General features: G+C 66.2%; 45 protein-coding genes and 1 tRNA gene. 34 read left to right on the top strand and 12 right to left on the bottom strand.

The window, feature by feature from the left end:
- The first annotated feature begins 270 nt into the window (after positions 1-270).
- Both ACGVWT_RS17160 and ACGVWT_RS17165 read left to right on the top strand, forming a co-directional pair.
- Positions 271-831, top strand: a complete 561-nt coding sequence (locus tag ACGVWT_RS17160; protein ID WP_315461039.1) for a CHAP domain-containing protein — start codon at positions 271-273, stop codon at positions 829-831.
- Between the two features lie 200 nt (positions 832-1,031).
- Positions 1,032-2,210 (top strand): VWA domain-containing protein, encoded by a 1,179-nt coding sequence (locus ACGVWT_RS17165; RefSeq protein ID WP_315461038.1) that lies wholly within the window; start codon positions 1,032-1,034, stop codon positions 2,208-2,210.
- Between the two features lies 1 nt (position 2,211).
- On the opposite strand, the gene ACGVWT_RS17170 is transcribed toward ACGVWT_RS17165, so the two are convergent.
- The 5 genes from ACGVWT_RS17170 to ACGVWT_RS17190 all read right to left on the bottom strand — a co-directional run bounded on the left by ACGVWT_RS17170 (position 2,212) and on the right by ACGVWT_RS17190 (position 7,825).
- Entirely contained in the window at positions 2,212-4,473 is a 2,262-nt protein-coding gene (locus ACGVWT_RS17170) for a TonB-dependent receptor (protein WP_315461037.1), read from the bottom strand.
- A gap of 112 nt (positions 4,474-4,585) precedes the next feature.
- Positions 4,586-5,533: a FecR domain-containing protein gene (locus ACGVWT_RS17175; protein ID WP_315461036.1), complete on the bottom strand. Its 948-nt coding sequence runs from the start codon at positions 5,531-5,533 to the stop codon at positions 4,586-4,588.
- Between the two features lie 8 nt (positions 5,534-5,541).
- Positions 5,542-6,033 (bottom strand): sigma-70 family RNA polymerase sigma factor, encoded by a 492-nt coding sequence (locus ACGVWT_RS17180; protein ID WP_315461035.1) that lies wholly within the window; start codon positions 6,031-6,033, stop codon positions 5,542-5,544.
- Positions 6,034-6,114: 81 nt separating this feature from the next.
- Complete coding sequence (locus ACGVWT_RS17185) at positions 6,115-6,933, bottom strand: ChbG/HpnK family deacetylase (protein ID WP_116460980.1); 819 nt, start codon at positions 6,931-6,933, stop codon at positions 6,115-6,117.
- Positions 6,893-7,825 (bottom strand): glycosyltransferase family 2 protein, encoded by a 933-nt coding sequence (locus ACGVWT_RS17190; protein ID WP_315461034.1) that lies wholly within the window; start codon positions 7,823-7,825, stop codon positions 6,893-6,895. The genes ACGVWT_RS17185 and ACGVWT_RS17190 overlap by 41 nt, the downstream gene beginning before the upstream one ends.
- 155 nt (positions 7,826-7,980) lie before the next feature.
- Here ACGVWT_RS17190 and ACGVWT_RS17195 point away from each other — a divergent pair, with 155 nt between their 5' ends.
- From ACGVWT_RS17195 to ACGVWT_RS17205, 3 genes are read left to right on the top strand one after another with little or no spacing between them, the layout of a single operon-like run.
- A complete protein-coding gene (locus ACGVWT_RS17195) occupies positions 7,981-9,465 on the top strand; it encodes a hypothetical protein (RefSeq protein WP_315461033.1) in 1,485 nt (494 codons plus the stop codon).
- A gap of 55 nt (positions 9,466-9,520) precedes the next feature.
- Positions 9,521-10,948, top strand: coding sequence for a cysteine--tRNA ligase (gene cysS, locus ACGVWT_RS17200; RefSeq protein ID WP_394427470.1), 1,428 nt, complete (start codon positions 9,521-9,523; stop codon positions 10,946-10,948).
- Positions 10,945-11,883 (top strand): D-2-hydroxyacid dehydrogenase, encoded by a 939-nt coding sequence (locus ACGVWT_RS17205; RefSeq protein ID WP_315461031.1) that lies wholly within the window; start codon positions 10,945-10,947, stop codon positions 11,881-11,883. The genes cysS and ACGVWT_RS17205 overlap by 4 nt, the downstream gene beginning before the upstream one ends.
- Here the strand turns inward: ACGVWT_RS17205 and ACGVWT_RS17210 are convergent.
- Both ACGVWT_RS17210 and ACGVWT_RS17215 read right to left on the bottom strand, forming a co-directional pair.
- Entirely contained in the window at positions 11,877-12,866 is a 990-nt protein-coding gene (locus ACGVWT_RS17210; protein ID WP_394427474.1) for a M48 family metallopeptidase, read from the bottom strand. The genes ACGVWT_RS17205 and ACGVWT_RS17210 overlap by 7 nt on opposite strands.
- A gap of 72 nt (positions 12,867-12,938) precedes the next feature.
- Positions 12,939-13,979 carry a hypothetical protein gene (locus tag ACGVWT_RS17215; RefSeq protein WP_394427477.1) on the bottom strand — a complete coding sequence of 347 codons (1,041 nt, stop codon included), beginning with the start codon at positions 13,977-13,979 and terminating at the stop codon, positions 12,939-12,941.
- A 134-nt stretch (positions 13,980-14,113) separates the two neighbouring features.
- Here ACGVWT_RS17215 and ACGVWT_RS17220 point away from each other — a divergent pair, with 134 nt between their 5' ends.
- From ACGVWT_RS17220 to istB, 5 genes are all read left to right on the top strand, one after another.
- A complete protein-coding gene (locus tag ACGVWT_RS17220; RefSeq protein ID WP_315461029.1) occupies positions 14,114-15,487 on the top strand; it encodes a class II 3-deoxy-7-phosphoheptulonate synthase in 1,374 nt (457 codons plus the stop codon).
- An 84-nt stretch (positions 15,488-15,571) separates the two neighbouring features.
- Positions 15,572-15,647 (top strand) — tRNA-Glu (locus ACGVWT_RS17225).
- A 95-nt stretch (positions 15,648-15,742) separates the two neighbouring features.
- Complete coding sequence (locus tag ACGVWT_RS17230; RefSeq protein WP_315461028.1) at positions 15,743-17,326, top strand: DUF6538 domain-containing protein; 1,584 nt, start codon at positions 15,743-15,745, stop codon at positions 17,324-17,326.
- Between the two features lie 38 nt (positions 17,327-17,364).
- Positions 17,365-18,876 carry an IS21 family transposase gene (gene istA, locus ACGVWT_RS17235; protein WP_078462179.1) on the top strand — a complete coding sequence of 504 codons (1,512 nt, stop codon included), beginning with the start codon at positions 17,365-17,367 and terminating at the stop codon, positions 18,874-18,876.
- Positions 18,863-19,591 carry an IS21-like element helper ATPase IstB gene (gene istB / locus ACGVWT_RS17240; protein ID WP_062127353.1) on the top strand — a complete coding sequence of 243 codons (729 nt, stop codon included), beginning with the start codon at positions 18,863-18,865 and terminating at the stop codon, positions 19,589-19,591. Before istA ends, istB begins: the two co-directional genes overlap by 14 nt.
- A gap of 63 nt (positions 19,592-19,654) precedes the next feature.
- Here istB and ACGVWT_RS17245 read toward each other — a convergent pair whose 3' ends face one another.
- Together ACGVWT_RS17245 and ACGVWT_RS17250 are read right to left on the bottom strand one after the other, a co-directional pair.
- A complete protein-coding gene (locus tag ACGVWT_RS17245; RefSeq protein WP_315463124.1) occupies positions 19,655-21,151 on the bottom strand; it encodes a HAMP domain-containing sensor histidine kinase in 1,497 nt (498 codons plus the stop codon).
- A 7-nt stretch (positions 21,152-21,158) separates the two neighbouring features.
- Positions 21,159-21,833: a response regulator transcription factor gene (locus tag ACGVWT_RS17250; RefSeq protein ID WP_285139018.1), complete on the bottom strand. Its 675-nt coding sequence runs from the start codon at positions 21,831-21,833 to the stop codon at positions 21,159-21,161.
- Positions 21,834-21,957: 124 nt separating this feature from the next.
- Here ACGVWT_RS17250 and ACGVWT_RS17255 point away from each other — a divergent pair, with 124 nt between their 5' ends.
- The 12 genes from ACGVWT_RS17255 to ACGVWT_RS17310 all read left to right on the top strand — a co-directional run bounded on the left by ACGVWT_RS17255 (position 21,958) and on the right by ACGVWT_RS17310 (position 37,840).
- Entirely contained in the window at positions 21,958-22,272 is a 315-nt protein-coding gene (locus tag ACGVWT_RS17255; RefSeq protein WP_285139017.1) for a PepSY domain-containing protein, read from the top strand.
- A 98-nt stretch (positions 22,273-22,370) separates the two neighbouring features.
- On the top strand, positions 22,371-23,678 hold the full coding sequence (locus ACGVWT_RS17260; RefSeq protein WP_285139016.1) for a TolC family protein: 1,308 nt from the start codon (positions 22,371-22,373) through the stop codon (positions 23,676-23,678).
- Entirely contained in the window at positions 23,675-24,718 is a 1,044-nt protein-coding gene (locus tag ACGVWT_RS17265) for an efflux RND transporter periplasmic adaptor subunit (protein WP_315463123.1), read from the top strand. Before ACGVWT_RS17260 ends, ACGVWT_RS17265 begins: the two co-directional genes overlap by 4 nt.
- Positions 24,718-27,792: an efflux RND transporter permease subunit gene (locus tag ACGVWT_RS17270; RefSeq protein ID WP_315463122.1), complete on the top strand. Its 3,075-nt coding sequence runs from the start codon at positions 24,718-24,720 to the stop codon at positions 27,790-27,792. Before ACGVWT_RS17265 ends, ACGVWT_RS17270 begins: the two co-directional genes overlap by 1 nt.
- Entirely contained in the window at positions 27,789-28,796 is a 1,008-nt protein-coding gene (locus tag ACGVWT_RS17275) for a YncE family protein (RefSeq protein ID WP_315463121.1), read from the top strand. The genes ACGVWT_RS17270 and ACGVWT_RS17275 overlap by 4 nt, the downstream gene beginning before the upstream one ends.
- A 23-nt stretch (positions 28,797-28,819) precedes the next feature.
- Positions 28,820-29,479: a phosphatase PAP2 family protein gene (locus ACGVWT_RS17280; RefSeq protein ID WP_315463120.1), complete on the top strand. Its 660-nt coding sequence runs from the start codon at positions 28,820-28,822 to the stop codon at positions 29,477-29,479.
- 22 nt (positions 29,480-29,501) lie between these two features.
- Positions 29,502-30,233 carry a DedA family protein gene (locus tag ACGVWT_RS17285; protein WP_315463119.1) on the top strand — a complete coding sequence of 244 codons (732 nt, stop codon included), beginning with the start codon at positions 29,502-29,504 and terminating at the stop codon, positions 30,231-30,233.
- Positions 30,234-30,348: 115 nt separating this feature from the next.
- Positions 30,349-31,326: an efflux RND transporter periplasmic adaptor subunit gene (locus tag ACGVWT_RS17290; RefSeq protein WP_285139011.1), complete on the top strand. Its 978-nt coding sequence runs from the start codon at positions 30,349-30,351 to the stop codon at positions 31,324-31,326.
- On the top strand, positions 31,326-34,448 hold the full coding sequence (locus ACGVWT_RS17295; protein WP_315463118.1) for an efflux RND transporter permease subunit: 3,123 nt from the start codon (positions 31,326-31,328) through the stop codon (positions 34,446-34,448). Before ACGVWT_RS17290 ends, ACGVWT_RS17295 begins: the two co-directional genes overlap by 1 nt.
- Complete coding sequence (locus tag ACGVWT_RS17300) at positions 34,445-35,821, top strand: efflux transporter outer membrane subunit (protein ID WP_285139009.1); 1,377 nt, start codon at positions 34,445-34,447, stop codon at positions 35,819-35,821. Before ACGVWT_RS17295 ends, ACGVWT_RS17300 begins: the two co-directional genes overlap by 4 nt.
- A gap of 7 nt (positions 35,822-35,828) precedes the next feature.
- Positions 35,829-36,506 carry a response regulator transcription factor gene (locus tag ACGVWT_RS17305; protein WP_241889972.1) on the top strand — a complete coding sequence of 226 codons (678 nt, stop codon included), beginning with the start codon at positions 35,829-35,831 and terminating at the stop codon, positions 36,504-36,506.
- Between the two features lie 2 nt (positions 36,507-36,508).
- Positions 36,509-37,840 carry a HAMP domain-containing sensor histidine kinase gene (locus ACGVWT_RS17310; protein WP_285139024.1) on the top strand — a complete coding sequence of 444 codons (1,332 nt, stop codon included), beginning with the start codon at positions 36,509-36,511 and terminating at the stop codon, positions 37,838-37,840.
- Between the two features lie 150 nt (positions 37,841-37,990).
- Here ACGVWT_RS17310 and ACGVWT_RS17315 read toward each other — a convergent pair whose 3' ends face one another.
- From ACGVWT_RS17315 to ACGVWT_RS17325, 3 genes are read right to left on the bottom strand one after another with little or no spacing between them, the layout of a single operon-like run.
- A complete protein-coding gene (locus ACGVWT_RS17315) occupies positions 37,991-38,536 on the bottom strand; it encodes a DsrE family protein (RefSeq protein ID WP_101750168.1) in 546 nt (181 codons plus the stop codon).
- A 28-nt stretch (positions 38,537-38,564) separates the two neighbouring features.
- Positions 38,565-38,975 (bottom strand): metalloregulator ArsR/SmtB family transcription factor, encoded by a 411-nt coding sequence (locus tag ACGVWT_RS17320; protein ID WP_018251191.1) that lies wholly within the window; start codon positions 38,973-38,975, stop codon positions 38,565-38,567.
- Positions 38,972-39,595 (bottom strand): peroxiredoxin, encoded by a 624-nt coding sequence (locus ACGVWT_RS17325; protein ID WP_018251192.1) that lies wholly within the window; start codon positions 39,593-39,595, stop codon positions 38,972-38,974. Before ACGVWT_RS17325 ends, ACGVWT_RS17320 begins: the two co-directional genes overlap by 4 nt.
- An 84-nt stretch (positions 39,596-39,679) precedes the next feature.
- Here ACGVWT_RS17325 and ACGVWT_RS17330 point away from each other — a divergent pair, with 84 nt between their 5' ends.
- From ACGVWT_RS17330 to ACGVWT_RS17385, 12 genes are all read left to right on the top strand, one after another.
- The gene (locus ACGVWT_RS17330; RefSeq protein WP_380773692.1) at positions 39,680-40,597 is read left to right on the top strand and encodes an MBL fold metallo-hydrolase; all 918 of its coding nucleotides are present in this window, start codon (positions 39,680-39,682) and stop codon (positions 40,595-40,597) included.
- Positions 40,597-41,034, top strand: a complete 438-nt coding sequence (locus ACGVWT_RS17335) for a YeeE/YedE family protein (RefSeq protein ID WP_170172224.1) — start codon at positions 40,597-40,599, stop codon at positions 41,032-41,034. The genes ACGVWT_RS17330 and ACGVWT_RS17335 overlap by 1 nt, the downstream gene beginning before the upstream one ends.
- The gene (locus ACGVWT_RS17340) at positions 41,034-41,459 is read left to right on the top strand and encodes a DUF6691 family protein (RefSeq protein WP_394427510.1); all 426 of its coding nucleotides are present in this window, start codon (positions 41,034-41,036) and stop codon (positions 41,457-41,459) included. The genes ACGVWT_RS17335 and ACGVWT_RS17340 overlap by 1 nt, the downstream gene beginning before the upstream one ends.
- Positions 41,460-41,477: 18 nt before the next feature.
- Positions 41,478-41,912 carry a TIGR01244 family sulfur transferase gene (locus ACGVWT_RS17345; RefSeq protein WP_018251196.1) on the top strand — a complete coding sequence of 145 codons (435 nt, stop codon included), beginning with the start codon at positions 41,478-41,480 and terminating at the stop codon, positions 41,910-41,912.
- On the top strand, positions 41,909-43,141 hold the full coding sequence (locus tag ACGVWT_RS17350; protein WP_018251197.1) for an FAD/NAD(P)-binding oxidoreductase: 1,233 nt from the start codon (positions 41,909-41,911) through the stop codon (positions 43,139-43,141). Before ACGVWT_RS17345 ends, ACGVWT_RS17350 begins: the two co-directional genes overlap by 4 nt.
- Positions 43,138-43,920, top strand: coding sequence for a sulfite exporter TauE/SafE family protein (locus ACGVWT_RS17355; RefSeq protein ID WP_018251198.1), 783 nt, complete (start codon positions 43,138-43,140; stop codon positions 43,918-43,920). Before ACGVWT_RS17350 ends, ACGVWT_RS17355 begins: the two co-directional genes overlap by 4 nt.
- Positions 43,920-44,729, top strand: coding sequence for a TlpA family protein disulfide reductase (locus tag ACGVWT_RS17360; RefSeq protein WP_018251199.1), 810 nt, complete (start codon positions 43,920-43,922; stop codon positions 44,727-44,729). Before ACGVWT_RS17355 ends, ACGVWT_RS17360 begins: the two co-directional genes overlap by 1 nt.
- Positions 44,726-45,352 (top strand): DsbA family protein, encoded by a 627-nt coding sequence (locus tag ACGVWT_RS17365; protein WP_394427501.1) that lies wholly within the window; start codon positions 44,726-44,728, stop codon positions 45,350-45,352. Before ACGVWT_RS17360 ends, ACGVWT_RS17365 begins: the two co-directional genes overlap by 4 nt.
- A 2-nt stretch (positions 45,353-45,354) precedes the next feature.
- On the top strand, positions 45,355-45,996 hold the full coding sequence (locus tag ACGVWT_RS17370; RefSeq protein WP_026189135.1) for a DsbA family protein: 642 nt from the start codon (positions 45,355-45,357) through the stop codon (positions 45,994-45,996).
- 21 nt (positions 45,997-46,017) lie between these two features.
- Positions 46,018-46,905 carry an MBL fold metallo-hydrolase gene (locus ACGVWT_RS17375; RefSeq protein WP_018251202.1) on the top strand — a complete coding sequence of 296 codons (888 nt, stop codon included), beginning with the start codon at positions 46,018-46,020 and terminating at the stop codon, positions 46,903-46,905.
- The gene (locus ACGVWT_RS17380; RefSeq protein WP_394427506.1) at positions 46,902-47,858 is read left to right on the top strand and encodes a c-type cytochrome; all 957 of its coding nucleotides are present in this window, start codon (positions 46,902-46,904) and stop codon (positions 47,856-47,858) included. The genes ACGVWT_RS17375 and ACGVWT_RS17380 overlap by 4 nt, the downstream gene beginning before the upstream one ends.
- Before the next feature lie 159 nt (positions 47,859-48,017).
- Positions 48,018-48,470, top strand: coding sequence for a hypothetical protein (locus ACGVWT_RS17385; RefSeq protein ID WP_043060763.1), 453 nt, complete (start codon positions 48,018-48,020; stop codon positions 48,468-48,470).
- Positions 48,471-48,643: the final 173 nt, after the last annotated feature.

The following is a 48,643-nucleotide window of genomic DNA, read 5'->3' on the forward strand; positions in this document are numbered from 1 at the left end:
GTCCCGCTTCTTCTTCTGCCGCCGTGAAAAGCGGGACCCCGGATCAAGTCCGGGGTGACGGTCGGTTCTGCCCCAGCCGCGCCGCGTACCCCGTAGCCCCCGGCATGCCGACATCAAAACACCAAACTCCACACAGAAAAATCCCCCGCCCACCCGGAACCAAATCATCCATTCCGCATCCGCAACGACCGGCAATATTTTGCCGCATTACCGTTTCTTAACCACGAATCCCAACCAAACGGTCACTGCCCCTTCCCTAAACCTAGCCAAATGCAGGGCATTCTTCGCAAATGCGGCATGATCGCCGCGGCAATCGGTGCGGCAATCCAGCTGGCCGCCCCGGCAAACGCATCGGGCGGCAATCTGCTCGACTATGTCGGCCAGTGCGTCCCCTTCGCGCGCGAAGCGTCGGGGATCCAGATCTATGGCGATGCCTGGACCTGGTGGTCGAAGGCGGACGGCCATTACGATCGCGGCCACGATCCGCGTGTCGGCTCGGTCATCGTCTTCGCCAAGAGCGGGCGCCTGCCGCTCGGCCATGTCGCCGTCGTCAGCCGCGTCGTCGAACGCCGCGTGCTGATGCTCACCCACGCCAATTGGTCGCGCCTCAACGGCGAACGCGGCCATGCCGAACGCGACGTCACGCTGTACGACGTGTCGCCCGACAACGACTGGAGCGAAGTGAAGGTCTGGTTCCGGGATTCAGAAGGTCTGGGCAGCAGCATCTATCCGGTAAAGGGCTTCATCTATGGCGGTCGCCCCTCGCCGCAGATCACCACGCGCAACCCCGATTACGTCGGCGCGCTGATCGACGCCTACGCCGCGCGCTGATCGACGGCCAAAACCCGATCTTCGAAAAAGGGGCTGTCCTACACGGCCCAATGCTTCTAGCGTCCGGATCAGGCCATGATTGATCCGCTCGCCCCGTCGCCGTTCGCCGCCCTCCCGGCGCCCCTGCACGGGACCACGTTCGGGACGATACGTATCGTCCACTTCGTCCACTTCCACGCTCGAAATGGCGGATTTCGGTCATGTTTCTGACCTTCCTCGACGAGCTGCGACTCGCCGGCATTCCGGCCAGTCTGAAGGAGCATCTGGTGCTTCTGGAAGCGCTCGATGCCGAAGTGATCGACCGCACGCCGGAGGACTTCTACTATCTCGCCCGCGCCACCTATGTGAAGGACGAGGGGCTGCTCGACCGCTTCGACCAGGTGTTTGCCAAGGTCTTCCGAGGCATCGCGACGACCTATGGCACGCAGGCCACCGACATCCCCGCCGACTGGCTGAAGGCCGTCGCCGAGAAATACCTGACGCCCGAGGAAATGGAGCAGATCAAGTCGCTCGGCTCTTGGGACGAGATCATGGAGACGCTGAAGCAGCGTCTTGCCGAACAGGAAGGGCGTCACCAGGGCGGCAACAAGTGGATCGGTACCGGCGGCACCAGTCCCTACGGCAATTCAGGCTATAATCCGGAAGGCGTGCGGATCGGCGGCGAGAGCAAGCATGGCCGCGCGCTCAAGGTCTGGGACCAGCGCGAATTCAAGAACCTCGACAACACGCGCGAACTCGGCACGCGCAACATCAAGGTCGCCTTGCGCCGACTGCGCCGCTTCGCGCGTGAAGGCGCCGCCGACGAACTCGACATCGACGGCACGATCGATGGCACCGCGCGGCAGGGCTGGCTTGATGTGCGGATGCGGCCCGAACGACGCAATGCCGTGAAATTGTTGCTATTTCTCGACGTCGGCGGGTCGATGGACCCGTGGATCAAGCTCTGCGAGGAACTGTTCAGCGCCGCGACATCCGAATTCAAGAACCTCGAATTCTTCTACTTCCACAATTGCCCGTACGAAGGCGTGTGGAAGGACAATCGCCGCCGCTTTGCCGAACGCACGCCTTTGTGGGACGTGCTCCATAAATTCGGCCATGATTACAAGCTGGTACTGGTCGGCGATGCGTCGATGAGCCCCTATGAGATCACCCATCCCGGCGGCTCGGTCGAACATTTTAACGAAGAAGCGGGCGCCGTCTGGATGCAGCGGCTGACGACGACCTACCCCGCCGCCGTCTGGCTCAATCCGATGCCAAAGGACCAATGGGGCTACAGCCAGTCGATCCGCATCCTGCGGGAATTGATGGCCGACCGTATGTTCCCGCTCACCCTCGCCGGCCTTGATGATGCGATGCGCGAGCTTACCAGAAAACGCTGATTTACCAGGCGGTTGATACCCCGATCCGCAAGTTGCGAGGCCGCAGCGGCGTCGTCTCGTTCCGCCCCGGCAGGCCGAACGGGTTGCCGAAGGCGAAGCGGTTGGAGGCGGTGTCGGTCAGATTCTCGACGCCCAGCCCTAGGTCGATCCCCCGCCAGCGCAGTCCGGCGGTCAGGCCGATCGTCAGATACTTGCCCTGGCTCACGTCCAGAAGGTCTCCGGTCCCCAGCACCGACCGCCCGACATAATCGGCGCTCGCCGCGATTCGCGGCGTCACCCGCCCCTCCGGCCAGCGATAGCTGACCCCGCCATGCGCCGCGAACGGCGGCGTCTGCGGCAGGCGCCGGTTGTTGAGCCGCGATTGGTCGGCGATTTCGCCGTAGACGATATTGTGAGTGTACAGCGCCGACCCGTCGATCGTCAGCCGCGTCGTCGGTGTCCAGTCGAACGACGCCTCCACCGTCTGGATCCGGGCATCGCCCAGATTGGTCGTATAGGGCTGGCCGCGCCGGTTGATCAGGTCGGCCTGGATGTTGCTCCACGCCGCGGTCGACCCGCTGATCGCAAAGCTGACGCCCCGCACTCCGCTCCGCAGCCGCCGCAAGCCGATCTCGGCGAAGCGGATCGAATCGGGATCGTAGTTCGCGACCCGCCCGATACCCTGCGCCACCGCCAGACCACCGGTGCGAAAGCCCGTCTGATACCGGGCGAACGCCGCCAGCTCCGGTGCGATGCGATAGGACAGCGCGATCGTCGGGTCGAACCGCTGCGTCGATCGCCCCTTGATGTAATTGCCCGGCCGCCGCGTGCTCGACGGTTCGCCATCGACCCGAGCCGTGGTAACGCGGCCCCCCACCGTCACCGACAGATCACGCCACAGCCGCGCCGTCACCTCGCCAAATCCGGACGCGGATCGCGTGACGTTGGTGACACCGACGATATCAATCGTCGCACCGCCCAGCCCCACCGATCGCGTCAGGATCGACCGGTCGCTCAGCAGGCTCACGCCCGCCAGCCACGACCGCCCACCATCCAGCGACCGCGACAGTCGCAGTTCCTGCGACACCAGCAGCTTGTCATTGTCGAGGTCGTACCGCGCCGGCCCCCGCGACACCGGCGCCGCAAATCCCGTCGCATCGAACGTCTCGACGGTCCGGTAATCGGCGATGCCGGTCGCGGACACCAGCCGCAGCCCACTCTCCCAGTCCTTGGCGATCGTCACCCGCCCGAACAGCAAGCGCCCGAAGAACGGCTGCGCGATATAATTGCCCTGTGCAAAGGGCGATCGCCGCACGTCGCCATATTGCCCGTCCGCCGATTCGACCCGCTGGGTCGCCCCGCTCGCATCGATCTGCCAGCCGCTCCCGGGATCGACCCGCAGCGCCAGCCGTCCCCCCGTCGTATCGCTATGGTTGGCATCGACCACGCGACGCCGTGCCGCGTCGATATACCCGCCATCTCGCACCTGATAGGCAACCCCACGCAGCGCCGCTTTGCCCCCAACCAGCGGCACGTTCGCCATCAGCGCCACATCGTATCCCGGCGCACCGCCCTGCGTCAGCGTGGTGCCCGCACTCGCGCTACCGGCTATACCGTCCAGCATCGGTGCACGCGTCGTCAGCCGCAACAGCCCACCGATCGCACCCGCCCCGTAGAGCGTACCCTGCGGCCCTTCCAGGATCTCGACCGCTTGCATGTCGTACAGGCGCAACGCCGGATCGGGGCCGGAGGCGTTGAGCTGCACGTCGTCCAGATATACACTCGCGGTCGACTGGGTCGTGCCGTTGAAGCTGCTGTCCGCGATCCCGCGAATGAACACCTTGTTGCGGCCGAGCCCCAGTTGCGTGCTTTGCAGGATGGGGAGTTGTCCGGCGATCTGGCTGAGATCGGCCGTCGCACCGTTCGCGCGCCGCGGCACGCCGCTCACCAGAGTCAGGCTACCCGGATAGCGGAGCAGCGGCACGCGCTGTTTGCTGGCGGTCACGACGATATCGGCGGGCGCCGGTTCGGGTGGTGGGGGCGCTGCCGGTCGGGCGACAGGCCGTGGCGGTGGCGTCGACACCCCGACGACGATGCGATAGCTGCCGGGGCCGCTCGCCACGGCGCGAAAACCGCTGCCCGCCAGCAGGCGATCAAGCGCCTGCTTTACCGTCAGCGTGCCGCGCACCTCCGCCGTCCGCACAGCGTGCAATCCGCGTTCGGTACTGACGATATCGACCCCCGCCGTTCGCGCGAGCGCGATCACGGCACGGTCGAGCGTCATGGGCGCGATGGCGATGGCAACGCGGCGCTGCGGCGGACTGGCCGGTGCGGTCGTGGGCAGGCTTAGCGAACAGGCGGCAATGAACCAGCCGGCACCCCGTCGGGATCGCCGCTTACCGTTCCGCCAACACCCAATCCGCCCCGTCACGCCGCCAAGTTGCCCCGATCAGATCGGCCAGATGCGGAATGTCGCGATCGGCCTCCCCCGTGAGGTGGATTATGCCGGTGAACGGCCGCGTGGACAAGCCGCTCGCGACCCGTAGACGGAATCCGTGTAGCCGCCGCAGGCTGGCCGCAACCTCGGCAACCGACGCCGCATCGAAGCTGAGAACGCCCTGGCGCCATCCGCCCACGCTGTCCGCTGCGATCGTGCTGCGTGCGATCCGCCCGGTCGCCCCGTCCCGGGTGAGAGCTTCGCCAGCCCGCAGTGTCACCGCGGCGCCATCCGGCTCGAACATCACCGAACCCTCGCCGACCGCAACCGCCAGATCACCGCCTTCGCGCGTGACGTCGAAGGTCGTACCCATGTCGCGGATGACTTGATCGCCCGCATGCAACGTAAACGGATGTGTGGAGTCATGGACGACGTGCAGCGCCACCTCGCCCCGATCCATCGCGATCGTCCGCGGATCGGCAGGGTCGAACCGCAACACCGTGCCGCCGTTCATCGCGATCTGCGTTCCGTCCGCCATACGGATATCGCGCCGTTCGCCATCACGGGTGGCAATCACCTCGCTCATGCCCGCTTGGGTCGACGGTTTGAACAGCACGCCGGGCACCAGCCATAGAGCCAGTGCGGCGGCGATTGCCGCCCCCGCGGTGCCGGCGAGCGGCCAGCGACGGCGGAACACGCGCTCGTCATCGTTTGCCGCAACGGGCGTTGCCGGCGCGTCGGGAAAACGCGCTTCGGCGATCAGCGTATCCTGGAAGGCGATCGCATCATAGGCGCGCGCATGCTCGGCATCCGCTTCCAGCCAGACCACGAATTGCTCCCATTCGTCAGCCGACATGTCCGCCTGACGAACGTGCCACAGCGCGGCCTGATCGACGATCGCTGCCATGGCCGCACTCATCGCTCCTGCTCCATGCCGAGCGCGGGCACCGCGCCATTCACCTCGGCGACGCGAGTGTGCAGGATGCGATAGGCGCGCTGCAGAAGCTTTTCGACGCCGCTCACGCTGATGCCCAATTCATCGGCGATGGCGCGCTGACTGCGCCCTTCGATACGGAACAGACGGAGCGCGCGCCCCATTCGCTCGGGCATGGCATCGATCGCCTGCTCGACGACGCGGAGGGCGTCGCGCGCAACGAGTGCCCGTTCGGGATCGGGCATGTCGTCAGCCGCGGGCTGCGACGCGAGCCATGCGCCGTCGCGCGCATCGCGCCGAGCGCCGGCGATGCGACGATCAGTCGCGAGATTGCTGGCGACGCGGTATAGGAAAGCGGCAGGCTGAGCGATGGGCGTCGCGCCGAGCTGATCGAGTCGCAGCCACAGATCGTGGAGCGCGTCTTCCGCTTCCTCACGCGAGCCAAGGCGCGCGACGAACAGGCGCAGGAGCATCGCGCGCTGCACAAGGAAGACGGCACGCAGCCCCCCATCCGCCGTGCTCCCGTCAGCCAATCTGCGCCCAAGCTCCTCATGTCAGGCCGGAAAGGCCAGACCTTCAGCCGCTGCCATGTCGGCAATCGACCAAGTACGCAAGGCATCGGCTTCACGCGGACGCGCCGCCGCGATCGCATCGCCGGGTCGTTTACCCGCTCCGGGATGGCACATCACGAGATGCATGCTGGCCGCCTTGCGTAGAAACCGCGGAAATAATCCGCGATAATCGGTTGAGAAATCGTAATGCCCCGCGAAGCTGTCGTTACAGCGCAGGCCGTAACGCGCCGCGTCCCGTTTCAGGCCCCGCGAGTGGAAGGCACTGCCGATCGCTTTGCCCGCAAACGGCCGCCGCAGCATCGCGCCGACACGGTCGACGCAGTCGCGCACCCAGGCGTTCGGCGCGCGAAGGGCGGTTTCGAACAACACGATGTCGCGGATACCGGGAAGCGCGTGGGAGTGCTGGTGGCCATCAACGAAATCGGGGGCGCGGCCCATCGCCGCGACGAAGGCGTCGAATTGTGCGGCCACTTCGCCCGCGATTTCATCAAGCGGCAGCTCGCGGCGCGCCGCCGAACGGGTCAGCGGATCAATCTCTGGCATCACGCCATCGGGCGCGAATTGCGGCATATCGGTCAGCGGGCGCTCACCGGTCAGCGTCAAATGCAACCCGATCTCGACGTGACGCGGCAGGTCGCGCAGCAATGCGGCGTCGGTGGCCCAGCCCGGCATCAGCGTCATGCAGCTGGTCGCGTTGAGCTTCCCCTCGCGCGCCAGGCCGGCGATCGTCTCGCTGACATCGCGCGAAAAGGCGAAATCGTCAGCGCACAGGATGAGACGCGGCACGGATCGGTCCTCCATGGTTCGACGGGACGGGCAAATGCGTAAAGCTGGTGACGGTCTGGAAGGCGCGCTCACGGATCTGTACGCTCATCAGGCGGCGGCGCTGCAACCGGCGGGCCAGGAAATTGTAGAAGAACCAATCGCCAGCCCAAGGCGCCGCCGCGGTGTAGACGAGCCGTTCGAACAGCGTCCAACGGATCGACGCACGATCCCGCTCGCGCGGCGACGGCATGCACCACAGGTCCTTCGAATACAGCATGTCGCCTTGCGACATGGTGCGGTGGATCACCTCGTGATCTTCGAGGATATACCCCCACAGTGTCGCATCGAAGCCGCCGACCGCCCGCAGCGCCGCGACGTCGAAGCACTGGCCCGCCCCGCCCGCATGACATTGACGCGGCAGCATGCGTGCGGCGGTCAGGATCCGGCGGGCTTCCGCGTCGAGCGCGCTCTGGTCCGCACCCGGATCGACGAAATAGGCGCCTGCAACGACGCAGCCGTCCTGCGCGAGCAGCTTCTCCGCTTCGGCCAGATAATGCGGCGGATAGAGCGTATCGGCATCGCAGGTGGCGACATACCGGGTCCGCACGCGCCCCAGGCCCGTACGCAGCGCGCTGACCTTGCCCGGCACAGTTTCGCTGATGATCGTCGCATCCACGCCATGCGCGGCGATCGCCGCGCGCGCGATGGCAACGCTGTCGTCGGTCGAACCGTTGTCGACCAGCAGCAGCTGGAACGGCACCGTCTGCGAAGCCAGGCTCGCGATCGTCTGGCCCAAGAACGCCGCTTCGTTGAAGAACGGGATCAGCACGGTCCACAGCGGCGTCGCGCGCCGTTCCGGGCCGAACATGGCGGCCGACAGCGGCGAACCGCCCGTCTCCATCCGATCCTGATCGACAACAAGGTACATTCCAACGCCCCCCACGAGCCACGCTTCAGCCGGCCATGCGACACGCACGCCCGTTCCTTGCTGACAGGACGACGCCGATCGTTCGGACCCGCACCGGGGCGACGAAATTAATTTCGAGCATGACGCTGCGTCGCGCGCTGCTATGAGCCCGCGCCATGGCCCGCAGCGCATACCCCGCCCCTGAATCACGGCTGCCGTCGACTAAATGGGTAGCGTTCGCGCTGTTACTGATCTGGGCGATCGCCCTGCGCGCGCATGATTTCGGCAACCCGATCATCCATGTCGACGAGCAATATTATCTGCTCGTCGGCGACCGGATGCTGCATGGCGCCTTGCCCTATGTCGATCTGTGGGACCGCAAGCCCGTCGGCCTGTTCCTGATCTTCGCCGCGATCCGGCTGCTGCCCGGCGATGGCATCCTCGCCTACCAGCTGGTCGCGACGCTCTTCGCAGCCGCCACGGCGTGGCTGGTGGCACGCGGCGGGCGGATGCTGGGCGCGCGCGCCATGGCGGCGCTGGTCGCGGGGGCCGCCTATATCCTGTGGCTGTCGCTGCTCAGCGGTCGCGGGGGACAATCGCCGGTCTTCTACAACCTGTTCACCGCCGGCGCCGCGGTGCTGACGCTGCGTCTGCCCGTGCTGGCCCAAGCCCGTGCGACGCGCGCGATCGTCCTCAACGGCGCGGTCGCCTGCCTGCTCGCCGGCCTCGCGATCCAGACCAAATACACGCCCGTCGTGGAAGGTGCTTTCTTCGGGGCGGCACACCTCTGGTACCTGCATCGCGCGGGCGCCACGCTACGGCTCTGCATCGGCGCGGCGCTGCTGTGGATGCTGCTCGGCATCCTGCCGACGGGGCTGGTCGTCGCCGATTACTGGCGCCGCGGCCCGGAGGTCTTCGACGCCTTCTGGTTCTCCAATTTCGCCTCCGTCTCGCTGCGCAAGGGCTATCCCGCCGCCAAGATCGCCGCGCGGCTCGCCGGCACGAGCGCGCAGTTGCTTCCCTTCATCGTTTGTACGGTGATCGCCCTCCGCCAGCGCCCGGTTGCGCCCGAACGGTGGATCGCGTTCGGCTGGCTCGCCGCCGCCCTCATCGCCTTCGCGATGATCGGCGCCTTCTTCGATCATTATGCGCTGCCGCTGATGCTGCCGCTGGCCATGATCGCCGCGCCGGTGCTCGACCGCCACCGCGCCGCGCCGGCCGCGCTGATCGGCTATGGCCTGATCCTGTTCGTCGCCCGCGTGCTGCTGCCGCCCACCGACGCCAGTTCCGCTCGCGCGGTCGCACAGGTGATGAAGGCCAACGATCGCGGCGGCTGCCCCTATGTCTTCGCCGGCGATTCGGTGCTGTATCTGCTCGCCGACGCCTGCATCCCGACGCGCTACGCCTTCCCTTCAACGCTCGCCTACGACGCCGAGCGCGGCGCGTCCGGGGCGGACGAGGTCACCGAGCTGCACCGCATCCTCGCCACCCGTCCGCCCGTGATCGTGACGATGGACGAACCGATGGCGCCGTGGAACCCCTCGACCCAAAGCATCATGACCGCCACGCTTGCCCGCGCCTATCGGCAGGTCCTGACCGTCCGGCGCGAAGACGCCCACCTGCTCGTCTATCTCCGCCGCGATCTGCCCCTTCGTCGATAACACCGTACCGCTGAAGGCTTGGCGGCATCGCTCGCCGCGCGCTATGGCCGCGCGCATGACGCCGATGACGCTGTACAACAGCCTGACCCGAGCCGCGGAGCCGTTCCAGCCCGCCGACCCTGCCAACGTTCGCATCTATTCGTGCGGGCCGACGGTCTATCACTACGCCCATATCGGCAATCTGCGCGCATACCTCTTCACCGACACGCTCGGTCGCACGCTGACGTGGAAAGGCTATGGCCTCACCCACATCATCAACATCACCGACGTCGGCCATCTGACCAGCGATGCCGATGCCGGCGACGACAAGATGGAGGCCGCGGCAAAGAAGAGCGGCCAGGATATCTGGGCGATCGCAGACCATTACACCCAGGCGTTCAAAGCCAATCTGAAAGACCTCAACGTCCGCGATCCCGCCCGCTTCCCACTGGCGACCGACCATATCGAAGGCATGATCGCGTTCGGACAGGCGATTGCCGACAAGCATTGCTACCGCCTGCCCGACGGCCTCTATTTCGACACCACCACCGTCCCCGATTACGGCCGCCTCGCCGGTACGCGCGATGAGGGCCCGGTGGAGGGCCGCATCGACAGCGTCGAGGGCAAGCGCCACCCGGCCGACTTCGCGATCTGGCGCACCAGCGCGCCGGGCGAGAACCGTCAGATGGAGTGGGACAGCCCCTGGGGCCGCGGCGCGCCGGGCTGGCACCTCGAATGCTCGGTGATGAGCCGGCAGTATCTGGGTGATCACTTCGATATCCACACCGGCGGCATCGATCATCGCGAGATCCACCACCCCAATGAGATCGCGCAGAACCAGGCGATCGGTGGCACCGCCGATACCGGCGCGACGCTGTGGATGCATAACAACTTCCTCGTCGATCGTACGGGAAAGATGTCGAAATCTTCGGGCGAGTTCCTCACCCTGCCCGCGCTCGTCGCGCGCGGCTTCCACCCGCTCGCCTATCGCCTGATGTGCCTGCAGGCGCATTATCGCAGCGAGCTGGAATTCTCATGGGAGAATCTCGCTGCCGCGCAGACGCGCCTCAAGCGTCTGGTCCAAACCGTCGCCGCCCTCCGCGCCCGCGGCGAGGCAAAGGGCGCTGCTTCCGCTGCGCCCTTTGCCGAACGGCTCGACGCCGCGCTGTCGGACGACCTCAACACGCCCAAGGCCCTGCCCGTGCTCGACGAACTGCTCGCCGACAAACGCGTCAGTCCGGCCGACCGCCTCGCCGCGCTCGAAGACTTCGACGCGGTACTCGGCCTCGACCTCCTCACTCTGTCCCGCGAAGACCTGCGCGTCCGCCCCGACAGTGCGACGATCGACGAAGCCGACATCGCCGCCGCGCTCGCCGACCGCCGTGAGGCCCGCGCTGCCAAAGACTTCGCCCGCTCCGACGCGCTGCGCGACGAGCTTGCCTCGGCCGGTGTCGAGGTGATGGATGGCGATCCGTTGGGCTGGGACTGGAGGCTGTCGTTGTGAAGGCCGTCCTGCCCGCCATCGCTCGTGGTCTGCTCGAACCGCACCTCCCCGCCGCGGTCGAGCCGCTGTGGTTCACGACGCCGGCCGAAGCGGAAACGATGATCGCCGACGCCACGATCGCCTGGGTCGATATGCAGCCGACCCACCTCACCGAACAGGCGATCCGCGCGGCCGGGCCGAAGCTGGCATGGGTCTCGACGCTCTACGCGGGCCTCGACGCCTTCCCGCTCGACCTGCTGCGCGATCGCCGCGTCACCGTCACCAACGGCGCCGGGATCAATGCGGTCGCCGTCGCCGAATATGCGGTGCTCGGTATCCTCGCAGCCGCCAAGCGCTACGATGAGGTCGTTCGCATGGCGGATCGCCGCGAATGGCCGATGGTCTCACCCGGCCGCATCGAACTGGCCGACACGCGCGCGCTCATCGTCGGCTATGGCACGATCGGCCGCCTGATCGGTGAGCGTCTCACCGGTTTCGGCGTGGACGTCACCGGCGTCACCCGCTCGGGTCGCGACGGCACGCTTGCCCCCGATCAATGGCAGGCGCAGATCGGCGCATACGACTGGATCGTCCTCGCCGCCCCCTCGACCGATGCGACCCGCACGATGATCGGGGCGGAGCAGCTCGCGGCGATGAAGCGCAGCGCATGGCTGATCAACATCGCCCGCGGCGACATGATCGACCAGGACGCGCTGGTTTCGGCGCTGGCCGACGGGACGATCGCCGGCGCCTTCCTCGATCCCACCACGCCGGAGCCGCTACCCGCTGATCATCCGCTGTGGAGCGCGCCCAATTGCCTCATCTCGATGCATCTGTCGGGTCGCAGCCAGAACACGATGTTCCAGCGTGCCGCCGCGCTCTTCCTCGAGAATGTGCAGGCCTTCGTCGCCGGCAAACCGATGCGCAACGTCGCCGACCTCGACGCGGGCTACTGAAGCGGACGATCCGCCTCCGCCGCGAGCGGGGGTGCGTAAAAGCCATGGCCTGCCGGCATCGTGGCGATGGCCGCCTCCAGCGTTTTCGCGCGCGCCGACGATGACGGATGCGTCCGGCTGCGGAACAGCCCGCCGTCGACGTCCCCGCCATGGTCGCGCCAGAACCGCACCGCAATCTGCGGATCATATCCCGCATTGCGCAGCAGATAGGCACCCAGCAGGTCGGCCTGATCTTCGGTCAGCCGGAACAGCCGCCCGTTCCGCCCGACCTCGGACAGCAGGCCGCGCTTGACCCCCGCCGCGTCCAGCCGTGCGGCGTGGCGCAGAATATTGTGCGACAGCTCATGCGCGACGACGACCGCCACCTCATCATCAGTGTAGCGTTCGAAGAAGCGCACCCCGATCTGCACGATCCGCCCATCGGCCGACGCGGTCATGCCCGGCCCCAGCAGCACCTCGAATGCGCTCCGGCAGCCCGGCGAAGCGGGGATCGTTACGGTCCGGGTGCGCCCCTCACGCGTCAGTTCGACCAACAAAGGCCGATCGGCCGGCAGCCCCGCAATCTGCTCCACCGCCGCGTCACGCGCGGCACTGCTCGCATCCTTGCCCGGCGCGCCGCTACCGATCGGCCGGCCGTCGACCGACACGATCGAATCACCGGCTCGAACCCCAGCCTTCGCCGCCGCAGACCCGGGCACCACCGCCTCGACCGCGATCGGCGTTTCGAATCCGAAGCTCGCCCGCGCCTGGTCGCGCAGTGCCGGATCATATTGCCCCAGACTATGGATCGCCCAGCCTGGCGTCGGCGCCAACGCGCGGCACAATGCGGCATTCGCCGTAGTTAACCGATAGGCGATGGCCGCCATCCGGCCGTCGACCTGCCGCAACGCATCGAACGTCGCCGCGGTATCCGGTCCCGCCGCCACCGCCGGAGCGGCAACCGTCACGGCCGCTGCGACGGCTAACGAAATCCCATAGCGCATGCCGACCATCCTCACGCTTACTCGACGCCGCGTCTTACGGCAGTGCGCAAAGCAGAGGAACCGGACGCCGCATTATTTCAACGCCTTCGCATCGAGCGTGATCGTCTTACCGACCGCCTTGCCCTGTACCTTGCCCTGCGACAGCACGGCCCACACCTGCTTGGGCTGCGGCATAGCGTTGAAAGATGGGAGGACGGACGTCGATCCATCGACGTCCGTCAGCGAGACGCTGTAAATGCTCGTTTTCTCGATCTGACCCATGATCGACGGGAACACGCTCACCGAGCGCCCGGCGTCGAACAGAGCCATCGTGTAGCCCTGATCGTTTCGCATATCGCGATAGACGCCATATTCGGTGCGTCCGTCACCCTCCCGACACCATAGCGGTGCGTCATCGGCCTTGGCGGGCGTCTTGCCCTTTTCGGTCGCAGCGAGGCTCGGGAGCATCAGGGACATCAGCAGGTCGCCCCCGCCCGTCGCCACCTGCTTCGCCTTTCCGAAGACCAGTGGCGTCGCGCATGGCTTCACCAACCTTGCTACCGTGCCGGCCGCCATCGCCTTGGGCCAGCGCACGCCCGCAATGAACCGTTGCAACTCCGCATCCAGCCAGTCCGCCGTCAGCGTCGTCGCACTCATCCGGATCGCCACGATCCAGCCGTTGAGGGGCATGACGGCCAGCGCCGTACTGCGATAGGCCCCACTTGCATTGGCATAGGTCTGGCGCAGCGCCGAGCCCGCTACCCCACCCGGCAGCGCGAAGGCGACAGGATCGGCGCTCGCGGGCGCCGCGTTGCGGAACTCGGCACGTGTCTCCAGCGCCGTCTGCGACCGATCGAACCACAGGCCAATGTCGGCTATCGCGGGGCGAAAGATATAGACGGTCGCCGTGACGCTCTTGTCCGGCGCCCAATATTGCGCGGCAACATCAAACTCGCCTTGCGTCGCATCGGTCAGCGCCGTGCGAGCCAGCCCTGCATTCTGTGCCATGAGGGCGACGCCCGTCTCGGCATGACGCCAGCCCTTGTCCGCCGGCACCGGCAGATCGCGGGCTGACCCCGTTGCGCCGGCCATCAACGCCGTTCCGAGTAGCACCGCCGCCAGCCGTTTCCGCATCATCGCTCCCTCAATCTGCATCGTCTGCATAGCACGCCATCCGCCGATCGATACGCCCCCCAAGCGTTCCTTCATTGCGCAAAATCCGTTTTGGGCGCATGTGCCGCGGCGTTTACACCCCGAAGGACGACATTATGGCCGCGAACTGGGCCCCCGACAGCTGGACCCGCGCCGAAGCCCGCCAGCTTCCCGACTATCCCGACACCGCGGCGCTAACCCGCGCGACGGACGCGCTCGCGAGCTTTCCCCCGCTCGTTTTCGCCGGCGAAGCGCGCAACCTGACGGCGGAACTCGGCAAGGTCGCGGAGGGCAAGGCCTTCCTGCTGCAGGGCGGCGACTGTGCCGAATCCTTTGCCGAGCATAGCGCAAATAATATCCGCGACACGTTCCGCGTGATCCTGCAGATGGCGGTGGTTCTCACCTTCGCTTCGAAGCTGCCGGTGGTGAAGCTCGGCCGCATGGCAGGCCAGTTCGCCAAGCCGCGCTCCGCGCCGACCGAGGTGATCGACGGCGTCGAGCTGCCCAGCTACCGTGGCGACAACGTCAACGACATCGCCTTCACGCCCGAAAGCCGCATCCCCGATCCGCAGCGGATGATCCGCGCCTATTCGCAGTCGGCCGCGACGCTCAACCTGTTGCGCGCCTTCGCCCAGGGTGGCTACGCCAACCTCCACCAGGTTCATCGCTGGACGCACGACTTCATGGGTCGCAGCCCGTGGAGCCGCAAATATGCGGAAACGGCGGATCGTATCGGCGAAGCGCTCGACTTCATGGCCGCCTGCGGCATCGACCCCGAAACCGTGCCCCAGCTGTCGCAGACGCATTTCTATACCAGCCACGAAGCGCTGCTGTTGCCGTTCGAGCAAGCGCTGACCCGCCAGGATTCGCTGACCGGCGACTGGTACGACACGTCGGCGCACTTCCTGTGGATCGGCGACCGCACCCGCTTCGAAAATTCGGCGCACGTCGAATTCCTGCGCGGCATCGGCAACCCGATCGGCGTGAAGTGCGGCCCCAGCCTTGAACCCGACGCGCTGCTCCGCATGCTCGACACGCTGAACCCGGGCCGCGTCCCCGGCCGCATGACGCTCATCACCCGCTACGGCTATGACAAGATCGAGGCGCATCTGCCCAAGCTGGTCCGCGCCGTGACGCGCGAAGGCCACCCCGTCATCTGGTCGTGCGATCCGATGCACGGCAACACGGTGAAGGCCGCAACCGGCTACAAGACCCGCCCCTTCGACCGCATCCTCGCCGAGGTCCGCGGCTTCTTCGACGTCCACCGCGCCGAAGGCACGCATGCGGGCGGCATTCATGCCGAAATGACAGGCCAGAACGTCACCGAATGTACCGGCGGCGCGATCGACGTAACCGAACAGAGCCTCGCGGACCGCTACCACACCCACTGCGACCCGCGCCTCAATGCGGGCCAGAGCCTCGAACTCGCGTTCCTGCTGGCCGAAATGCTGAACGCCGAAATGGCCGAACGCCGCAAGGCCGCCGCCTGATCGCAGCAATTCGCGGGAGGGGCGTCAACAAACCCGCTTGACGCCCCCCGCCCCCAAGCCTAGACGCGCCCCTCCACCGCACACGGCCCCTTCGTCTAGCGGTCTAGGACGTCGCCCTCTCACGGCGAAAACACGGGTTCGAGTCCCGTAGGGGTCACCAGCGCTCGCCAGAACGGCGGATTTGCGCGGTTTATGCGGTCTTCACGGACGCTTTACCCATCTTTGTGTACAAAGGATGCGTACAAAGTGATCCCTATGGCTGCCCCTTTCAAAGACCCTCGCACTGGCATCTACTATTTCCGACGCGTCATCCCCGCGGCGCTTCGGCCGTTTTTCGATGGCGCATCGAGCGAGTACAAGCGAACGCTCAAAACCAAGGATGCTGCCGAAGCGCGACAGCTCTATCCTGAGTGTGCCGTCGTTTATGAGCAGAAGCTCGCAGCGGCGCGACGCAGCCTTGCCAGCCAGCAGTTCCGCTCGGCTCGGGCCATGGTCGATGCCTATCTCGATGACGTCAGCGAGCAACAGCTGCAGGGCATGGCGCAAAAACTGGCCGCACTCGAACTTGGCGCGTTCCGGTATGCGCACAATCTGGTCGATCACGACCCCGGTGCACGTTATGATTTCGGTAGCCCACCCGACCGGATCGCGCTCCAGAACTTCGGCGACCGTAAGGCTATGCTCGAGGCGATTCCGGACTTCAGCCCTCTGCCCTGGCTGGAGACGCTGCAGCGCATCGCTGCCCTGACGACCTTTGATCCTATCGATTGGGCCATCCTCATGATTGCCTTCGACAGCGGTATCGAGCTGCCGATCGAGAAGGCTCTTTACGATGCGATTGGCCGCGCCTTTCTCGACCGACTCTGCGCCGCTTGCGCGCTGAAGATCGATCCAGGCCGCCTGAGCATCTTACCATCCGCAATTCCTTTCGGAACGGCGCCGGGTCCACAGTACCCGCTCGCGCCTCCGCAAGCGGCTCAAACGCCTTCCACGTCCCCTGCACCGACCATCACCAGGGTGTTCGAGGATTGGGCAACGTTCCAGCCGCGCGACCCCAAGCTCGTCGACGAATGGCGCACGGCTATAGCCCGGTTCGCTCGCCTCCATAACGATCCGCCCGTCGATATTATCACCGCGTCGATGGTCCGTAATTATCGCCGGACCTGTGCCGGGTTGCCTGCCCGAGCAGGTAAGGCAATCACCACGCTGCCCTTGCTCGAGCAGGTTGAGTTCGCAGAGGCGCAAGGGTTGAAGACGCTGTCACCGGCGACCGTCAATAAGGCGCTATCAGCCATCCGCGTCACGCTCGACCACGCCGTCGAAGAACTTGAGGTGATCGGCGAGAACGTGGCCAAGAGCGTCAAATCCCTTGCGAAAGCCTCAGCCGAAGACGCCCGCCTGCCTTTTGAGCCCCAGGACCTCGTCAAGATCTTCTCAGCCGACTTGCCGGAGAAGAGCGGCGTTTCGTCCAGCACGTTCGCGTGGACGTTGCTCCTCGCCCCCTTCACCGGGTGTCGTCTGGAGGAATTGGGCAAGCTGCGCCCCGGCAATGTCAGGACCTACGACGGTATTCCCTACATTGCGATCGAGCTGGACCGGCTGCGCGTGCGGGAAGAACAGGACGGTCCGGCTAAACGTGTGAAGACTGCCAGCGCCAAGCGCGACATTCCATTGCATCCCATCCTCATCGAGGCAGGCTTTCTCGACCTGGTTGCCAAGCGGCGGGATGAGGACGCGGAATGGCTTTTCCCGGAACTCGACTGTGGATCGGCGTGGAAAAGGGACCCCGTTAGCGGGGTGATCGGCGTCGAAAAGGGACCCCTCATCCTGGTGTTCTAGGCTGTTCGCTTGGCGGTGTGTCAGGCGGCGAGATCGGGATGCTGGTATTGGAGACGGTGTTGAGGATCCGGCGCGAGCACGCGTCGGGCAAGGCCATCAAGGCGATAGCGCGGGACCTGCACCTGTCGCGCAAGGTGGTGCGCAAGGCGATCCGGGCGCCGGAAGCGGACATGGGTTATCGGCGAGAGGTGCAGCCGCTGCCGAAGCTGGGGCCGTTTCAGGCGCGACTGGATGCGTTGCTGGAGGAAGATGAGGCACGGCCGCGGCGCGAGAAGCTGCGCCTCACGCGCATCCACGACCTGCTGCTACGCGAGGGGTTCGATGGCTCGTACGACGCGGTTCGCCGTTATGCGGCGCGCTGGCGGCAGGCGCAGCGTCGCGACGTGATGAATGCGCCGGCGTTCATCCCGCTGCTGTTCCGGCCGGGCGAGGCTTACCAGTTCGACTGGAGCCACGAGGACGTCGAGATCTCGGGCAAGCCGATGCGCGTGAAGGTCGCGCATGTCCGGCTGTGCGCGTCGCGGGCAATGTATGTGCGGGCCTATCCCCGCGAGACACAGGAGATGCTGTTCGACGCGCATGCACGGGCGTTTGCTTTCTTCGGAGGCGTGCCGACGCGCGGCATCTACGACAACATGAAGACGGCGGTGACGAGCGTGTTCACCGGCAAGGAGCGGGTCTTCAACCGTCGCTTCCTGGTCATGGCCAACCATTACATGGTCGAGCCGACCGCCTGCTCGCCGGCGTCGGGCTGGGAGAAAGGTCAGGTCGAGAACCAGGTGCAGACCGCACGCGGTCGCTTCTTCCAGCCGCGCCTGCGATTTACCGGCCTCGAGGAGTTGAACGGCTGGCTGGAGGCGGAGTGTCGGCGCTGGGCAGAGTTGCACCAGCATCCCGAGCAGAAGGAGCTGACGGTCGCCCAGGCATGGGCAGCAGAACGGGCGGTGCTCCAGCCTGTTGTCGCACCCTTCGACGGCTTCCACGAGAGCGAGCATGCGGTAAGCGGCACATGCCTCATCAGCTTCGACCGCAACCGCTATTCCGTTTCTGCCAGGGTGGTGCGACGTGCCGTCCAGGTCCGCGCCTATGCCGACCGCATCGTCGTGCGCTGCGACGGTGAAGTCGTCGCCGACCATCCCCGGTTCTTCGGCCGCGACCGGACCATCTACGACCCGTGGCACTATCTGCCGGTGCTGGTGACCAAGCCGGGTGCCCTGCGCAACGGCGCACCGTTCCAGGGCTGGGAGTTGCCGCCTGCGCTGGCACGACTGCGGCGCAAGCTTGGCACCGGCGACGATGCCGACCGGCGGTTCGTGCGGGTGCTGGCAGCGGTGCTCGACGACGGGCTGGAGGCGGTAGAAGTGGCCGTGCGCGAAGCATTGCTGGCCGGCGTCGCCAGCGACGACGTCATCGTCAACATCCTGGCCCGCCGGCGCGAACCGCCGCGACCGCTGACTATTGTCACGCCAGAAGATCTGGCGCTGCGCCATCCGCCCCGTGCCGACTGCAACCGCTATGACAGCCTGCGAGGTCTCCATGCAGCGGCATGAGATGATGACGGCCATGGCCGAGTTGGGGCTGAAGGGCATGGCTGGCGCCTTCGACGAGGCGGTCACTACCGGTCTCCAGCGCAAGCGCACGACCATGGAGGTCCTGACCGACCTGCTGCGTGCCGAGGCGACGCACCGCCATGCAGCCTCGGTCCGTTACCGGATGTCGGCCGCCAGGTTACCCGCGGTGAAGGACCTAGACGCCTTCGTCTTCGGCGACACTCCCATCAACGAGGGACTGGTGCGCTCGCTGTACAGCGGCTCGTTTCTTCCGGGCCAACGCAACGTCGTGCTGGTCGGTGGAACGGGTACCGGCAAGACGCATCTCGCCACCGCCATCACTGCCAATGTGGTACGAGCCGGCGCCCGCGGACGCTACTTCAACACAGTGGACCTGGTGAACCGGCTCGAGGAGGAAACGCGCCTCGGCAAGGCCGGCACGCTGGCGGCCCAGCTTTCGCGCCTCGATCTCGTGGTGCTCGACGAGCTTGGCTACCTGCCGTTTGCACGCTCGGGCGGTCAACTGCTCTTCCACCTCGTCAGCAAGCTCTACGAGAAGACCTCGGTCATCGTCACCACCAACCTGGCCTTTGGTGAGTGGCCGACCGTCTTTGGCGACCCCAAGATGACCACCGCGCTGCTCGACCGCATTACCCACCATTGCGACATCGTCGAAACCGGCAACGACAGCTGGCGCTTCAAACATCGAAGCTGAAGCCTGGGGCACCGGCAGAGAACGCTTCGTGCTGGTTGCGCCTCCGGTCGGGCTACGCCCGCCCTACGCCGCAACCAGCACGAACAGTGCGCCCGTCATACCCGTTACGCTGCTCGACGAAGGGGGTCCCTTTTGCACGCCGATAGGGGGTCCTTTTTGGACGCCGATTGACAAGCCATGGTGCTTCGGGGCATCGGTTACCTGATCGATCGCAGATGACAGACGGAAAGCGATCCGCACACACAAGCCCTCAGCGCCGCCCGGGATGGTGCACTTCGCCTGATGAATGGCGGCGATGGCTGATACCAGCGCCAAGCCGAGACCCGCACCTTCCGTGCTGCGACTGGCATCCCGTCGGTAAAAGCGTCGAAACACCTTCTCGCGTTCATCGGAGGGGATACCGGGACCGTTGTCGCATATCTCCGCCACGGCTTCGGTGCCGACGGTGCGCAGGCAGGAAACGATGCGCGTTCCACTCGGGGTGTGGACGATCGCGTTCTCGATCAGATTGGTGAATAGCTGCGCGAGAAGATCGGGGTCGCCGATGACGGTGACCCCTGCGCTATGGTCGGCAATGAACGTCTGCCCGGAGTCCTCGACCACGGGCACATAGGCCGCATGGATACGATCGAGCAGTTCGGTCAGGTCGACGGGACCGAAGCGACGTCGCCCGACACCTCCCTCGATCGACCCGATCCGCAGCAGGGCCTCGAACGTCGCGAGCAGTCCGTTGGTCTGCTCCACGGCCGCATCGATACTGTCGGGATCGCCGGCACCTTCCACCTGCATTCGTTCGAGCCGCTGATGGAGCCGGGTGAGTGGCGTGCGCAGATCGTGGGCGATATCCGTCGACACCTGCCGCAAAGCCTCCATCGCAGCGGCCTTCCGCTCGAGCATGCGATTGAGGTTCCGGGTGAGGTCGTCGAACTCCGGACCGAACCCGATCATCGGCAGCCGTTCCGCGCCGTCCCCATCGATGATCCGGTCGATGGCGCGATTGACTGTTGCGAGCCGACGCAGGAAGACGCGCCCCACCAGATACCCGCCGATCAATGCAAAGGCGGCGATGGCGATGCCGCTCCAGATCGTGAAGCGTCCGAGGCGGTGCCGCAATTGCTGCACGTCGAAGCTGTCGGTCGCCACGACGAGCAGCAATCCGTCGGGCAGCTGCGTTACTTGCGTTGCGAGACGTTCGACGTGTCGCGAGCCGTCGAAATCCTCGGGCACCGCAACGCTTCCTTGACCGATCCTGGCGGCTTGCAGCGGCAGGTCGCCGGACAGTCGGTGTCCCGCTTTGTCGGTCAGAAGATATCGATAGGGCGGATCAGCGTCGCTCCCCCGGTGCCGCGCGATGGCATCCGTCAGTCCCGAGAGACCCAGCTGGGCATATTCCGCGGACAGGACCGACGATTCCGCCCGCAGCATCCCATCGCTGGCTTCTCGGGCGAAATAACCGACCTGCCGCTCGACGGTGAACAACAGGGCGCCTGCGCCGAGCGCCACGACGACCGCCAGCATCAGCGCGAAGCGAAAGGCCGCGCTTCCGAATGCGGCCGGCATGAACGACCTAACCCGCATCGATCCGATATCCAGCGCCCCGAACCGTATGGATCAGTTCACGTCCGAAACCCCGATCGACCTTGGCGCGCAACCGGCTCATGTGGCTCTCGATAATGTTCGTCTTGGGATCGAAGTGAAATGACCAGACATTCTCGAGGAGCATCGTGCGCGTCACCACCTCGCCCGCGTGCAGCATCATATATTCGAGCAGCTTCAATTCCTGCGCCTGCAATTCCACCCGCTGGCCCGCGCGCGTGACGCTACGGCGGATACGGTCGAGGACGAGGTCGCCGACCGTGATCGTGGCGGCGACGTCCAAAATCGGGGGACGCCGAGCGAGCGCATTGATCCGGGCAAGCAACTCAGTCGCCGCGAACGGCTTCGCCAGATAGTCGTCGGCTCCCGCCTCGAGCCCTTCGACCCGGTCCTCAATGCCGTTCATGGCCGTCAAAAAGAGCGCCGGGGTTCGTATTCCCGCCGCCCGGATGGCCTTAAGCGCCGGCAGGCCGGAAATGCCGGGCACCATCCGGTCGAGGATCAGAACGGCGTAATCGCTGGAAGACGCCAGGAAGATCGCGTCCTGCCCGGTCGTACAGGCGTCAACGACATGACCTGCACTGCTCAGCACGCGCTCTAGATCCTCACGCGTCCTGGAATCGTCTTCAAGCAACAAGAGCTTCATCGACTGAGGATCCGGTTTTGCGCCGGCGACGGCAAGTTGGGCATAATCAATCTTGTCCTCATCTGCGGCGAAGGTTGCCGCTCCTACAAGGGCACGGTGTAACCTGCCTCAAGGAGTGTGTGTCATGAAAGACGTGCGATTGATGCTGGGTCTGCTGTCCGTCGCAGCGTTGAGTGGGACAGCCGCCGCGGCACCAACGAAACTGAAAGGACACCAATACGCCGCTGAGGCGAAAATCTCTCTCGCGACGGCTCGGCAGACCGCGCTCAAGGCGCGTCCCGGCAAGATTACCGACCAGGAATTGGAAAAAGAGAAGGGCGGCAGCGGCCTGCGCTATTCCTTCGACATCACCAGCCACGGCAAGCCTTATGAAGTTGGTATCGATGCGCGAAGCGGCGCGATCCTCGAGAACGTTGCGGAGAGCAAAACCCCGGACTGACCAACATCGAGATGCCGGCGCATTGGCCAGCGTCACCGGTCATGAGGCGCGACAGAAAGATGCTGATCAGGGGGACCAGGAAGGGCGTTCAGCCCGTTATGCTCGCAGCGTTGCTGGCGGGATGCGCGCATTACACCCCACTTCCGCTCACGCGAGATTTACCGCTCGCGCCGTCAATCGGTGCGCTCCAGGGGGCCGCGGAGGATCATGGAGCGCTGTCGGTTGGCGATGTCGTTACGTTGGCGCTGGCGAACAACCCGGACCTTCGCGCGGCACGCTTGAAGCGGGGCATTGCCGAGGGCCAGGCCACACAAGCCTCGATCCTCGCCAATCCGTCCCTGTCGGGCGCTTTCCTGCCTCTGCTTTCGGGGGCGGGCACTGTCCCGGCCTGGAATCTGGGGCTGGCGCAGGACATCAAGAGCCTCGTCACCTATCGTGCGCGACGCCGCGCTGCCACTGCGAGCACCCGGCAGGTCGCGGCCGATCTCGTCTGGCAGGAATGGCAGGTTGCCGGACAGGCGCGCCAGCTTGCCACCGACATCATTATCGGCACGCGCAGCCGCCCGACCTATGTCGCGGCCTACGATCTCCTGTCTGACCGGAACGGCAAGCTCGAGCGCGCGCTGGCGGCGCGAACCGTGACGCTTGTCACCGTCGCCCCGGACCGTGTCGCGCTTCAGGCGGCGCGGACATCGCTCAACACGCTCGACCAGACTTTGCTCTCACAGCGTCACCAGCTGAACGCCCTGCTGGGCCTGACGCCGGACGCGGTCGTGCCGCTCGCAACCGAGCCCGACCTGCCGCGGTTCGACCCTGCCACGATCCGTGCCGGGCTTGCGACACTCCCCGATCGCCGGCCCGATCTGCTCGCGCTACGCCTCGGCTATGACGCCGCGGACGAGCAACTGCGCGTCGCGATCCTATCGCAATTTCCCGACCTGATCCTTGGCGGCTCCGCATCGAGCGACAGTTCGAAGGTCATCAACGGCGGGCCGAACGCGCAGGTCGGTCTGCCCATCTTCGATCACAACCAGGGCAATGTCGCGGTCGCGCGGGCAACGCGGGCACAGCTTCACGCCGATTACGCGGCGCGGCTGGCGGCCGCTACCGGGACGGTCGGCGCGCTGCTGCGGGAATATGAACAGCTTGCGGCGCAACTCGCGATCGCGCGCCGTGATCTGCCTGCCGCTCGTACCGCCGCGGCCCGGGCGCAGGCGGCGTTCGGCGCCTCCAACATCGACGAGCGCGGCTATGTCGACCTCGTCTCCAACCGCTTCGCCAAGGAAGAGGAGATCATGACCCTGGAACTCGCGCTGTTCGATCGGCAGATCGCCATCCAGACGCTGGTAGGCGACGGCCTGCCGACGGCCGACCTGCCGCCAGAGCAAGCGGGCACGGTCCGGTGACTCCAATACCCACGAGGATCTCCGCTGCCCTTCTTCTGCTGCTGGTCGCAGCGTGCAGCGGAACGTCCACCACGCCGGATGCCAGCGATACCCCGACGCCCAGCGTCCTCGTCGGCACCGTCGCACCCCGCCAGGGTGCGCTGCCGGCGATCGTCACCGCTTACGGTTCCGTGGCACCGTCCGAGATCGGCACCCGCACCTTCAGCGAGGCGCAGCCGGGCCAGGTCACGCGGCTGTTCGTCGCGCCCGGCAGCGCCGTGAAGATGGGTCAGCCGCTGGCAACCTTCGTCACTGCGCCAACTTCGCGCAGCACCTACGAACAAGCGGTGAGCGCTCTCGCCGCAGCGCAGAAGGCGCGCGCCACCACGGCGCAGCTTCTAGCGCAGCAGCTCGCAACAACCGATCAGCTGGTGCAGGCCGACAAGGCGGTGTCCGACGCCCGAACAGTGCTGGCCGCGCTTCGGGCAGAGGGCGCCGGGGCGCCGATTCATACCATCACGGCACCGTTTTCTGGCGTCGTCACCGCCGTGGCCGTGGCGCAAGGGGACCGCACCGCTGCCGGCGCCACGATCCTGACGGTCGCGCGGTCAGGCGGAATCGTCGTAACCGTGGGGATCGATCCTTCGCAGCGTGGAGGCGTCACCGTCGGCCAAGGTGCGTCATTGAAGCGCCTGTCCGGGGGCGGCACGCTCGAGGGTCGTGTCGTCCGGGTTGACGGCGCGTTGAACGCCGTGACCAAGATGGTCGACGTCGACCTGTCCTTTCCGGCGGGGGCGTTGCTGCCGGGTGAGCCGATGCAGGTCGACATCCGTACCGGCGAGGTCGGCGGATGGGTCGTGCCGCACGCGGCGGTGGTCACCGCGGGCGGTCGCCCGCGCGTCTTCCAGGTCCGGGACGGCAAGGCCAAGGCGGTTCCGGTCGCCGTCCGGCTTTCGTCTGACGCCGGCGACGTGGTCGACGGCGCCCTCTCACCGCGCCTCCCGCTGATCGTTGCAGGCGCCTATCAGGTCACTGACGGCGACGCGGTCCGGAGCCGGTAATGCTAGAGCGTCTCCTGCGCACCCAGTCGCGCGCGTTCGTCCTCGTCGGCCTGGCGCTGGCGCTCGCGGGGATCGTCGCAGCCTTATCGTTGCCGATTGGCCTCTTCCCGCAGGTGTCGTTTCCGCGGGTCGTGGTCGACCTGGACTCGGGGAGCCGCCCCGCCGACCAGACCGCGCTGACTGTCACCCGCCCGGTCGAGGAGGCAATCCGCGCCATCCCCGGCGTAAACAACGTCCGCTCGGAGACGGCGCGCGGGACGGCGCAGATCTCGATCGACTTCGGTTGGGGGCGCGACATGATCGCGAGCACGCTGCTGGTCGACACCGCGGTCGGCCGCATCCTGCCATCGCTGCCTGCTGGCACGCAGTACAATGTCCGCCGGATGGACCCGACCGTTTTCCCGATCATCTCCTATGCCCTGGTATCCGATACAGCGGATCCGGCCCAACTCCAGGATTTCGCGCGACTTCAGATCACCCCGCTGCTGTCCTCGATCACCGGTCTCGCCAGGGTCGGTGTGCAGGGTGGCGACACCGCGGAGGTCGAGGTACTCGCGGACCCGCAACGGCTCGCAAGCTACGGCCTTGCCATGGCGGACCTTGCGACCGCTATCCGCAATGGCAACGTGTTGAGTGCGGTCGGGCAGGTCCAGGATCGTGGTCGGCTCTCGCTTGTCATTGCCGATCGCAGTGTCGCCAGCGCGGCGCAGGTCGGTGACATCGTCGTCAAGGCGGCCCCGGCAGGGGTCGTTCGGGTGCGGGATGTCGCGACCGTGCAGACCGGTGCCGTGCCCGTCTGGCAGCGGATCGTCGAGGACGGGAAACCCGCGGTACTGTTCAACATCTACGAGCAGCCGGACGGCAACGCGGTCCAGATCGCAAGGCAAGTGCAGGTAAAGCTGGCGGGCGTGAAGCTGCCGGCCGGGGTCAGGCTGGTCAACTGGTACGATCAGAGCGAGTTGGTGACCCAATCGGTCGCGAGCGTGCGTGACGCTGTGCTGATCGGCCTCATGCTCGCCGCGCTGGTGCTCCTCCTGTTCCTGCGCAGCTGGCGCGTGACGCTCGTCGCCATCATCGTCGTACCGGCCACACTGGCGACCACGGTGCTGGTGCTGAGCATCCTCGGCATGAGCTTCAACATCATGACCCTCGGCGGCATCGCGGCCGCGGTCGGGCTGCTGATCGACGACGTCATCGTCATGGTCGAGCATATCGCCCGACGCGCCGGCGAGGTGACGCCGGGCGGAGACATCGCTGGCAACGCTGCGGTCATCCCGGCCGCGCGCGAGTTCATGGCACCGCTGACCGGATCGAGCATCGCGACGTTGATCGTGTTCCTGCCGCTGTCATTCCTGACCGGTGTGACCGGCGCCTTCTCCAAGGCGCTGTCAGTGACGATGGCGGCCGCGCTCGCCATTTCCTGGGCGATGACCGCTTTCGTCGTACCGGTCCTCGTGCGATGGCTGGTGGACTTCCGTACATGGCGAGACCCCGGCGTCGCCGGCGAGGGACGCCTCGCCGTCATTCACGACAAAGGCCTTGATCGCCTGTCAGCCCGACCGTGGCTGCTCCTTGTCATCCTCGTCCCGCTCCTGGCGGTCGGCTATATCGGCTATTCCAAGGTGCCGACAGGCTTCATGCCGAAGGTCGACGAAGGCGGCTTCGTCATGGATTACTACACCGCTCCCGGCACCTCGCTTGACGAAAGCGGGCGTCAGGTCGGTCAGATCGACCAGCTGCTGCGGGCCAATCCGGAGGTGCTGACCTTCTCCCGGCGGCTCGGCACCGGCCTCGGTGGCGATCTCGGCCAGAGCTATCACGGCGACTATTTCGTCCGGCTGAAGCCGAACCACAGCCGCCCGACCGAGGAGGTGGCCGCCAGCGTCGCCGACGAGATCGGGGTCAAGGTGCCAGGCGTCCAGGTCGAGGTCGCACAACTCATCGAGGATCTGATCGGCGATCTGACCGCCGTCCCGCAGCCGATCGAAGTCAAGCTCTACTCGTCCGACCCAACCGTGCTCGATGGCCAAGCGAAGAAGGTCGCTGCCCTGATCGAAAGGATCGATGGCGTCGTCGAGGTGAAGGACGGCGTTCAACTGGCAGGTGACGCGCTCGATGTCCGCGTCGATCCGGTCCGCGCTGGCGTGGAAGGGGTCGTGCCGTCAGACGTTGAGGCACAGCTGTCGACCGCCCTGAGCGGCACTGTCGCCACAACCCTTGCCCGACCCGATAAGGCCATCGACGTGCGCGTCCGGCTTCCGCAGGCGATGACGATCAGCCAGTCCGGGCTTGCGCAACTGCCCATCCGTGCCACCGACGGCCATGTGTTTCCGCTGTTGCGCGTCGCATCCATCGAGGCGGTCGTCGGACAACCGCAGATCGCCCGCGAGAACCTGGAACCGATGGTGGCCGTGACCGGTCGCATTCAGGGACGGGGGATAGGTGCTGCCATCGGCGACGTGACCAAGGCCCTCGACCAGCCAGGCGTACTGGCACCCGGTATCCGCTACGAGCTGGGCGGCCTCTATCAGCAGCAGCAGATCGCCTTCGCAGGCCTCATCAAGGTATTCGGCGCAGCCCTCGTCGCCGAGCTGGTGTTGCTCCTTGTGCTTTACCGGCGGTTCTGGTTGCCCGTCATTATCATCGGCTGCTCGCTGCTGTCGACCACGGCAGTATTCACCGCCCTGTGGCTCGCAGGCGTCGACCTCAACATCACGGCGCTGATGGGCATGACGATGATCATCGGCATCGGCACCGAGATGGCGATCTTCTACGTCTCCGAGTTCGAGGAACTCTGCCACACCATGCCGCCCGTCGTGGCGACGCGCGAAGCGAGCCGCAATCGCCTGCGCCCGATCACGATGACGACGCTTGCGGCGATTTTGACGTTGCTGCCGCTGGCGCTCGCGATCGGTCAGGGCTCGGGCATTCAGCAACCACTCGCAATCGCGATCATCGCCGGCCTGTTGCTGCAGTATCCGCTCGTACTCTTGGCAATGCCGATCCTCGTTCGGCTGACCCTACCCCATTCCGACCATGATCCTGCCATTCCAGAACAGGAACCTGCACGATGAAGCGCGTACTGACGACTGCCATCTTGGCGCTGACATCCTTCGCGGCGGGGGCTGCCCCGCCGGTGCCAGCCTACCGCATCGCAGCTACGATCTCCGGTCCGGACGGCGGGGGATGGGATTATGCCCGCGTCGATCCCGTCGATTACCGCCTCTACATTGCGCGGTCGACCTCGGTCACCGTCATCGACACCAGACGTGAGCGGGCAGTCGGCTCGATCGGCACCATCGCGCACGGTCATGCGGTCGTACCGCTTTCCGGCGGGCGCCTCATGGCGACGAGCGGCGACGATGCCTCGGTCCGCTTTCTCTCAACCTCCGATGGTCGCGAACTGGGCCGTGTCGCGGTCGGCGAAAAACCCGACGCTGCGATCGTCTCCGCTGATGGCAAGACCGGCTTTGTCATGAATGCCAACGCCGGCTCGGTATCGATCATCGACACGACAGCGATGCGGACGTTGCGCACTGTGCAGCTCAAGCCCGGCCTTGAATATGCCGCGCTGACGCCGAACGGCACGCTGTTCGTCAACGACGAGGACGCAAACGAGATCGAGGTCGTCGACATCCGTCGCGGCACGGCCGCTGCGCCGATCGCCTTGCCAGGGTGCACCGAGCCGTCTGGCCTCGCCTATGACGCGAAAACGGATCGCCTCATCGCCGCGTGTGCCAACGGTAAGGCGGCCATCGTCGCTGGCTCGAACCGCAAACTTTCGCAGCTGGTTGACATAGGTGCAGGCCCAGATGCCGTCATTCTGGATCCGCAGCGTCGCTTGGCGTTCATTCCCTGCGGCAGGGATGGAGTGCTGGACGTGCTGTCTCTCGAAGGCCCCCTCGTGACGCGCGTGGGGCGTATCAAGACTGCCGTTGGTGCCCGGACGGGTGCACTCGATCCAGACAGCGGTGCCATCTACCTGCCGACGGCGTCGTTTGCCCCGCCAGCGCAGCCCGGCACCCGCCCGGTCGCAACGCCCGGCACATTCAGGGTCCTGGTCGTGAAGCCGGCGTGACGGTGAGCCGGGCAAAGGCGGCTATGCGGATTCTTGCCGGGGGCGCTCTGTTCGCATTTGGCGGAGCGCTTCTACTCGTAGTGGCGGCGTTCTTCGCGACAGGCCGGATGACGGGCTTCGACCCGGCCATCCTGCTGTGGATGCGCGAGCGCACCGGCGATCATGGTCCGCTCATCGTCATCGCCCGCGATGTGACCATGATGGGTAACAATTCGACCTTGTGGATCATGACCGCGATCGGGCTTGGATATCTGGCGATCAGGCAACGCTGGCGATTGTGCGCCTATCTTGCGAGCACGACCGCAGGTGGGGCCATTATCATCAGCGTTCTGAAGGCAATTGTAGACCGGCCTAGGCCGATGATTGTCGCGCATCTTGTTGATGTTCGAACGGCCAGCTTCCCGAGCGGGCACGCCATGGACTCCGCTTTCGTCTATGGCTCTTTGGCGATCGTCATGGCGGCGGAGGCTGGTGGCGATCGTCGAGGGACAGTCGCGATCGTCGTTGCCATGGTGCTGATCTTCGCGATCGGGGCTTCACGGATCATCCTTGGCGTACACTGGCCAACGGATGTGGCCGCTGGCTGGGCAGTCGGTCTGGGTTGGACCGCCATCGTGACGCGGGTTTTCGCTTTGACCGATGACATGAATTCCGCACCAAGCCGCTGGCCGTCTATCCGCTAGCTCATGATCGAAGACCCGACGCTTGCCGGTCATTTCAGGCGGCCAACGAGCGTTTGCACGCATTTGCGCAAGAAAACTCACGCGCCGAGGACACCAAAAAATGAATGGGCTCAGCAATTTCATAGCGACGCTAGCGGGCTGGATCGTCGCCGCGATCGCTGCGACCGGATATATCGGCATCATCGGCCTGATGGCTCTCGAAAGCGCCTGCATCCCTCTGCCGTCTGAAATCATCATGCCGTTCAGCGGCTATCTGGTCTCGATCGGTCGCCTCGACCTGTGGCTGGTAGCGATTGCGGGGGCGATCGGCTGCAATCTCGGGTCGGCCCTTGCTTATGAGGCGGGGCGCCGCGGCGGCCGTCCCATGGTCGCCCGTTACGGACGCTGGCTCTTGCTCACATCCGAGGATCTCGACCGATCGGAACGGTTTTTCGACCGCTTCGGCGGTGCGGCTGTTCTGATCGGTCGGATGATGCCAGGCATCCGCTCGTTCATCGCGCTACCTGCGGGGATCGCCCAGATGCCGTTGCTGCGCTTTCACCTTTACACGTTCATAGGATCACTGCCCTGGTGCCTGGGATTGGCCTATGCCGGCCAAGTGCTCGGGAGCCGCTGGAACACGGACCCGCGATTGTCGGCCTTGTTTCACAAGATTGACCTGTTCCTGTTGGGCGTGGCCGTACTGGCGGGAATATGGTTCGTGCGGCGTCGCCTGACGGGGGTGCGAGATTCACGGGCCGCAGAAACCGAATGAGAGTCGGGGATGACCTTCGGTCCCTTCGTTTTCAATCAGAGCGGGGCGCGGCTACATTGGGATTTTGTATAGTCGGCTCCAGTAGCGCCCACTCTTTCGTGACTAAGCCGTCACGATGCGCCAGACCTTCCTTCTGATCCCGATCCTGCTCGCCGGTTGCGGCGAGAAGGCCGCGAAGCCGCCCGCACCGCCTGCCCATGCCGAGACGATCACGCATGAGAGCGAGCTGTTGAAGCTGACCCTTACACCCCAAGCTCAGGAGCGTCTCGGCATCGCACTAGCTAGGGTGGGTGGAGGATCGGCCTCCTCCTCGCGCGAGGTTGCCGGTGAGATCGTGGTGCCGCCGATCAGCCCCAACGGCGTGCCGGTCAACTCGACCACCAATCTCCAGCAGATCGGCAGCCAGCAGGCGGCGGCCGACGCCGAACTGGCCCGCGCTACGGCGCAAGCGAGGCTGGGGAGGATCGCGCTCGACCGGGCCGAGAGCCTGGTGCGCGAGGAGGCCGGCAGCGTGCGGGCACGCGATGAAGCTGCGGCTGCGCTGGCTGCGGCGCAGGCGGCGCTAGGCGCGGCACGTCAGCAGCGCCGTTTGCTTGGGCCGGCGGTCGCCTCGCTCGGTTCGCAAGCGGTACTGTGGGTCCGCGCGTCAGTGTTCGGCAGCGACATGGGGAATGTGCGTCGAGAGGCCGCCGCGACGGTCCGCACGCTCGGCGACGCCGGCGCGCCACGCAGCGCCCGTCCGGTGCAGGCGCCGCCATCGGCCAACACCGTCACGGGCACGGTCGATCTGTATTTCGCCATCGACAATCGCGACCGCGCCTTCCGCGTCGGCCAGCGGGTCGCGGTGGACCTGCCGCTCGCCGGGCAGACCGAGGGATTGTCGGTGCCGTCTGCTGCGATCCTCCGCGATGTCTACGGTGGCGAGTGGGTCTATCAGCGGACCGCGCCCAACACCTTCGTGCGACAGCGCGTCGAGGTAGCATCGGAAAACGACGGACGGGCACTGCTGTCGCGCGGGCTGACGGCCGGCGCGCAAGTCGTCACCGGTGGTGCGGCCGAGCTGTTCGGGACAGAGTTCGGGGCGGCGCACTGATGCTCGGCCGACTCGTCCATCTCGCGCTGGCGCAGCGCGTCCTCGTCCTCGCGCTGGCCGCCTTGCTGGTCGTGCTCGGCATTCGCGCCGGGCGCGACGTGCCGCTCGACGTGTTCCCCGAGTTCGCCCCGCCGATGGTGGAAATCCAGACCGAGGCGCCGGGGCTGTCGACCGAGGAGGTCGAGAGCCTGGTGACGGTGCCGATCGAGACGGCGGTCAACGGCGTGCCCGGCCTGATGACGCTGCGATCCAAGTCGGTGCTGGGCCTGTCGTCGGTACAGATCCTGTTCGAGCGCGGGTCCGACGTAATCCGCGCCCGCCAGATGGTCGGCGAGCGGATCGCGCAGGTGCAGCCGCGGCTGCCGCTCGCGGCGCGTCAGCCGGTGCTGATGCCGCCGCTGTCGTCGACGAGCCGGGCGATGAAGGTCGGGCTGTCGTCGACGAAGCTCGACCAGATGCAATTGTCCGAGCTGGTGCGCTGGACCATCCGCCCGCGGCTGATGGCCGTCCCCCGCGTCGCGAACGTCGCGGTGTGGGGCCAGCGTGACAGGCAGTTGCAGGTGCTGGTCGATCCCGACCGGCTGCGCGCGGCCGGTGTGACGCTGGCGGAGGTGCGCGCGGCCGCCGGCGACGCCGTGCTGGTTGGGGGTGGCGGGTTCGTCGACACGCCCAACCAGCGCCTCGCCGTCCAGCAGACCGGCACGGTGCAGACCGCAGCCGAGCTGGCACAGGCGGTCGTCAGGCAGGCGGGCGAAGCACCGGTCAGGATCGGCGACGTCGCCCGCGTGGTCGACGGTTTCAATGCGCCGATCGGCAACGCCATCATCGACGACGGCCCGGGCATCATGCTGATCGTCGAGAAGCAGCCGACGGCCAACACGCTGGAGCTGACCCGCGCGGTCGAGGCCGCGTTCGCCGAGCTGAAGCCCGGCCTCAAGGACGTGAAGGTCGACACGACCATCTTCCGCCCGGCGACCTTCATCGAACGCTCGATCGATAATCTCACCCGCGCGCTGATGATCGGCTGCGCGCTGGTGGCGGCGGTGCTGTTCCTCTTCACCCGCGACTGGCGGCAGGCGACGATCAGCCTCGTCGCGATCCCGCTGTCGCTGCTCGGGGCGGGTCTGATGCTGCTCTGGTCGGGCGCGACGATCAACGTGATGATTATCGCCGGCCTCGTCATCGCGTTGGGCGAGGTGGTCGACGATGCGATCATCGACGTGGAGAATATCGCGCGCCGTCTCCGACTGAACCGCGAGGCGGCCGATCCGAAGCCGGCGTTCGCGGTGGTGCTCGCCGCCTCGCTGGAGGTACGCTCGGCGGTCGTCTTCGCCTCGCTGATCGTGATGCTGGTGTTCGTGCCGATCTTCTTCCTGGGCGGGGTCGCGGGCACCTTCTTCCAGCCCCTCGCCATCGCCTATGTGCTGGCGATCGGGATGTCGCTGCTGGTCGCGCTGACCGTCACGCCGGCGATGTGCCTTCTCCTGCTCCCGAACGCGCCGCTGAAGGCGGAGCGCGACACCCGCTTCGTCGCGGCGATGAAGCGCCGCTACGTCGGCTTCCTGCCGCGCGTGGTCGCTCAGCCGGCGATGGCGGTCGGGATCGTCGCGGGTGGGCTGCTGCTCGCCGGTGTCGGCTATGCGACGTTCAAGGACCAGTTCCTGCCCGACTTCCGCGAAACCGACTTCCTGATGCACTTCGTCGAGAAGCCGGGGACGTCGATCGAGGCGATGGACCGGATCACGATCCGCGCGTCGAAGGAGCTGCGCAGCATCCCCGGCGTCCGCAACTTCGGCGCGCATATCGGCCGCGCCGAACAGGCCGACGAAGTGGTCGGCCCCAACTTCACCGAACTCTGGATCAGCCTCGACGAGAACGCCGATTACGATGCGTCGGTGAAGCGGATCAAGGAAGTGGTCGAGGGCTACCCCGGCCTCTATCGCGACGTGCTCACCTATCTGCGCGAGCGGATCAAGGAGGTGCTGACGGGTGCCGGTGCGACCATCGTCGTGCGCATCTACGGCCCGGACCAGGCGGAGCTGCGCGCGGCCGGTGCCCGCGTCCGTGAGGCGATCAGTGGGGTTCCGGGCGTGTCCGACCTTAAGCTGGAATCGCAGGTGCTCGTGCCGCAGATCCGCATCCGGCCACGTGCGGGCGAACTGGCGCGGTTCGGCCTCACCGCGGGCGAGGTGCGCCGGCAGGCGCAGGTGCTGGTCGCGCAGGCCAAGGTCGGCGAAATCTACCGCGACCAGCGCGCCTTCGACGTGGCTGTCTGGGGCGAGCCGGCGGTGCGTAACAGCGTCCACGCCTTGCGCGACCTGATGATCCAGGTGCCCGCGGCCGGCAATGCGGTCGCCGGGGCGCCGGTGCGGCTCGGCGATGTCGCCGATATCGAGATCGCACCCGCCCCCAACGAGGTGAAGCGCGAGAACGGCCAGCGCCGGCTTGACGTCACGATGAACGTCGCGGGCGCGGACCTCGGCACGGTCGCGCAGGCGGTCGACGCCGCGGTCGCCAGGGTGCCGTTCGCGACCGGCTATCATCCGCAGGTGCTCGGCGAATATGCCGCACTGAACGAATCGCGCAGCCGCCTCTGGAGCATCGGCGCGTTATGCCTCGTCGGCATCCTGCTGCTCGTCTGGATGGAGTTTCGCTCGCGCCGGATCACCGCGCTGGTCGGTGTCAGCCTGCCCTTCGCGCTGGTCGGCGGGGTGGTCGCCGTGGCCGTCACCGGCGGGGTGCTGTCGCTCGGCTCGCTGGTTGGGTTCGTCACCGTCATCGGCATCGCCGCGCGCAACGGCATCATGCTGCTGTCGCACTATCAGCATCTCGAACGGCACGAGGGCATGACCTTCGGGCGCGAGCTGGTAATGCGCGGTGCGGAAGAGCGACTGGTGCCGATCCTGATGACGGCCGCCTGCGCGGGACTGGCGCTGGTGCCGCTGATCGTGGCGGGCAATGCGCCCGGGCACGAGATCGAGCATCCGATGGCGATCGTGATCCTCGGTGGCCTCATTTCGTCGACCGCGCTCAACCTGCTGCTGCTGCCCGCGCTGTATGCTCGCTATGGCAGGGACCGCACCGTGCCGCCTGCAACCGCAGCCAAGGAGGCACTGGCATGATCCGTCGTCTGGCCCCCGGTGTTGCCCTTTTCGCGTCCGCGTGCATGAGCGTGCCCGCACCTCCGCCGACAATCGCCCCGCCTAGCGCGACGGGCGAGTTCGCCCGGCTTCCCGTCGCGTCAATCGCGCCGGTGCCGGATGACTGGTGGCGGCTCTACGACGATCCGGTCCTCGACGGACTGGTGCGATCGGCGCTCGCCGCCAATGCCGATCTGCGCGTCGCCTACGCCAATTTGGACGGCGCTCGCGCCGCTCTGCGGCAGGCACGGGCGGCGCGGCTGCCGCAGACGACGATCGAGAGCGCGTTGGGGGTCGACAACCCCGCCTCGCAACCGAGCGCGTCGGGCAACGTGCCGACGACGGACTATGATATCGCCGCGACGGCGAGCTGGGATCTCGACCTGTTCGGGCGGCTGCGGTCCGCCGCGACCGCGGCGGGTGCGGATGCCGAGGCGCAAGCCGCGGTCGTCGATGGCTTGCACGTTGCCGTGGTGGCCGACACCGTGCTCGCCTATGTCGACCTGTGCGGATCGACCCGCGCCATCGCGACCGCCCGCGAGGTCGCGGCGGCACAGGACCGGTCGGTCGCGCTCGTGCGCGAACAGTTTCGGGCGGGCGAAGTGTCGCCGCTGGAGGTGTCGCAGGTCGCGACCATCGCGGCCGCCACCCGCGCCGCCATCGCCCCGTTCGAGGCACAGCGTGCCAACGCGCTGTATCGGCTCGCAACGTTGCAGGGGCGCCCCCCGGCGGAAGCGCGGGGCTATCGCTTCGCCTGCACCGCCGCGCCCCGGCTGCGCACCGCTGCGCCGGTCGGCGACGGGACCGCGCTGCTGCTCCGGCGCCCCGACGTTCGCGAGGCGGAGCGACGCCTTGCCGCTGCCGCGGCGCGGATCGGGGTGGCGCGGGCGGACCTCTACCCGCGCGTCAATCTGGGCGGAGCGCTCGGATTGCTGTCGGGCGGGTTCAAGGCCGTCGCATCGCCGCTCGTCAGCTGGGCGTTCCCCAATCAGGCGCCCGCCCGCGCGCGGCTGGAGCAGGCCCGCGCGACCGAGCGCGCGGCGATCGCCGGATGGGACGTGGCCGTCCTCCGTGCTCTGCGCGAGGTGGAGACGGCGCTGGCGGCCTACGATGCCGAGACGCGCCGCAACCGCGATCTGGCGACCGCGTCGCGCGAGGCGCAGGCCTATGCGCGCCGGGCGGGTGCGCGTGTCCGCCTCGGCGATGCGCCCGGCCTGCTTCAGGTCGATGCGCAGCGGGCCACAGCATCGGCGATGCTGCAACAGGTCCAGTCCGATCTGGCGGTGTCGCAGAACGAGGTGGCGCTGTTCCGTGCGCTGGGCGGCGGTTGGCGAACCGACGCCGGCAGGCGATAGTCGGGCAATGCGGATATTGATCGTCGAGGATGATGCCGACACCCGCGCCTTCGTGGCGCAGGGGCTGGGTCAGGCCGGGCACCAGGTCGCGGTCAGCGCGGACGGCCGGGACGGCCTGTTCCAAGCGACCGGGGGCGGGTTCGACGCGATCGTGGTCGACCGGATGCTGCCCGGCCTCGACGGCCTCGCCCTGGTCCGGGCGCTGCGCGCGGCCGGCGACGCGACGCCGGTCCTGATGCTGACCGCGGTCGGCGGGATCGCGGACCGGGTGGAGGGGCTGGAAGGCGGCGCCGACGACTATCTGGTCAAGCCCTTCGCCTTTTCCGAGTTGGCCGCGCGCCTCAATGCGCTGGCGCGCCGGCCGGTACCGCGCGGCGACGATGCCCACCTGCTCCGGGTCGGCGACATTGTGCTCGACCTGCATCGTCGCACGGTGGAACGGGCCGGACGGCGCGTGACCCTGCAACCGCGCGAGTTCGCGCTGCTCGCCGAGCTGATGCGCAACCCGCGCCGGGTGATGACTCGGACCATGCTGCTCGAACGCGTGTGGGACTTCGATTTCGATCCGAAGACCAATATCGTCGAGACGCATCTGAGCCGACTGCGCTCCAAGCTCAACGCCGGGTTTGACGTGGACGCGATCGAGACGGTGCGCGGGGCGGGCTACATGATCCGGGACGCGTGACGATGATCCGCCGCCTGTGGCGCTCTACCTTCGGCATCGTCGTGCTGGTCGCGCTGGCCTTCGCCGCGGCGACGCTCGCGATCGGCGCGGTCGCCTATGAGGTGACGCACGAGGCGCTGGAGGAACAGCTAGACCACCGCGTCGCGGTGGAAACGCGCGCGCTCGTTGCCGAGGCGAGCGAAGCGGGACTGGCGGGGGTCGCCGAGGCGATCCGTCTGCGCGAGGAAACGCGGAACGAAGCGAGTCTCGACTATCTGCTGGTCGACCGCAACGGGCGGACGGTCGCCGCCACCATCGCCCCGCTTGCGCCGCCCGAACCCGGCTACCAGGAGCATTTCGGCTTTCGCCGCGGCGATATCACCGGCGTCGGCCAGGCGCTCGCCACGCCCTTGGCCGGTGGGCTTCTCGTCGTCGTCGCCGATCGTCGCGACCTGGACGCGATCGACAGCACGCTGGCGGCGCTGTTCGCCGGAGCGCTGGGCGCGGTGCTGGCGCTCGGGATCGGCGCGGCGATACTGGTCGGATGGCTGACGCGGCGCCGCCTGTCTCACATCGATGCCACGGCGCAGGCAATCATCGCCGGCGATCTGACGCAGCGGGTGCCGCGCGACGGGTCCGACAGCGAGTTCGATCGCCTTGCCGCGACGCTCAATCGGATGCTCGACCGTATGGCGGCGCTGATGGACAATCTGCGGCAGGTGTCGACCGACGTCGCGCACGATCTACGCACGCCGCTCACCCGCCTGTGCAACCAGCTCGATCGCGCCGCGGCCGGTGACCCAGGCGCGATCGATTCCGCCCGGCGGCAAGCCGACGACTTGCTGGAGATCTTCGCGGCGCTGCTCCGCATAGCTGAGGTCGAGGGGCTGGCTGAACGTCGAGCGTTGGGAACGGTCGATCTGTCGGCGCTGCTGGAGGACATGGCCGAAACCTATCGCCCCGACTTCGAGGCTGCCGGCCATGCCCTGACAGTCGACATCGTGCGCGGGCTGCATATCGAGGGCGACCGCCGCCTGCTCGCACAGGCATTGTCGAACCTGCTGGAGAACACGTTGCGGCACACGCCGGCAGGCACGGCCGCGATGCTCTCCGCCAGGTTGTTGCAGGATGGGATCGAGGTGACACTGGAGGATGACGGTCCGGGTGTTTCTCCCGCCGACGCCGGACGACTGTTTCAGCGGTTCGCTCGTACGGAGGTGTCGCGCACCACCGATGGACACGGCCTTGGCCTGGCGCTGGTTCGCGCCGTGGCTATTGGGCATGGTGGCGATGCTGCCCTTACGCGACCCGAGAGCGGTTTCGGCGTTACATTGAGACTGCCCGTCAAAGTTTGAAGGCGGATCAATGTGAGACCCCTCAGAATGCCAGTTGCGGCAGTTCTTGAGGTGGCGTTCAGCGTCCGCCGGAAATTTTCAACAGCCACGGACGGTTGTGACACCGGCCGCGTTACGGACTGGAATGATAAAACAGGAAGTTCGGTACGATCAGTCAGGGATCAGCGCCCAACCACGTATCTGCAATGTCGCCATTGTGGTGAGAGCCGAGACATCGACTTCGATAGCCTTATCGACCGTGACCGGAGCGATCCCATTCCCGACTAAAGCCTGGCTGCACACTCGAACGGACACGCCTGCCCGCCTTAGCGCCGCTATCAAGGCAAGATTGGGGTTCGTCGTGGCACCGGTTTTCGTCGCATATGCCTCATCATCGGCAATAATCGGTGTCGCCGGCCCGTGGACGATCACGATCACATCTCCCTGTGCCGGCCGCACGCCGTCCGCCCCGAGCAGGTTCAGGAAGCGTGCGACCTTCTCCAGCGAGGGATTGACCTTGTCGGGAGATGACGCCGCCTTCGTCACACTGAACAGCACACGATATCGCAGCGAGTGGTCCGGCCGCTCAACCGCGCCTTCTACCGGCGTGATCCTGCCATAGCCGGCAATCACGGGTTGTTGCGCGGTGACGCCTGCTGACCCGGCACTGCTCATGACGGCCAAGCATCCTGCAACTGCGATAGCGGGAAGCCGCATCTGGTTTGTCCTTTCGAAACCGGAATGATTATCCGACCCTCGCAAATACGGCTGCGCCTATATTTTGCGGCCGCGTGGCAGCCGACGCCCCGCGCGCTCGCGACGGTCGGGAAGCGGGCGCTGCCTCATGCACGGCTAGATCATCGGCGCCGAATATCGCCTCGAGCGTGCGCACGCACATTGCGGCTGCGTCATCGGCGAGCCGGTAATGGACCTGCTTTGCCTCGCGTCTCGTCTTCACCAGCTCGGCGCGGCGCAGCTCGGCAAGCTGCTGGCTGAGGGCCGGCTGGGTCACGCCGGTCGCAGCCTCTATGTCCGCAACCTGCCGCTCACCGCCCAGCAGATAGGACAGGATCATGAGGCGCTGGGGTTGAGCGAACACGCGCAGCTTTTCGACCGCCGCATCGGCGATCGCGCGGGATTGATGGATCGCCGTCATCGATCGGCCTTCAACTGATGAAACCAGTCGGCACCGGCGCTGCACGGCAAGGCGGGCGGGAGCAGGACGTCGTCACCCGGCTGCCAGTCGGCCGGCGTATAGGCCTGCCCATCGGCCGATCGCTGCAATGCCCTCACCGTGCGGAGCATCTCGTCGACCGATCGCCCGACGTTCATCGGATACCAGTTGAGCGCACGGATGATGCCCTCAGGATCGATGAAATAGGTCGCGCGCACGGCCGAGGCGTCGCCGGCCTGTTCGTCAAGCATGCCATAGGCGTAACCCACCGCCATCGACGGGTCTTCCACGACCGGGAACGGCACCTCTACACCGAAGACATCCTTGATCGCGCGCAACCAGGCGACATGCGAATACAGGCTGTCAACCGACAGCCCGAGCAAGGCGCAGTCGAGCTCCTCGAATTGCGGTGCGGCCTTCGCCAGGGCCACGAACTCGCTGGTGCAGACCGGCGTGAAATCAGCCGGGTGCGAAAAGAACACGACCCAACGACCACGATACTGATCGAGCGACATCGCGCCCTGCGTCGTGCGGGCGGTGAAATTCGGGGCCGCGTCCCCGATGCGCAACGAGCGCGGTACGTCTGCATCCATCGTTTCCATGCTTTTCAGATGGCACGGGCAGCCCGTTGACGCAAGCGGATTACACAACTACATAAACCATGAAATCAATAATTGGAGGCGATCGTGGAATCGGCGTTGAATGAGGCAGTTGCGCAGATTGAACGTGCGAAGGCGGCGGTATCGCCGGTCGTTCACTCGTTCTTCGACGAGCCGACCAACACCGCGACCTACGTCGTCTGGGACCCCGCCACGCGAAAGGCGGCGATCGTTGACAGTGTCCTGAACTTCGACGCTGCGGCCGGTCGCACCAATACGGCGTCGGCGGATGCGGTAATCGCTTATGTGCGGGAGCACGGCCTTTCGGTCGACTGGCTGCTCGAAACCCATGCTCATGCCGACCACCTGTCTGCGGCGCCCTATCTGCAAAAGGCGCTGGGCGGTCAGCTCGCGATCGGCCGCGACATCATTCGCGTGCAGAACGTCTTCGGCAAGATTTTCAACGCCGGCACCGACTTCGAACGGGACGGCTCCGAGTTCGACCACCTGTTCGACGATGGCGACCGTTTTACGATCGGCGACATCGAGGCCATCGCGCTGCATGTGCCGGGGCACACCCCCGCCGATATGGCCTATGTCATCGGCGACGCAGTCTTCACCGGCGATACCCTGTTCATGCCGGACTACGGCACCGCACGCGCAGACTTCCCCGGTGGTGATGCGCGCCAGCTATTCCGCTCGATCCGTCGACTGATGCAGTTGCCCGACGAGACGCGGCTGTTCCTGTGCCACGACTACAAGGCTGCGGGGCGCGACCGGTATGTCTGGGAGACGACCGTGGGCGCGCAGCGCGTCGGCAACGTCCACGTTCATGAGGGGGTGGACGAAGACAACTTCGTCGCGATGCGCACCAGTCGGGACGCCACCTTGTCGATGCCCAAGCTCATCCTGCCATCGGTGCAGGTCAATATGCGCGGCGGCCATCTGCCGGAGCCGGAAGTCAACGGCACCCGCTACCTCAAGATTCCACTGGATACGCTGTGATGCCCGGATTTCCCCATGCCATGCCGCTTGCCGGCTTCATCGGCGGCCTGATGATCGGGTTCGCTGCGGCGATCATGTTGCTGGGCAACGGCCGCATCGCCGGGGTCAGCGGCATGTTCGCGCGTGTCCTCGCTCTCTCTGAAGGGGGAGCGCCTTGGATGATGGCCTTGCTTTTCACGGCGGGGCTGCCCCTGGGCGCGGCGCTGACCGCAGCCAATGTGAATGTGGAAGCTCGCTTCCCGACGTCGCTCGGGCTGATCGCCGTCGCCGGGCTGATCGTCGGGATCGGGACGCGGCTCGGCGCGGGGTGCACCAGCGGTCACGGCGTCTGCGGCCTGTCGCGCCTGTCGCCGCGGTCCATCGTCGCGACCGGCACGTTCATGGCGACCGGCATCGCCACCGTGACCCTCATGCGTCTCGCGGGAGTGGTATCGTGATGCGCCAGAGCCTTCTTTCGCTCGTCAGCGGCACGCTGTTCGGCGCCGGCCTCGCCGTGTCCGGCATGATCGATCCTGCGCGGGTACGGGCGTTTCTCGACGCCGCCGGTGCCTGGGACCCGACCCTGGCATTCGTCATGGCGGGAGCGATCCTGCCGATGGCGATAGCCTGGCTCATCGTGCGTGGACGCTCTACGCCGATCGTCGCGGAGCAATTCCATACGCCGGCCACGTCGCCGATCGACGCGCGCCTCCTCGGCGGTGCCGCCCTGTTCGGCATAGGCTGGGGCCTTGTCGGCCTGTGCCCCGGCCCCGCCATCGCCGCGCTCGCGATCCAGCCTGCCCCCGCGCTGCTCTTCACCGCTGCAATGGCGCTCGGCGCAGCCATCCACCGCTTCGCACTCATCCCACGCCGTTCGGCGTGACCGGACAGGAGACATTACATGGCCTTCAAGAAGATCACACCGTCCTTCTCGGCTGCTCCCCAGCTCACCCGGGATGATGTCGCTGCCGCCGCACAGGCGGGGTTTCGCTCGATCGTTTCGAGCCGGCCAAATGGCGAGGAGCAGGGACAGCCGAGCGCACACGAGATGGCCCGGATCGCCGAAGAACACGGCCTTGCGTTCGCCCATGTCCCGATCGTGCCGGGCAAGGCGACCGATGCCGATGCGGACCGGATGAAGGAAGCGCTGACTGCGCTGCCGGGACCGACGCTCGGCTTCTGCCGAAGCGGCACGCGGGCGGCTACCCTATGGGCGCTGGCGGAGGCGAGTCATGCCGATCCCGAAACGATCGTCGGTCAGGCCAAGGCAGCCGGGTACGACCTGGCCGATCTGAAGCCGGCGCTCGCTCGCCGGTCCGAAAGAACCGGCAAATGACCTACGACATCGTCATCATCGGAGGCGGAGCTGCGGGCATCGCAACCGCCGCCAGCATCCTGAAACGTAACGCCAAGGTGTCGATCGCGGTCGTCGATGCGGCCCGGGACCATTATTACCAGCCCGGTTGGACGTTAGTCGGGGCAGGCGTTTTCACCCCCGAACAGACCCGCAAGGCCGAAGCCGATGTCATGCCCAAGGGCGTCGAATGGATCCGGCTGCCGGCGATCACCATCGACCCCGAGCGTCAGGCGATCACCCTGGGCGACGGGGATACGATCGCCTATCGTGTCCTGATCGTCGCCCCCGGCCTGCGTTTGGCGTGGGAGAAGATCGCGGGGCTTACCGAAGCGTTGGGCCGCAACGGGGTCACGTCCAACTACCGCTACGATCTGGCGCCCTACACCTACCAGCTTGTCCAGGAATTGCAGCGGGGACGCGCGCTGTTCTCGCAACCGCCGATGCCGATCAAGTGCGCCGGCGCGCCTCAAAAGGCGATGTACCTGTCCTGCGACATCTGGCGCGAACGCGGTGTTCTCCCCGCGATCGACGTCGAATTTCACAACGCCGGTGCGGCGCTGTTCGGCGTCGCGACCTATGTCCCTGCGCTGATGGAATATGTCGAGAAGTATAGGATCAACCTCAAGCTCGAATCCAACCTCGTCGCGGTCGACGCCGATCGGCGTATTGCCACCTTCGAGCGCAAGCAGAACGGTGTCAGCGAGCGGATCGAGCGCGGGTTCGACATGCTCCACGTCGTGCCGCCGCAGGTGTCGCATGACGTCGTTGCCAAAAGTTCGCTCGCGGCGGCAAACGGCTTCGTCGAGGTCGATGAGGCGACGCTGCGCCACAAGCGATACGACAACGTCTTTGCCTTGGGCGATGCTGCGGGGACGAGCAATGCGAAGACGGCTGCGGCAGCCCGCAAGCAGGCACCCGTGGTGGCGGTCAACGCGCTCGCCGCACTCGAAGGCAAGCCTCCTGTTGTCGACTATGACGGCTATGGGTCGTGCCCGCTCACCGTCGAGCGCGGCAAGATCGTCCTCGCCGAGTTCGGCTATGGTGGAAAACTGCTCCCCAGCTTTCCGTCGTGGCTGCTGAACGGCACGCGCCCGACGCGCGCTGCCTGGTTCCTGAAGGAGCGGATGCTGCCCCCGATTTACTGGCAAGGCATGCTGAAAGGCCATGAATGGATGGCGGCTCCGCATAAGATCGGCAAAGCGGCATGACCCTCGAACCGATCCAGTATCTGCTGGGTGCGTTATCCGGCAGCCTGGTGGGCTTTACCCTCGGGCTTGTCGGCGGGGGCGGCTCGATCCTCGCCGTCCCACTCATGGTCTATCTGGTGCGCGTGCCCGACGCCCATCTCGCCATCGGCACGAGCGCGTTCGCCGTCGCGGCTAACGCCGCCACGGGGCTGATCGGCCATGCAAGGGCGCATAACGTCAAATGGCGCTGTGGCGGCATGTATGCGACCGCCGGCGTCATCGGCGCCCTGTTCGGCTCTACCGCGGGCAAGGCCGTCGACGGCGGCAAGCTCCTGTTCCTGTTCGCACTGGTCATGGTCGTCGTCGGCGTCCTGATGCTGCGCGGGCGCGGTGACACGGGCAACCCGGGGGCGGAGTGCAACCGGGAAAAGGCGCCGAAGGTGCTGGGCTACGGCCTCGGCACCGGTCTGTTCTCGGGCTTCTTCGGCATCGGCGGGGGCTTTCTGATCGTCCCCGGCCTGATCGGATCGACGGGCATGCCGATCCTGAACGCCGTCGGCACGTCATTGATCGCCGTCACCGCGTTCGGGCTGACGACGGCCGCCAATTACGCATTTTCGGGTCTGGTGGACTGGCCGCTGGCTTTCGTGTTCATCGCCGGTGGAGTTGTCGGCGGCTTGATCGGCACGCGCATCGCGAAGCGCCTCGGTACGGGCGGCACGCTCACCACGGTCTTCGCCGTCCTGATCTTCGTGGTGGCGGCCTACATGCTCTGGAAAAGCGCGGCCGCGTTTCTCTGATGGCGGGTGCGATTGCCATCGGGCCGCTGATGCTGGCCGTCGATCGCGGGCTTGCCGTGCTGTGCATCGTCGTGTTCCTTGGCCTCACGACACTGGCCGGTCGGTTCCGCTTCCCTCGCGTATCGACGGTCTCCACCAGCGCCATCGTCGCTGGACTGGTCACGGCACGGATCGGTTACGTCGCAGCGCATTGGTCGAGCTACACCGGCGCTCCGCTGTCCATCCTTGCCGTGTGGCAGGGTGGCTTTTCCCCCGTTGCAGGGCTTCTGGGCGCTGCGGCGATGCTGGCGATCCGGCTTGGCCGCTCAAGCGCGCTGGCGGCAGGCTGGGGAGCGTTGGCTGTTGCGGGTGGCCTCTGGTTCTCGCTTCAGGCGCTGATCCCTCCCGTGACCTACGGCCCGTTCCCCTATCATCTCAACCTGACAACCCCGTCCGGCGCGCCGCTTCCACTCGATCGCTTCCGTGGCAGGCCCTTCGTGGTCAACCTGTGGGCGACATGGTGCGGTCCGTGTCGGCGTGAGCTGCCGATGCTCGATGCGGTTGCGTCGCGCCCTGGCGAGGTCCCGATCCTTCTTGCCGATCAGGGCGAGGCGCAAGCGATCGTCAGCGGTTTTCTCGGCCGTGAAAATATCGGAGCGCGCCATGTCGCGCTCGACCCCGATCGTGGCCTTTCTCAAGCCCTGAAGGTGGCGGGGTATCCCGCAACGGCCTTCGTTGCGGGCGACGGCACGATCGTACAGCTCCAGCTCGGTGAATTGTCACGCGCTGCGCTCGCCGATGGAATCGAATTAGCAAGGAAACACCGATGAATCGTCGCAACCTGTTGTCTCGGGGCCTCCTGGCCGCGCTTGCCTTCGCCGCGCCGATCACGCCTCTCATGGCCCAGCAGCCCGATCTGTCGCGCAAGGCGGTCGTTGACGATCCCGTGGCTCCCAAGCGCGCCGGCAGGACCTACGACGTCACGGTTGTCGAGTTTTTCGACTATAACTGCCCCTATTGCCGTCGCATGGAGCCGGTGCTGAACGCCCTGCTTCGCTCCGACCCGAAGGTACGGGTCGTGTACCGGGACTGGCCGATCTTCGGACCTGCCTCGCGTGAGGCGTCACGCGCGGCTGTCGCGAGCCAATGGCAGGGCAGGCATGCCGCCTTTCACGAGGCCCTGATGACCTCGCCGGCGCGGCTCGACAGCGCGGGCGTCAAGGCAGCGGCTGCCAAAGCCAAGGTCGACTGGCCCCGTCTGCAACGCGATTTGAAGAACCGTGGCGTCGAAATCGACGCGCTGCTTACGCGCACCGATAGCATCGCCCAGGCGATCGGTTTCAACGGAACACCAGCGCTGATCGTCGGCTCGCAGGTCGTCGCCGGTGCTGTCGATCTCCCGACGTTGCGTCGTCTCGTCGCGGAAGCGCGCAAAAAACCAGCGGCGCGCTGACCATGCCCGGGCCGCTCAATCGGAGACAGCTTGCCGGCTTGGGCGCGGTGGTCGTGGGTGGTTGGGCAGTCGGGCAGGTTCTACGGCGTACCGCCCCGATCGGGCGCGACGTCGGGCCGACCGCCGACCTGATCCTTGCCGGTAACGGCTCGCCCGAGGACGGACCTGCCGATGCTACGCTCCGGCTTGCCGTGTTCACCGACTATCGTTGCCCGGCCTGCCGTCATGGATTTTCCGCCCTGGAAGAGGCTGTGCAACGCGACGGCAAGGTGCGGGTCATCTACAAGGATTGGCCCATCTTCGGTCCGCCATCCGAACGTGCCGCAAGCGTGGCGCTCGCGTGCGCCGAACAGGGAGTTTACCCGACCGTCCATCGTGCGTTGATGACGGACAGCCGCACGATCGACGACGACGTGTTGCGGGACGTCGTGATGCGCGCTGGCGGCGATTGGCTGCGCGCGATGACCTGGCTTGCCGCCCACGCGGACGCTGTCGCAGCCCGCCTGCGGGCGAACGGACAGGAAGCCTATTCGATCGGACTGGCGGGCACCCCGGGTTATCTTGCCGGTCCCATGCTGGTGATGGGCGCGATCGACGCCAGCGATTTCCAACGGCTGTTCGCGCGTGCGCGGGAAGAAAGCTGACGATGCGAGAGGATACGAAACATGATCGAGTATAATCACAAGGGCATGACGGTTGCGTCGCTCCATGACGAGCGCACCGGCAGCTTCCAGTATGTCGTGGTCGACGAAGCCACGAAGACCGCCGCGATTATCGATCCGGTCCTCGACTTCGATCCCCGTGCCGGTGCGACCGCAACCGACAATGCCGATATGATCCTCGAATATGTCCGCGCCAAGGGACTTACTGTGGAATGGGTGCTCGATACCCATCCCCATGCCGATCACTTCTCGGCCGCGCCGTATCTCGCGGAAAAGACAGGGGGCAAAACCGCGATCGGCACCAAGGTCGTGGAGGTGCAGAAGCTCTGGCAGGACATCTACTGCCTGCCCGACCTGCCCGTCGATGGTAGCCAGTGGGATCGCCTGTTCGCCGATGGCGAGCAGTTCAGGATCGGCTCGCTCGACGCGCACGTCATGCTGTCGCCCGGCCACACGCTCGCCTCGATCACCTACGTCGTCGGCGACGCGGCGTTCGTCCACGACACGCTGATGGTGCCCGACAGCGGCACCAGTCGGGCTGACTTTCCAGGCGGCAACGCGCGCGCGCTGTGGCGCTCGATCCGGGCGATCCTCGAACTGCCGCCCAGCACCGCGACCTATGTCGGCCACGACTACGGCAAGGACGGGCGCGAAGTCTTTGGACGATCGACCGTGGCGGACCAGCGTCGTGACAACATCCATGTGCACAACGGCATCGGTGAGGCCGAGTTCGTCGCCACCCGCGAGAAGCGCGACGCAACCCTGCCGCTGCCGGACCTGATGCTTGCCGCGCTCCAGGTGAACATCCGCGGCGGTCGCCTGCCGGAGCCGGAGGCGTGCGGCACAGCGTTCCTCAAGGTGCCGCTCAACCACTTCGGCGCGGGCAAATGACCGAACCAACGCCGCCAACGCCCGGTGATGATGGCGATGCCCAGCGTATCATCTTCGCCATTACCGCCGCGCTGCTCGTCCTCGTCGTCACCTACAAGGTAGGGCAGTCTGACGCGCCCGTGCAGGCACCCGTCGAGGTAGCAGCGGACGCCGCCTTTTCGCCACCGGCGGAAAGCACCATCCCCGCCGGGCCGGACGGCGACGCGATCCGGCGCGGTCGACTGATCTTCACCGCGAGCGCGGCTCATGCCGGCCAGTACGTCGGCAACGGCCTGACGTGCAGCAACTGTCACCTCGATGCCGGGCGGAAGGCCGATGCGTCCCCGATGTGGGCGGCCTGGGTCAGCTACCCAGCTTATCGCGCGAAGAACGGCCGGGTGAACACGATGGAGGATCGCATCCGCGACTGCTTCCTCCTTTCGATGAACGCGCCCGCCTCGAAAGCCGGCGCCCCGCCGCCCTTTGGCGACGATATCTACCGCGATCTCCAGAGCTATTTCGCCTGGCTCGCGACCGGCGCGCCATCCGGCAAGCCGCTGCCCGGTCGCGGGTTCATAAAGCTCGCCACAACCCCGATCGGGCACGATCCGGTTCGCGGCGCGATTGTGTTCGCCGGCCAGTGCGCATCATGCCACGGTGCGAACGGCCAAGGGCAGGCGAACCCGGACGGCAGCTATACTATCCCGCCGCTGTGGGGAGCGCGCTCCTACAATTGGGGTGCGGGCATGACCGGGCTGGCGTCGGCTGCCGGGTTCATCAAGGCCAACATGCCTTATGGTGAGGGCAACACGCTGACGGATCAGCAGGCGTGGGATGTCGCCGCCTATGTCGATAGTCGCGAGCGACCCCGCGATCCGCGGCAGACCGGGACTGTCGAGAGCGCACGTAAGCAGTTTCACCCCAAAGGGGACTATTATGGTCAGGAGATTGACGGAAAAATGCTTGGCAGCTGATCGCTCGGCTTCCTAACCAGTGTCACAACCGAACGGTTTTGACACCATTCCTTGAGTAGCCAAGTCAGCTAATCGCTTAGTGACCTAGCCGTAATGGATAAGTTGAGTCACTGCTGTTTTCTGCTTTCGTTCTCCACGATACTGAATCATAGAATTGTTATGCCAATCGCGCGTGAACATCGCTGGCTCTACCCGATTGACTGGCGTGAACTATCTGCCTTCATCCGGTTTGGCCGCGCCAAAGGACGCTGCGAACATTGTCAGCGCCCGCATGGTCGTCATGTGCTGCATCTGGGCGATGGTGTTTGGTGGGATGAGGACATAAGCAGGTGGCGCAACGGGCAGGGCAGGTGCGTTCGCCGCCTGCCGCCGCCCGACGCCCTCTTATGCGCGCAACCTGGCTTCGTCGGCATTGATCCACCTTCACAAGTGCGGATCACGCGCGTGGTTCTTGCTAGCGCGCATCTGAACCATGATCCGAGCGATAACCGACCACGCAACCTCGCTGCACTCTGCCAGCGGTGCCACATGCGCCACGACGCCAGCGAGCATCGCCGACGTCGGTGGATCAACGCCTTCCGTATGCGTGCGATCGGCGATCTATTTGCCTGATCCGAAATCTCCTGCTGACCGCCTGGGAGCTAATCAAAGATCACTCAGGGGTCGGCTCCGGCTGAGGGCGAAATGACACTCTAAGCCGAAAGAGCATGGTTGGAGAAAGTGCGAAGCCGTTTCACGCGATGCATGCCTGATTGCAGCAGCGGTTATGAACTATCGGTCTTCCT

It is taken from the genome of Sphingomonas sp. S6, assembly GCF_043498045.1.
Taxonomy (GTDB): domain Bacteria; phylum Pseudomonadota; class Alphaproteobacteria; order Sphingomonadales; family Sphingomonadaceae; genus Sphingomonas.

Bases quoted from the DNA above. Each gene is read 5' to 3' on its own strand.
- ACGVWT_RS17160 (WP_315461039.1), top strand. From the start codon at position 271: ATGCAGGGCATTCTTCGCAAATGCGGCATGATCGCCGCGGCAATCGGT.
- ACGVWT_RS17165 (WP_315461038.1), top strand. From the start codon at position 1,032: ATGTTTCTGACCTTCCTCGACGAGCTGCGACTCGCCGGCATTCCGGCC.
- ACGVWT_RS17170 (WP_315461037.1), bottom strand. From the start codon at position 4,473: ATGACGCTCGACCGTGCCGTGATCGCGCTCGCGCGAACGGCGGGGGTC.
- ACGVWT_RS17175 (WP_315461036.1), bottom strand. From the start codon at position 5,533: ATGGCAGCGATCGTCGATCAGGCCGCGCTGTGGCACGTTCGTCAGGCG.
- ACGVWT_RS17180 (WP_315461035.1), bottom strand. From the start codon at position 6,033: ATGCTCCTGCGCCTGTTCGTCGCGCGCCTTGGCTCGCGTGAGGAAGCG.
- ACGVWT_RS17185 (WP_116460980.1), bottom strand. From the start codon at position 6,933: ATGGAGGACCGATCCGTGCCGCGTCTCATCCTGTGCGCTGACGATTTC.
- ACGVWT_RS17190 (WP_315461034.1), bottom strand. From the start codon at position 7,825: ATGTACCTTGTTGTCGATCAGGATCGGATGGAGACGGGCGGTTCGCCG.
- ACGVWT_RS17195 (WP_315461033.1), top strand. From the start codon at position 7,981: ATGGCCCGCAGCGCATACCCCGCCCCTGAATCACGGCTGCCGTCGACT.
- cysS (WP_394427470.1), top strand. From the start codon at position 9,521: ATGACGCCGATGACGCTGTACAACAGCCTGACCCGAGCCGCGGAGCCG.
- ACGVWT_RS17210 (WP_394427474.1), bottom strand. From the start codon at position 12,866: ATGCGCTATGGGATTTCGTTAGCCGTCGCAGCGGCCGTGACGGTTGCC.
- ACGVWT_RS17215 (WP_394427477.1), bottom strand. From the start codon at position 13,979: ATGCGGAAACGGCTGGCGGCGGTGCTACTCGGAACGGCGTTGATGGCC.
- ACGVWT_RS17220 (WP_315461029.1), top strand. From the start codon at position 14,114: ATGGCCGCGAACTGGGCCCCCGACAGCTGGACCCGCGCCGAAGCCCGC.
- ACGVWT_RS17230 (WP_315461028.1), top strand. From the start codon at position 15,743: ATGGCTGCCCCTTTCAAAGACCCTCGCACTGGCATCTACTATTTCCGA.
- istA (WP_078462179.1), top strand. From the start codon at position 17,365: ATGCTGGTATTGGAGACGGTGTTGAGGATCCGGCGCGAGCACGCGTCG.
- istB (WP_062127353.1), top strand. From the start codon at position 18,863: ATGCAGCGGCATGAGATGATGACGGCCATGGCCGAGTTGGGGCTGAAG.
- ACGVWT_RS17245 (WP_315463124.1), bottom strand. From the start codon at position 21,151: ATGCCGGCCGCATTCGGAAGCGCGGCCTTTCGCTTCGCGCTGATGCTG.
- ACGVWT_RS17250 (WP_285139018.1), bottom strand. From the start codon at position 21,833: ATGAAGCTCTTGTTGCTTGAAGACGATTCCAGGACGCGTGAGGATCTA.
- ACGVWT_RS17255 (WP_285139017.1), top strand. From the start codon at position 21,958: ATGAAAGACGTGCGATTGATGCTGGGTCTGCTGTCCGTCGCAGCGTTG.
- ACGVWT_RS17260 (WP_285139016.1), top strand. From the start codon at position 22,371: ATGCTCGCAGCGTTGCTGGCGGGATGCGCGCATTACACCCCACTTCCG.
- ACGVWT_RS17270 (WP_315463122.1), top strand. From the start codon at position 24,718: ATGCTAGAGCGTCTCCTGCGCACCCAGTCGCGCGCGTTCGTCCTCGTC.
- ACGVWT_RS17275 (WP_315463121.1), top strand. From the start codon at position 27,789: ATGAAGCGCGTACTGACGACTGCCATCTTGGCGCTGACATCCTTCGCG.
- ACGVWT_RS17280 (WP_315463120.1), top strand. From the start codon at position 28,820: ATGCGGATTCTTGCCGGGGGCGCTCTGTTCGCATTTGGCGGAGCGCTT.
- ACGVWT_RS17290 (WP_285139011.1), top strand. From the start codon at position 30,349: ATGCGCCAGACCTTCCTTCTGATCCCGATCCTGCTCGCCGGTTGCGGC.
- ACGVWT_RS17295 (WP_315463118.1), top strand. From the start codon at position 31,326: ATGCTCGGCCGACTCGTCCATCTCGCGCTGGCGCAGCGCGTCCTCGTC.
- ACGVWT_RS17300 (WP_285139009.1), top strand. From the start codon at position 34,445: ATGATCCGTCGTCTGGCCCCCGGTGTTGCCCTTTTCGCGTCCGCGTGC.
- ACGVWT_RS17305 (WP_241889972.1), top strand. From the start codon at position 35,829: ATGCGGATATTGATCGTCGAGGATGATGCCGACACCCGCGCCTTCGTG.
- ACGVWT_RS17310 (WP_285139024.1), top strand. From the start codon at position 36,509: ATGATCCGCCGCCTGTGGCGCTCTACCTTCGGCATCGTCGTGCTGGTC.
- ACGVWT_RS17315 (WP_101750168.1), bottom strand. From the start codon at position 38,536: ATGCGGCTTCCCGCTATCGCAGTTGCAGGATGCTTGGCCGTCATGAGC.
- ACGVWT_RS17320 (WP_018251191.1), bottom strand. From the start codon at position 38,975: ATGACGGCGATCCATCAATCCCGCGCGATCGCCGATGCGGCGGTCGAA.
- ACGVWT_RS17325 (WP_018251192.1), bottom strand. From the start codon at position 39,595: ATGGAAACGATGGATGCAGACGTACCGCGCTCGTTGCGCATCGGGGAC.
- ACGVWT_RS17335 (WP_170172224.1), top strand. From the start codon at position 40,597: ATGCCCGGATTTCCCCATGCCATGCCGCTTGCCGGCTTCATCGGCGGC.
- ACGVWT_RS17340 (WP_394427510.1), top strand. From the start codon at position 41,034: ATGCGCCAGAGCCTTCTTTCGCTCGTCAGCGGCACGCTGTTCGGCGCC.
- ACGVWT_RS17345 (WP_018251196.1), top strand. From the start codon at position 41,478: ATGGCCTTCAAGAAGATCACACCGTCCTTCTCGGCTGCTCCCCAGCTC.
- ACGVWT_RS17350 (WP_018251197.1), top strand. From the start codon at position 41,909: ATGACCTACGACATCGTCATCATCGGAGGCGGAGCTGCGGGCATCGCA.
- ACGVWT_RS17355 (WP_018251198.1), top strand. From the start codon at position 43,138: ATGACCCTCGAACCGATCCAGTATCTGCTGGGTGCGTTATCCGGCAGC.
- ACGVWT_RS17360 (WP_018251199.1), top strand. From the start codon at position 43,920: ATGGCGGGTGCGATTGCCATCGGGCCGCTGATGCTGGCCGTCGATCGC.
- ACGVWT_RS17365 (WP_394427501.1), top strand. From the start codon at position 44,726: ATGAATCGTCGCAACCTGTTGTCTCGGGGCCTCCTGGCCGCGCTTGCC.
- ACGVWT_RS17370 (WP_026189135.1), top strand. From the start codon at position 45,355: ATGCCCGGGCCGCTCAATCGGAGACAGCTTGCCGGCTTGGGCGCGGTG.
- ACGVWT_RS17375 (WP_018251202.1), top strand. From the start codon at position 46,018: ATGATCGAGTATAATCACAAGGGCATGACGGTTGCGTCGCTCCATGAC.
- ACGVWT_RS17380 (WP_394427506.1), top strand. From the start codon at position 46,902: ATGACCGAACCAACGCCGCCAACGCCCGGTGATGATGGCGATGCCCAG.
- ACGVWT_RS17385 (WP_043060763.1), top strand. From the start codon at position 48,018: ATGCCAATCGCGCGTGAACATCGCTGGCTCTACCCGATTGACTGGCGT.